This window comes from Sphingomonas canaveralia (genome assembly GCF_047238125.1).
Classification (GTDB): Bacteria; Pseudomonadota; Alphaproteobacteria; order Sphingomonadales; family Sphingomonadaceae; genus JBDFMH01.
Map to the genome: position 1 here is coordinate 2,827,501 of NZ_JBDFMH010000001.1, position 56,864 is coordinate 2,884,364.

Annotated in this window: 52 protein-coding genes, 1 tRNA gene, 2 rRNA genes and 1 pseudogene (2 of these 56 only partly in view); 32 read left to right on the forward strand and 24 right to left on the reverse strand. The window is 63.4% G+C overall.

Going from position 1 to position 56,864, the window contains the following annotated elements; all coding sequences use genetic code 11:
- From ABC347_RS14140 to ABC347_RS14150, 3 genes are all read left to right on the forward strand, one after another.
- Positions 1-2,016: ribosomal RNA gene (locus tag ABC347_RS14140) — 23S ribosomal RNA — on the forward strand; it begins 775 nt to the left of the window's first position.
- Positions 2,017-2,130: 114 nt separating this feature from the next.
- Positions 2,131-2,245, forward strand: a 5S ribosomal RNA gene (gene rrf / locus ABC347_RS14145).
- A 112-nt stretch (positions 2,246-2,357) separates the two neighbouring features.
- Positions 2,358-2,434, forward strand: a tRNA-Met gene (locus ABC347_RS14150).
- 261 nt (positions 2,435-2,695) lie between these two features.
- On the opposite strand, the gene ABC347_RS14155 is transcribed toward ABC347_RS14150, so the two are convergent.
- The 3 genes from ABC347_RS14155 to ABC347_RS14165 all read right to left on the reverse strand — a co-directional run bounded on the left by ABC347_RS14155 (position 2,696) and on the right by ABC347_RS14165 (position 6,883).
- Positions 2,696-4,024, reverse strand: coding sequence for a TolC family protein (locus ABC347_RS14155; RefSeq protein ID WP_413247070.1), 1,329 nt, complete (start codon positions 4,022-4,024; stop codon positions 2,696-2,698).
- Positions 4,025-4,137: 113 nt separating this feature from the next.
- A complete protein-coding gene (locus tag ABC347_RS14160; protein ID WP_413246356.1) occupies positions 4,138-5,214 on the reverse strand; it encodes an efflux RND transporter periplasmic adaptor subunit in 1,077 nt (358 codons plus the stop codon).
- Positions 5,198-6,883: an ATP-binding cassette domain-containing protein gene (locus ABC347_RS14165; RefSeq protein ID WP_413246357.1), complete on the reverse strand. Its 1,686-nt coding sequence runs from the start codon at positions 6,881-6,883 to the stop codon at positions 5,198-5,200. The genes ABC347_RS14160 and ABC347_RS14165 overlap by 17 nt, the downstream gene beginning before the upstream one ends.
- Before the next feature lie 310 nt (positions 6,884-7,193).
- On the opposite strand from ABC347_RS14165, the gene glsA reads away from it, so the two are divergent.
- The gene (gene glsA / locus ABC347_RS14170) at positions 7,194-8,180 is read left to right on the forward strand and encodes a glutaminase A (RefSeq protein ID WP_413246358.1); all 987 of its coding nucleotides are present in this window, start codon (positions 7,194-7,196) and stop codon (positions 8,178-8,180) included.
- Positions 8,167-8,658, forward strand: coding sequence for a nucleoside deaminase (locus ABC347_RS14175; RefSeq protein WP_413246359.1), 492 nt, complete (start codon positions 8,167-8,169; stop codon positions 8,656-8,658). Before glsA ends, ABC347_RS14175 begins: the two co-directional genes overlap by 14 nt.
- Positions 8,659-8,961: 303 nt before the next feature.
- Here ABC347_RS14175 and ABC347_RS14180 read toward each other — a convergent pair whose 3' ends face one another.
- Positions 8,962-9,741, reverse strand: a complete 780-nt coding sequence (locus ABC347_RS14180) for an EAL domain-containing protein (RefSeq protein ID WP_413246360.1) — start codon at positions 9,739-9,741, stop codon at positions 8,962-8,964.
- A gap of 349 nt (positions 9,742-10,090) precedes the next feature.
- Here ABC347_RS14180 and ABC347_RS14185 point away from each other — a divergent pair, with 349 nt between their 5' ends.
- The 5 genes and pseudogenes from ABC347_RS14185 to ABC347_RS14205 all read left to right on the forward strand — a co-directional run bounded on the left by ABC347_RS14185 (position 10,091) and on the right by ABC347_RS14205 (position 14,606).
- The gene (locus ABC347_RS14185; RefSeq protein WP_413246361.1) at positions 10,091-11,083 is read left to right on the forward strand and encodes a hypothetical protein; all 993 of its coding nucleotides are present in this window, start codon (positions 10,091-10,093) and stop codon (positions 11,081-11,083) included.
- Positions 11,084-11,171: 88 nt separating this feature from the next.
- On the forward strand, positions 11,172-11,378 hold the full coding sequence (locus ABC347_RS14190) for a helix-turn-helix transcriptional regulator (protein WP_413246362.1): 207 nt from the start codon (positions 11,172-11,174) through the stop codon (positions 11,376-11,378).
- A pseudogene (locus tag ABC347_RS14195) lies at positions 11,378-11,869 on the forward strand (bifunctional DNA primase/polymerase); the annotation flags it as partial. The gene ABC347_RS14190 and the pseudogene ABC347_RS14195, both read left to right, overlap by 1 nt.
- Before the next feature lie 81 nt (positions 11,870-11,950).
- Positions 11,951-13,810 (forward strand): hypothetical protein, encoded by a 1,860-nt coding sequence (locus ABC347_RS14200; protein ID WP_413247101.1) that lies wholly within the window; start codon positions 11,951-11,953, stop codon positions 13,808-13,810.
- A 643-nt stretch (positions 13,811-14,453) separates the two neighbouring features.
- On the forward strand, positions 14,454-14,606 hold the full coding sequence (locus ABC347_RS14205; protein ID WP_413246363.1) for a hypothetical protein: 153 nt from the start codon (positions 14,454-14,456) through the stop codon (positions 14,604-14,606).
- Between the two features lie 614 nt (positions 14,607-15,220).
- Here the strand turns inward: ABC347_RS14205 and ABC347_RS14210 are convergent.
- On the reverse strand, positions 15,221-15,400 hold the full coding sequence (locus ABC347_RS14210; RefSeq protein WP_413246364.1) for a hypothetical protein: 180 nt from the start codon (positions 15,398-15,400) through the stop codon (positions 15,221-15,223).
- 101 nt (positions 15,401-15,501) lie between these two features.
- Between ABC347_RS14210 and ABC347_RS14215 the strand changes: the two genes are divergently transcribed.
- Both ABC347_RS14215 and ABC347_RS14220 read left to right on the forward strand, forming a co-directional pair.
- The gene (locus ABC347_RS14215; protein ID WP_413246365.1) at positions 15,502-16,011 is read left to right on the forward strand and encodes a TIGR02594 family protein; all 510 of its coding nucleotides are present in this window, start codon (positions 15,502-15,504) and stop codon (positions 16,009-16,011) included.
- Entirely contained in the window at positions 16,008-16,406 is a 399-nt protein-coding gene (locus tag ABC347_RS14220; RefSeq protein ID WP_413246366.1) for a hypothetical protein, read from the forward strand. Before ABC347_RS14215 ends, ABC347_RS14220 begins: the two co-directional genes overlap by 4 nt.
- A 109-nt stretch (positions 16,407-16,515) precedes the next feature.
- Here ABC347_RS14220 and ABC347_RS14225 read toward each other — a convergent pair whose 3' ends face one another.
- A complete protein-coding gene (locus ABC347_RS14225) occupies positions 16,516-17,769 on the reverse strand; it encodes a cistern family PEP-CTERM protein (RefSeq protein WP_413246367.1) in 1,254 nt (417 codons plus the stop codon).
- A 130-nt stretch (positions 17,770-17,899) separates the two neighbouring features.
- The gene (locus ABC347_RS14230; RefSeq protein ID WP_413246368.1) at positions 17,900-18,589 is read right to left on the reverse strand and encodes a hypothetical protein; all 690 of its coding nucleotides are present in this window, start codon (positions 18,587-18,589) and stop codon (positions 17,900-17,902) included.
- Between the two features lie 693 nt (positions 18,590-19,282).
- Between ABC347_RS14230 and ABC347_RS14235 the strand changes: the two genes are divergently transcribed.
- The gene (locus ABC347_RS14235) at positions 19,283-19,678 is read left to right on the forward strand and encodes a hypothetical protein (protein WP_413246369.1); all 396 of its coding nucleotides are present in this window, start codon (positions 19,283-19,285) and stop codon (positions 19,676-19,678) included.
- Here the strand turns inward: ABC347_RS14235 and ABC347_RS14240 are convergent.
- From ABC347_RS14240 to ABC347_RS14250, 3 genes are all read right to left on the reverse strand, one after another.
- On the reverse strand, positions 19,672-20,319 hold the full coding sequence (locus ABC347_RS14240) for an SOS response-associated peptidase family protein (RefSeq protein WP_413246370.1): 648 nt from the start codon (positions 20,317-20,319) through the stop codon (positions 19,672-19,674). The genes ABC347_RS14235 and ABC347_RS14240 overlap by 7 nt on opposite strands.
- A gap of 19 nt (positions 20,320-20,338) precedes the next feature.
- Positions 20,339-20,740 carry a GFA family protein gene (locus ABC347_RS14245; RefSeq protein WP_413246371.1) on the reverse strand — a complete coding sequence of 134 codons (402 nt, stop codon included), beginning with the start codon at positions 20,738-20,740 and terminating at the stop codon, positions 20,339-20,341.
- A 65-nt stretch (positions 20,741-20,805) separates the two neighbouring features.
- Complete coding sequence (locus tag ABC347_RS14250; RefSeq protein ID WP_413246372.1) at positions 20,806-20,997, reverse strand: hypothetical protein; 192 nt, start codon at positions 20,995-20,997, stop codon at positions 20,806-20,808.
- Positions 20,998-21,193: 196 nt separating this feature from the next.
- On the opposite strand from ABC347_RS14250, the gene ABC347_RS14255 reads away from it, so the two are divergent.
- Complete coding sequence (locus tag ABC347_RS14255) at positions 21,194-21,889, forward strand: PEPxxWA-CTERM sorting domain-containing protein (protein WP_413246373.1); 696 nt, start codon at positions 21,194-21,196, stop codon at positions 21,887-21,889.
- On the opposite strand, the gene ABC347_RS14260 is transcribed toward ABC347_RS14255, so the two are convergent.
- From ABC347_RS14260 to ABC347_RS14270, 3 genes are all read right to left on the reverse strand, one after another.
- A complete protein-coding gene (locus ABC347_RS14260) occupies positions 21,863-22,066 on the reverse strand; it encodes a hypothetical protein (RefSeq protein WP_413246374.1) in 204 nt (67 codons plus the stop codon). The two genes, ABC347_RS14255 and ABC347_RS14260, sit on opposite strands and share 27 nt — an antisense overlap.
- Entirely contained in the window at positions 22,059-22,313 is a 255-nt protein-coding gene (locus ABC347_RS14265) for a hypothetical protein (protein ID WP_413246375.1), read from the reverse strand. The genes ABC347_RS14260 and ABC347_RS14265 overlap by 8 nt, the downstream gene beginning before the upstream one ends.
- A 445-nt stretch (positions 22,314-22,758) precedes the next feature.
- Positions 22,759-22,893, reverse strand: coding sequence for a hypothetical protein (locus ABC347_RS14270; protein WP_413246376.1), 135 nt, complete (start codon positions 22,891-22,893; stop codon positions 22,759-22,761).
- 188 nt (positions 22,894-23,081) lie between these two features.
- On the opposite strand from ABC347_RS14270, the gene ABC347_RS14275 reads away from it, so the two are divergent.
- The 5 genes from ABC347_RS14275 (at position 23,082) to ABC347_RS14295 (ending at position 27,173) form a co-directional block, all read left to right on the forward strand.
- The gene (locus ABC347_RS14275) at positions 23,082-23,489 is read left to right on the forward strand and encodes a BLUF domain-containing protein (RefSeq protein WP_413246377.1); all 408 of its coding nucleotides are present in this window, start codon (positions 23,082-23,084) and stop codon (positions 23,487-23,489) included.
- Positions 23,490-23,630: 141 nt separating this feature from the next.
- Complete coding sequence (locus ABC347_RS14280) at positions 23,631-24,203, forward strand: Ros/MucR family transcriptional regulator (RefSeq protein ID WP_413247071.1); 573 nt, start codon at positions 23,631-23,633, stop codon at positions 24,201-24,203.
- 173 nt (positions 24,204-24,376) lie between these two features.
- Complete coding sequence (locus ABC347_RS14285) at positions 24,377-24,742, forward strand: hypothetical protein (protein WP_413246378.1); 366 nt, start codon at positions 24,377-24,379, stop codon at positions 24,740-24,742.
- Positions 24,743-24,902: 160 nt separating this feature from the next.
- The gene (locus tag ABC347_RS14290) at positions 24,903-25,763 is read left to right on the forward strand and encodes an NmrA family NAD(P)-binding protein (protein ID WP_413246379.1); all 861 of its coding nucleotides are present in this window, start codon (positions 24,903-24,905) and stop codon (positions 25,761-25,763) included.
- Between the two features lie 156 nt (positions 25,764-25,919).
- On the forward strand, positions 25,920-27,173 hold the full coding sequence (locus tag ABC347_RS14295; RefSeq protein ID WP_413246380.1) for a site-specific DNA-methyltransferase: 1,254 nt from the start codon (positions 25,920-25,922) through the stop codon (positions 27,171-27,173).
- Here ABC347_RS14295 and ABC347_RS14300 read toward each other — a convergent pair.
- Positions 27,170-27,697: a DUF3489 domain-containing protein gene (locus ABC347_RS14300; RefSeq protein WP_413246381.1), complete on the reverse strand. Its 528-nt coding sequence runs from the start codon at positions 27,695-27,697 to the stop codon at positions 27,170-27,172. The genes ABC347_RS14295 and ABC347_RS14300 overlap by 4 nt on opposite strands.
- A 149-nt stretch (positions 27,698-27,846) precedes the next feature.
- Here ABC347_RS14300 and ABC347_RS14305 point away from each other — a divergent pair, with 149 nt between their 5' ends.
- The gene (locus ABC347_RS14305; RefSeq protein ID WP_413246382.1) at positions 27,847-28,377 is read left to right on the forward strand and encodes a P27 family phage terminase small subunit; all 531 of its coding nucleotides are present in this window, start codon (positions 27,847-27,849) and stop codon (positions 28,375-28,377) included.
- A 653-nt stretch (positions 28,378-29,030) separates the two neighbouring features.
- On the opposite strand, the gene ABC347_RS14310 is transcribed toward ABC347_RS14305, so the two are convergent.
- Positions 29,031-29,540 carry a DUF4142 domain-containing protein gene (locus tag ABC347_RS14310; RefSeq protein ID WP_413246383.1) on the reverse strand — a complete coding sequence of 170 codons (510 nt, stop codon included), beginning with the start codon at positions 29,538-29,540 and terminating at the stop codon, positions 29,031-29,033.
- Positions 29,541-29,962: 422 nt separating this feature from the next.
- Between ABC347_RS14310 and ABC347_RS14315 the strand changes: the two genes are divergently transcribed.
- From ABC347_RS14315 to ABC347_RS14340, 6 genes are all read left to right on the forward strand, one after another.
- Complete coding sequence (locus tag ABC347_RS14315; protein ID WP_413246384.1) at positions 29,963-30,949, forward strand: proline iminopeptidase-family hydrolase; 987 nt, start codon at positions 29,963-29,965, stop codon at positions 30,947-30,949.
- 251 nt (positions 30,950-31,200) lie between these two features.
- Positions 31,201-31,509 carry a hypothetical protein gene (locus tag ABC347_RS14320; protein WP_413246385.1) on the forward strand — a complete coding sequence of 103 codons (309 nt, stop codon included), beginning with the start codon at positions 31,201-31,203 and terminating at the stop codon, positions 31,507-31,509.
- A 58-nt stretch (positions 31,510-31,567) separates the two neighbouring features.
- On the forward strand, positions 31,568-33,520 hold the full coding sequence (locus tag ABC347_RS14325) for a TonB-dependent receptor plug domain-containing protein (RefSeq protein ID WP_413246386.1): 1,953 nt from the start codon (positions 31,568-31,570) through the stop codon (positions 33,518-33,520).
- A 674-nt stretch (positions 33,521-34,194) separates the two neighbouring features.
- Positions 34,195-40,326, forward strand: coding sequence for a DUF3320 domain-containing protein (locus ABC347_RS14330; RefSeq protein WP_413246387.1), 6,132 nt, complete (start codon positions 34,195-34,197; stop codon positions 40,324-40,326).
- Between the two features lie 66 nt (positions 40,327-40,392).
- A complete protein-coding gene (locus ABC347_RS14335) occupies positions 40,393-40,770 on the forward strand; it encodes a hypothetical protein (protein WP_413246388.1) in 378 nt (125 codons plus the stop codon).
- An 8-nt stretch (positions 40,771-40,778) separates the two neighbouring features.
- The gene (locus ABC347_RS14340; protein WP_413246389.1) at positions 40,779-40,964 is read left to right on the forward strand and encodes a hypothetical protein; all 186 of its coding nucleotides are present in this window, start codon (positions 40,779-40,781) and stop codon (positions 40,962-40,964) included.
- A 327-nt stretch (positions 40,965-41,291) separates the two neighbouring features.
- Here the strand turns inward: ABC347_RS14340 and ABC347_RS14345 are convergent, their stop codons facing one another.
- The 6 genes from ABC347_RS14345 to ABC347_RS14370 all read right to left on the reverse strand — a co-directional run bounded on the left by ABC347_RS14345 (position 41,292) and on the right by ABC347_RS14370 (position 45,974).
- A complete protein-coding gene (locus ABC347_RS14345; RefSeq protein ID WP_413246390.1) occupies positions 41,292-42,446 on the reverse strand; it encodes a tyrosine-type recombinase/integrase in 1,155 nt (384 codons plus the stop codon).
- A gap of 312 nt (positions 42,447-42,758) precedes the next feature.
- The gene (locus ABC347_RS14350) at positions 42,759-44,225 is read right to left on the reverse strand and encodes a B12-binding domain-containing radical SAM protein (protein WP_413246391.1); all 1,467 of its coding nucleotides are present in this window, start codon (positions 44,223-44,225) and stop codon (positions 42,759-42,761) included.
- Positions 44,222-44,686, reverse strand: coding sequence for a diacylglycerol kinase family protein (locus ABC347_RS14355; RefSeq protein ID WP_413246392.1), 465 nt, complete (start codon positions 44,684-44,686; stop codon positions 44,222-44,224). The genes ABC347_RS14350 and ABC347_RS14355 overlap by 4 nt, the downstream gene beginning before the upstream one ends.
- A gap of 1 nt (position 44,687) precedes the next feature.
- A complete protein-coding gene (locus ABC347_RS14360; RefSeq protein ID WP_413246393.1) occupies positions 44,688-44,972 on the reverse strand; it encodes a hypothetical protein in 285 nt (94 codons plus the stop codon).
- A 29-nt stretch (positions 44,973-45,001) separates the two neighbouring features.
- Complete coding sequence (locus ABC347_RS14365; RefSeq protein WP_413246394.1) at positions 45,002-45,370, reverse strand: winged helix-turn-helix domain-containing protein; 369 nt, start codon at positions 45,368-45,370, stop codon at positions 45,002-45,004.
- Complete coding sequence (locus ABC347_RS14370) at positions 45,363-45,974, reverse strand: hypothetical protein (protein WP_413246395.1); 612 nt, start codon at positions 45,972-45,974, stop codon at positions 45,363-45,365. Before ABC347_RS14370 ends, ABC347_RS14365 begins: the two co-directional genes overlap by 8 nt.
- A 482-nt stretch (positions 45,975-46,456) precedes the next feature.
- On the opposite strand from ABC347_RS14370, the gene ABC347_RS14375 reads away from it, so the two are divergent.
- Positions 46,457-48,397: an AAA family ATPase gene (locus tag ABC347_RS14375; RefSeq protein WP_413246396.1), complete on the forward strand. Its 1,941-nt coding sequence runs from the start codon at positions 46,457-46,459 to the stop codon at positions 48,395-48,397.
- Between the two features lie 48 nt (positions 48,398-48,445).
- On the opposite strand, the gene ABC347_RS14380 is transcribed toward ABC347_RS14375, so the two are convergent.
- Both ABC347_RS14380 and lgt read right to left on the reverse strand, forming a co-directional pair.
- Positions 48,446-49,498 carry a class I SAM-dependent methyltransferase gene (locus tag ABC347_RS14380; protein ID WP_413246397.1) on the reverse strand — a complete coding sequence of 351 codons (1,053 nt, stop codon included), beginning with the start codon at positions 49,496-49,498 and terminating at the stop codon, positions 48,446-48,448.
- A complete protein-coding gene (gene lgt, locus ABC347_RS14385) occupies positions 49,426-50,277 on the reverse strand; it encodes a prolipoprotein diacylglyceryl transferase (protein WP_413247072.1) in 852 nt (283 codons plus the stop codon). The genes ABC347_RS14380 and lgt overlap by 73 nt, the downstream gene beginning before the upstream one ends.
- Positions 50,278-50,361: 84 nt before the next feature.
- Here lgt and ABC347_RS14390 point away from each other — a divergent pair, with 84 nt between their 5' ends.
- Both ABC347_RS14390 and ABC347_RS14395 read left to right on the forward strand, forming a co-directional pair.
- On the forward strand, positions 50,362-52,056 hold the full coding sequence (locus ABC347_RS14390) for a class I adenylate-forming enzyme family protein (RefSeq protein ID WP_413246398.1): 1,695 nt from the start codon (positions 50,362-50,364) through the stop codon (positions 52,054-52,056).
- On the forward strand, positions 52,053-52,598 hold the full coding sequence (locus ABC347_RS14395; protein WP_413246399.1) for an HD domain-containing protein: 546 nt from the start codon (positions 52,053-52,055) through the stop codon (positions 52,596-52,598). Before ABC347_RS14390 ends, ABC347_RS14395 begins: the two co-directional genes overlap by 4 nt.
- Positions 52,599-52,644: 46 nt before the next feature.
- Here the strand turns inward: ABC347_RS14395 and ABC347_RS14400 are convergent, their stop codons facing one another.
- Positions 52,645-54,885, reverse strand: a complete 2,241-nt coding sequence (locus ABC347_RS14400; protein WP_413246400.1) for a S8 family peptidase — start codon at positions 54,883-54,885, stop codon at positions 52,645-52,647.
- A 57-nt stretch (positions 54,886-54,942) separates the two neighbouring features.
- Here ABC347_RS14400 and ABC347_RS14405 point away from each other — a divergent pair, with 57 nt between their 5' ends.
- The 3 genes in view from ABC347_RS14405 to ABC347_RS14415 are tightly spaced (at most 1 nt apart) and all read left to right on the forward strand, a layout consistent with a single transcriptional unit that may run on beyond the window.
- On the forward strand, positions 54,943-55,608 hold the full coding sequence (locus tag ABC347_RS14405; protein ID WP_413246401.1) for a pyrimidine 5'-nucleotidase: 666 nt from the start codon (positions 54,943-54,945) through the stop codon (positions 55,606-55,608).
- Between the two features lies 1 nt (position 55,609).
- Positions 55,610-56,431: a 2,3,4,5-tetrahydropyridine-2,6-dicarboxylate N-succinyltransferase gene (dapD, locus tag ABC347_RS14410; RefSeq protein WP_413246402.1), complete on the forward strand. Its 822-nt coding sequence runs from the start codon at positions 55,610-55,612 to the stop codon at positions 56,429-56,431.
- On the forward strand, positions 56,431-56,864 hold the 5' portion of the coding sequence (locus tag ABC347_RS14415) for a DUF924 family protein (protein ID WP_413246403.1). Its footprint extends 127 nt past the window's final position; only the first 434 of its 561 coding nucleotides appear in the window; its start codon is at positions 56,431-56,433; the stop codon falls past the right edge of the window. The genes dapD and ABC347_RS14415 overlap by 1 nt, the downstream gene beginning before the upstream one ends.

A 56,864-nucleotide genomic window follows, 5' to 3' on the forward strand; every position in this document is an offset into this window, starting at 1 on the left:
GTTGAAAAGTTACCGGATGAGTTGTGTTTAGGGGTGAAAGGCCAATCAAGCCGGGAAATAGCTGGTTCTCCGCGAAAACTATTGAGGTAGTGCCTCGGATGAATACCGTTGGGGGTAGAGCACTGGATGGATGCGGGGGTCGCGAGACCTACCAACTCTAACCAAACTCCGAATACCAACGAGTAATATCCGGGAGACAGACGGCGGGTGCTAAGGTCCGTCGTCAAGAGGGAAACAGCCCTGACCTACAGCTAAGGTCCCCAAGTCACGTCTAAGTGGGAAAGCATGTGGGATTTCCAAAACAACCAGGAGGTTGGCTTAGAAGCAGCCATCCTTTAAAGAAAGCGTAACAGCTCACTGGTCTAAATAAGAGATCCTGCGGCGAAGATGTAACGGGGCTCAAGACGTGCACCGAAGCTTAGGGTGTGGATTTATCCACGCGGTAGCGGAGCGTTCCGTAAGCCTGTGAAGCGATCTGGTAATGGGTCGTGGAGGTATCGGAAGTGCGAATGCAGACATGAGTAGCGATAAACAGGGTGAGATGCCCTGTCGCCGAAAGACCAAGGGTTCCTGCTTAAAGCTAATCTGAGCAGGGTGAGCCGGCCCCTAAGACGAGCCCGAAGGGGGTAGTCGATGGGAACCACGTTAATATTCGTGGGCCTGGTGGTGTGTGACGGATCGCTTATGTTGTATGTCCTTATCGGATTGGACATGCTTCGACGCGGTTCCAGGAAATAGCCCCACCGTATAGACCGTACCCGAAACCGACACAGGTGGTCTGGTAGAGTATACCAAGGCGCTTGAGAGAAGTGTACTGAAGGAACTCGGCAAATTGCCTCCGTACCTTCGGAAGAAGGAGGCCCCATCTAAGCGCAAGCTCTGATGGGGGGCACAGGCCAGGGGGTAGCGACTGTTTAGCAAAAACACAGGGCTCTGCTAAGTCGGCTTCAAGACGACGTATAGGGTCTGACGCCTGCCCGGTGCCTGAAGGTTAAGTGGAGATGTGCAAGCATCGAAATGAAGCCCAGGTAAACGGCGGCCGTAACTATAACGGTCCTAAGGTAGCGAAATTCCTTGTCGGGTAAGTTCCGACCTGCACGAATGGCGTAACGACTTCCCCACTGTCTCCAGTACATGCTCAGCGAAATTGAATTCTCCGTGAAGATGCGGAGTACCCGCGGTTAGACGGAAAGACCCCGTGCACCTTTACTGCAGCTTCAGAGTGGCATTAGGAAAGAACTGTGTAGCATAGGTGGGAGGCTTTGAAGCGTTGGCGCCAGCTGACGTGGAGCCATAGGTGAAATACCACCCTGTTGTTTTCTGATGTCTAACCTCGATCCATGAAACTGGATCAGGGACCCTCTGTGGCGGGTAGTTTGACTGGGGCGGTCGCCTCCTAAAGAGTAACGGAGGCGCGCGAAGGTTGGCTCAGGACGGTTGGAAACCGTCTGTTAGAGTGCAATGGCATAAGCCAGCCTGACTGCGAGACTGACAAGTCGAGCAGAGACGAAAGTCGGTCATAGTGATCCGGTGGTCCCTCGTGGAAGGGCCATCGCTCAACGGATAAAAGGTACGCCGGGGATAACAGGCTGATAACCCCCAAGAGCTCATATCGACGGGGTTGTTTGGCACCTCGATGTCGGCTCATCACATCCTGGGGCTGGAGCAGGTCCCAAGGGTTTGGCTGTTCGCCAATTAAAGTGGTACGTGAGCTGGGTTCAGAACGTCGCGAGACAGTTTGGTCCCTATCTGCCGTGGGCGTCGAAATTTGAGAGGAGTTGACCCTAGTACGAGAGGACCGGGTTGAACATGCCTCTGGTGGACCTGTCGTCGTGCCAACGGCGCAGCAGGGTAGCTATGCATGGACGGGATAACCGCTGAAAGCATCTAAGCGGGAAGCCTCCCTCGAGATAAGATTTCTTAGAGCGGTCGAAGACCACGACCTTGATAGATCGGATGTGGAAGCGCGGTAACGCGTGGAGCTAACCGATACTAATTGCTCTATTCGCGCTTGAGAGTCCCACCATCAATGACAGGCCTGATGGCCTTGTCGCGGTGATTGGATGATCAGTCGCAGCACGGTAACCCGTCGATTTCTAGAAACATGCACGTCGTGCGCCGGCCCCATAGCTTGGTGGCCATAGCGTCAGTGACCCACCCGATCCCATCTCGAACTCGGCCGTGAAACCTGACAGCGCCGATGGTACTATTGCTTAAGCAGTGGAAGAGTAGGTCGTCGCCAGGCTTTGCGGCCGGCGCACCGTGCATGGAACCCATTCACAGTTTCCGCCCCGAGGCGGTGAAGCGCCTCCTGGCCGTTCGCGGCAGGAGGCGTTGTCGTCTTGGGAGCAGGTTGGCGCGGGGTGGAGCAGCCCGGTAGCTCGTCAGGCTCATAACCTGAAGGTCACAGGTTCAAATCCTGTCCCCGCAACCAACATTAGCCCGCAAGTCGAAAGACTTAGCGGGCTTTTTCGCGTCTCGGCTGCGTGTTGAAAAATGGCGATGTAAGCACGGCGGAAGCAAGGGAGCGTGCGATACAGCGTAGCCTTGAGGGTTTCGTCGTGCAGCGCATCTTTGGCTTGGGGGCGGCACGCAAATCATCCGCTTGTGTTGGCTAGCCGCCAGTCCACCTCTCGGCAGCGCTGGTAAAAAGTCGCTCCTGCTATGGTCACTGATGATGCTATTCGCCTCCTCATCATTCGAGTCCTAATGCCCTCCGATCCGCGGTCGCTGCTGCGAGCTCTGCGCGAGCGGCTGCGATGCGGGCTTGCGCATCGACTAGCCGAACTTGGGCGTCAGTCGCTGTTTCCTCACGCTGGTTGACGAGGAAGAAGTCGCTAGATCCGAGCTCAAATCGACGCCGCTCGGCCGACGCCAACCGCTCGGCCAATTGTCGTTCCTGCTGCGCAATCGCCGCTAGGCGTTCCGCAGCGTCGACGCCGATGGTAATGCCTTCGACCTCTGTGGTGATCTGATCACGCAGGAAGCGGCTGCGCGCTTCCAGCGCATCAATCTCTGCGCGAGCCTCAGCCACTCGGCCGCGAGCCGCCCGGTTCTGCAGGGGCACGGAGAAGCGGAAACCGATGATGCCTTCTAGCGGCGTGCGGGAGCGGCCACCCAGTCCCTCGTCGCCCACGTCCTTGCCAACTTCGCCAGTGAGGTCGAAGCGGGGACGCAGATCGTTCTCCGCCAATGCCAGCCGCGCGGTGCCCTGATCGATTCGGGCGAGCAGGGCCTGAAGGTCGGGCCGGCGCTGAGCGAAGGTCGCCTGCAACGCCGCGGCGACCCCTGCGAGCGCGTTAGCGTCAGCCGGTAGCCTTTCTGGGCCGACCACGAGCCGCGCGCCCACCTGATCGCGAAAGTAAAGCGACAGAGCGTTCGCAGCTGCTTGGAAATCGCCTTCGGCCCGGACCACCAGCGCGCGGCGGCGCACGAGATTCTGGTCGTTTTCAACCAACAAAATGTCCGGTCTGGCGCCAAGCTGCACCTGACGGGCGATCGCACCACGGCGGCTTTCCGACAGGTTGAGCAGGTCGCGATAAGCTTGCAACCGCAAACCCGCCGCGACCCAGTTCTGATAGGCATCCACCGCGCGCCGTTGGACGCCGATCGCCACCGCCTCCCGTTCGAATTGGGCGATGTCGATATCGCCGGCAGCAAGCGTCCGGCGGGCACGTCGCTCGTCCACCAGCCGATCGCGAAGGAGCGAATAGAGCGCCCCGACCTTCAGCTCGCCAAGCCGGTTGGTGTATTTTTCATCCTCATAGATCGGAAAGTCGCCGCGGCTTACCCGGTAACCCCCGTAAAGGTACCCGCCATTGCCATCCAGCGGCAGCGTGGCACGGCTGGCAACTACCGAACCGTCGTAATAGCCGAGCGCGCGCGACCGCCCGTCGATCTGGAACACCGTGTCGAACGCGCCCGCCGCGGTTAGCGCGCGACCCTCGGCGGCCCGCTCCCGGGCAAGGGCCTCGACGATCTGAGGTGCCGCGCGCGCCGACGCGCGTAGCACCTCGTCCAACATCAGCGGCACTGCAGCCGGTGTCGACACGGCAGAGCGGCGCGCTGCCTGTTCCCCTGGTGCCGTCCCGGTCGCCGGCGCGGACAGGATGAGTGTCAGGGCCGCTAGGCACCCAATCATTTCGGCTTGCCCGCCTTGGCTGCGACCTTGCCTTGGTCCTCGAAGGCTGGCCCAGCCTTGCCCGCGCGCGGTTGACCGAACTCCAGCGGAAAGTCATTCAGCTGACGCCACAGCTCGTAGCCGACCGAGACCGTTTCGCCCTGGACCCAGCCGAGAACCTTGCCACCCAGCCGGACGAAGCGGCGATCGGGCCAGGCCGGCTTGCCCGGCGCAGGCTCAACAAGCACGCGGAACAGCCCCTGCGCGTTTGCCGTGGCATCGATGGTCCTAATCCGGCCGTCGAAGAAGCCGTAGGCGACCGACGGCCATCCGCTGAACTGGATCGCCGGCCACCCCTCGAACTCCAACCGGACCGGTCGTCCGGGCCGCAGCAGCGGCACGTCGCGGCCATCGATCATCAGCTCCACCGCGCGTTCGACTCGCTCGGGCGCGATCGTCGCGAGCGGCGTGCCTGCCGACACCAGCGCACCGCCGGCCGCCGCGTTCAAATTCTGGATGCGGCCATCGCGGGGAGCCCGGACCAGCTGCGCCGACTGACGGTTGAGCTGCACGTCGATACGGTTGAGCTTAGCGCGGGACTCCGCGAGCTTGGCGGCCGCATCCGCCACCTTGATCTGCGCCTGCTCGAAATCGCGGCGGGACGACAGCCCTTCCGCAAATAGCTGCCGGTTGCGGTCGACATCGATCGCTGCAACTCGCTGAGACTGGCGGACCGCCGCGATTTCCGCCTCGATCTGCGCACGCTCGGCCGCCAACCGCGACAGGAAGTTTGGATCAAGATCGACGACCCGGGCGATCGGATCGCCACGGTCGACATGCTGGCCGTCCTGGACGAACCAACGCTCGACGCGCCCGGGGACCAGCGCGGTAACATCCTGCGCGCGGTCATCCGGATCAAGTGCAACTACTTGGCCTTGGCCTTGAGCAGTCTGCAACCAAGGCACCAGGAAAAGCACGGCAAGCGCCGCCGCGATCCCAACTACGATCAACCATGCCACCGCGACACCGACCCGCGGCGGGCGCAGAGAGGCAAGCGTGGTGAAGTGGGCTATGTGCTCAGGCCGATGTGGCATGATCACGCTCCTTTGCCACCATGGCTGCCAAGTCGGCGAGGCAATCGTATCGACGTTGTATGGTCATTCCGAGATAAAGATAACCATCGAGGCGCAGATCCTCCGGACGACCGGTGCAAAGCAGGACTGTTGTTCCTTCCGACTTCAGCTGACGAAGCGTTGCGGTCAGCCGCTCGGGCGGCAGCAGATCGAAAAGCTGCCCTAGGATCAGCACCCGGGGCTTGAGCACAAGCGCATTGGCCAGCTTAATCGCCATGATCTCGCCGACGCTTAGCGGATAGCCCGACGACGCCAGCAGCGTATCCAGCCCCTGCGGCAGGCGCGCGACAGTACGTTCCAGCCCGACGGTCGCGAGCGCTTCCAGCGCGGTGTCCCCCTGGTCATTGGAAGCGAGCCGCAGATAGTCGCGGATCGTCACCTCGACGATAGTCGCTCGGTCCAGAACCGTGACGTCCGAGCGCAGATGGTACATGTCTAGGGCTCCCAACTCCGCGCCGCCGATCCGGATCAGCCCCTGCTCCGGGGTAGCGTGTCGCTTGAGCAGAAGCGCAAGCCGACGCTCTGCACCCGGCTCGACAACGGTAACGAGTTGCTCACCGGCTGCCAGCGCCAGCTCGAACCGGGCGCCGTCGAGCGTGACGTTGGTTAGCCTGACCGAGCCGTCGCGGACACCGGGCCCGCCGCGGATCAGCGGTTCCTGCGGTATGGCGAACAGCACCGATAGTTCCTCCGAACTGGCAACCAGATCGTAGAAGGTGTCGAGGTACCAGCCGAGCTGCGAGATGCCGTAGAACACGCCAGACAGGATCAGCTCGGCGGCGACGAGTTGGCCGAGCGAGAGCTGCCCACGCAAGATCAACGTGCCGCCTAACAGCAGCAATGCGGCGCTCGCTAGCGCGTAGATCAGCAGGAACGCGACCGTTTGTGCGAAATGGTAGCGGAAGTAGCGGCGGTGAGCGCCGACATAGGAAGCGGTCACCGCTTCCGACCGGTCCATCGCGAAGGTGAGGTGGCGGGACGATTTGTAGAAGCCGTTCGAGCCGCCGACGCTTTCCAGCCAGCGTGCGACCGCGTGCTTGGCATGGCTGAGCGCCACGGCGCCGGTGATCGCGCTGCGTCGCCACATCAGCCAGACGACCAGTAGGGCAGCGATCAGCACCACGTTGAAGGCCAGAAAGAACGGATGGTAGAAGCTGGTGATCGTCAGGCCGACGGCAGCTTGCAGCACGATGGTGAAGCCGCCGATCACGAGGCTGGGCACCGCCTTTTGCACCACCACAAGATCGAAATAGCGGTTGAACAAGTCGCTGCGGTTGGCGTCCCCGAAGAAGGGGTTCTGCGCGTGAACGGCGCGCACCGTCACTTCCGCCACCACGCGCGCGAACACGCGGCGTTCAAAGGCGGCCATGATCCAGACCCTCAGCGCACTGAGCGCCGCCACCATCAGCAGCAGGAGTAGCAGCACGCCCGAGAGCGCCCAGAGGGGCGCCGGCATGGCGGTATTGGCGACGCTGTTGATCAGCAGCTGGACGGAGATCGGCGTGGCGAGCGCCAGCAGGCTTATCGCAACCGTGTAGATGATGCCGAGGCGGACATAGGCCGCCTCCGGACCGACGGTCTGCGCCAGCCACGCGGCTGCTTGCCGAAAACCAAGTCGCTCCGCCGCCACCGGCTTACCCCCATTTGGTTTGCTCGAACCAGATAGAAGCAAGAAAATAGGCGCAAGAGGACGCGTCGGCTACGTCCCAGCCCCGTCAGCAACAATCGCTTACGTTTGTCGCTGGAAGGCTGCGGCTACCAATACGAAGGTGCGCAACGATCGCTCGCATCGCCACTGCTCTTCCGCGCCGCTGGCATGAACGAATGGCAGCATTCGGAGCGCTAGAAGCATTCGCGTGTGGCCGGAAGTGGGGCCAAGCTGTCGATGAGCCCATAGCCCGCCCGCCGTCGTTCAGATGGACTGACCCGGAGCTCGTCGAATGAAGTTGAACGACATTGTCACCGACATTGCGCTGAAGATCGCTGCGAGAGCCTCCGAAATCGAGGGAGCGGCGGACGCAAAGGAGGAGGGCCTCGATCCAGGCCCGTTCGGCATCGCTATCGCTTCGCCCGACGGCGGCGTCTTCACCGCTGGCTGCGCCGACACGTCGTTCCCGATCCAGAGTATCGGCAAGATCTTCGCGCTCGAGCTCGCGATGGAAGCAATCGGCGACAAGGTTTTCGAACGCGTGGGCCGGGAGCCATCAGGTGACCCATTCAATTCTATAATCGATTTGGAGCGCAACAACGGCGTGCCGCGCAACCCGTTTGTAAACGCAGGCGCGCTTGCGGTAGTAGATGTCCTGCTCGACCGGCCCGGACACGCGCGATGCAAGTCCGTGGTCTCGTTCGTCACCGATCAGCTCGGACGCGCTCCGATTTTGGACGACGATGTCCTCGCCAGCGAGCACGAGGGCGGTGATCTGAACCGGGCTATGCTGAACTTCATGCGCCACCACGGCAACCTGCGATGCGATCCTGACGAGGTGCTCGACGCCTATGTTGACCAGTGCGCGATCTCACTCAACTGCGCCGATCTGGCGCGGGCCGGCCTGTTCCTGACGCGGACCCGACTGACGCACGACGACGAAGAGGCGTCCGAACGTGCGGCTCGCGTCCGCAAGCTGCTCGCTCTAATGATGACTTGCGGCCATTACGACGGCTCGGGCGATTTCGCGCTTCGCGTCGGCCTGCCAGCGAAAAGCGGTGTTGGCGGCGGCATCCTTGCGATCGTACCCGAGGTTGCGTCCGTTGCGGTGTGGTCGAGCAACCTGGACCAGCACGGCAATTCGATGCTGGGCGTTCGCGCGCTGGAGATGCTTGCTAGCCGTACCGGCTGGTCGGTATTCGGGCCACCGCTCGATCCTTCGGACCGACCTCGCTCTCACGACGTTGAGCACCGTGGAGGTGCCGATGAACGAGGATGACGAACGTTGGATGCGCCGGGCGATCGAGATCGCCCGATCGAAAGGCTCGGACCCCGCTGACTCGCCACTGGGGTCTGTAATCGTCCTCGACGGTAAAGAGATCGCGGCTGAACGCAACCAGACCAAGGAGTTGCCCGATGCAACCGCGCATGCTGAGATGATGGCAATCCGGCGCGCCTGCGAGGGAGCGGACGAGCTCGAGCTGCGTGGTGCGACACTCTACTCCACGCTCCAGCCGTGCGGGATGTGCACCATGGCCTCGATCTGGTCTAAGGTCGGAAGGGTCGTCTACGGTGCCGGGCGCGAGGATGTGCACCCGATGTATTTCGAGGCGCGCCATATCGACACGCTGTCGTTCATCGCCAACGCCTATCGCGATGACATCGTCATCGAGGGCGGTTGCCTGCGTGACGAGTGCGCGAGCCTCTACTACCCGCCTGACGCTGACCTGCCGCAGGACGAGCAGGCGAACCTTTAAGGATGCGCTTGGCGGCGCGTGGCTCAATCGACATTACCAAGGCCACAGCGGTCGAGATTGACCAACTGCGCAAACTGCATCCTCATGGTTTCAAGAACGCGCGCAGAAGGCGGCTCCCAAGAGGAGTACGGCAGGTTCGAAGGATGCTGTAAGTTGGGGCAGGAACGCGGAATAGAATCGCTAGGGCAAAGACTGAGGACTACAGCCAGCTTCCGCTGACCTCAGGCATGCGCCAAATCGAGGGCGCAATCGTCACCCCCCCCCGGGGGGGGGGGGATTGAACCTGGGTCGGAGCCAGGACCCTTAGGTCGAAGCGTAGGCCCTAAGTTCTACAGGCTCAACCATTGGCACTAAAGGTACGGGAAGCGTCTGCAAACCGGGTCGGGCTAGGAGGTAACCCTGCATATATCTCACCCCCAAGTCGCGAAGTACTTCATACTCAGCAATCGTCTCAATGCCCTCCGCCACGGCAATGATGCTCATCCGGTTGAACATCGCGAGCAAGCCTTCAACAATCATGCGTCGTGGTAGGCTCGCATCGATGCCGCGGACCAGTTCCATATCCAGCTTGATGATGTCCGTCTGGAGCTTGGCTAGCAGGGCAAGACCAGCGTGCCCGGCACCAAAGTCATCTAGGGCCGTGGCGAAGCCCATGCGTCGATAGGTCTCTACGATGTTGGCCACGTGCGAGGTGTCGACCATCTCCTCGTTTTCCGTGAATTCGAATATCAGCTGGTCTGTGGGGAACCCTACCTCTGCGGCGGTCTTCAGCGTTAGCTGGATGCATGCCAGTGGGGAATAGACCGCGTTGGGTAAGAAATTGATCGACAGCTTCGCTCCCGTCGCAACAATGCCTGCATCGACGGCCTGAGTGATGGCTGCGACACGACATTGCTGGTCAAAGGCGTAGCGCTTTTCCGCCGTCACGGTACTAAGCAATTCACCTGCGCTCTGCCCCGAAGGACCGCGAACCAACGCCTCGTACGCCCAGACTCGTCCCGACACGATATCAACAATCGGCTGGTACGCCATCAATAGGTCGAACTGCGCCGCTCCGCCACGGCAGCCTTGGCATGCGCTCATGATTCGACATCCATACGGGCGGATTAGACCCAAACCACTAATTTCCGGTGTTTTAGCGAAGGCAAGAGGGCGTCCTTGGGGCGCGCGCGCGAAGGGTCAGCGTGGTTAGACGACACTCCTGTCAGGACGGCAGATTGCAACGGCCTACGGAAAGAGCGCGAATGGCCGAGGCGGGTTCATTAGACCAGTTCAGCCGGTCCGATGCCGACTTTTAAACGTCTGGTCGTGCACGACCGTTGGATGGCCGATTGATACGGCATGCCGGCATGCTGCCGAAGCTTGCTGCTCCGAAGCATTGCGAACAGACACGCCGAGGCACTATGTTCGGTCTATGTTCTATAGACTCTTGTTGTCGGACGCGCTTCGCTACGTCGCTACCCCGGACGAATGGAAAGCATTCTGCGCGTATGGAGAGGTCACTAGCACCGATATTTGGGTACACAGTGTGGCAGTAGGAATGGGAGCCCAATCAGGTGCTCTCGATGGATACGAGCCGTTATGGAATAAGCTGGTGGCCGCCATGAAGGTCGAGCTTCTGGCAGGTCGCTGGGTCGCCGAGGGGTTTGTTCCGGGTCAGGATCCCCGCCCGGTTGCGATTGATGCCGCTCTTTGGCGCAAGCTCGAATTCGATATCTTTGAACAAGGCGCGGCAGGCGGTGGTTTTAAGTTCGTCAACCTGCTTCTGACAAATAGGGCTAGATCTGACGATGTTGCTTCGGAGAGCAACGGGAACTCTCCGCTTTCGCAATCGCTTGAGCTTATTGCGACGCCTGACGAAGCAAGCGAACTATCCCGCTTGAAGAAGGTGGCGCCAAGGCCGTCTGCCTCCGTGTCGGGCGCATCAGACCCTGTATATACTTCGGCTTGCCTGCAGTTGGACCAGCTTGAGGATCGGTTGTGGTCCAGGCTGCGCTCGCACCTGCTCGATCGGACCTATGTGGCGCGAGGGCTGATGAAGGGCGGCCACGAAATTGCGACGATCCAAGCCGAGCTCTGGAGCGTACTTCGGTGCAGATTTTCGTGCGATGAGGCAAGTACGCCAAATGGAGACCTCGTTTTCTCGCATGTGACCATCAAAGTGAGTAATCTTGCTCGCGCCGCCACTGAGAGAGCGCCTGGTACGATCCGGCGTGCAATTTTTACGTTTCTGCGGGAGCAATTTGCCAGCCAGTCAGCGAGGAAGACGAAAGAGGATCTGCTTGAGAAGGCGAGGGCGATGGTGTCACCCTCAATTTCAGACACGATGTTCAACGAGGTTTGGAAGGAGATCAAGAAAGCCGGCGAAATTCCGGAGGATGCCGTGTATCGCGGCCGTCCGCCAAAAAAAGCAGTCGATAATTAAAGCTGGGGGGCAGCTTTCCCCCCCTCTTTTGGCCGCCAACCATTCCTTATCCTTCGCTCCATCGCATCACGACGTGAGGAGCTTCGACATGCCGCTTACCCACTTCCACCAAGTCGAATTGGCCCGCCGCTGGAAGCTGAGCCCCCGGACCTTGGAACGGTGGCGCTGGCTGGGGCAGGGACCCCGTCATCTGAAAATCGGCGGCCGGGTCGTTTACCGATTGGACGACATCGAAGCTTTCGAGGCAGCGAGTGTCCGCGACAGCACGAGCGCGGTGCTGGGCTCGAACGGGTGATGCAACCGACGCGAGCCAGTAATCCGCTGCTCGAAGCCGCGCTCGGCTATGCTGCTCGCGGTGTGCCTGTTTTCCCGTGCCGGACGGACAACAAAAGGCCGCACACGCAGCACGGTTTCAAGGAAGCGAGCGCCGACGCATTGCAGATACGGTCCTGGTGGGGCCAGTGGCCCGACGCGATGATCGCATGCCCGACAGGCTCCGCCGTCAACGCGTGGGTTCTAGACATCGACGATCCTGCGGCATTTGAGGGCGCGTGTTCCATCGCTTTGCCCACGACGCGCAAAAGCAGAACGGGGAAGGGGTACCACCTTTGGTTCCGATGGAACGAGGCTGCTCCGGTGCGGAATGCTCAGCGATCGAGCAAGGGGTGGCCCTTTCCGAGCCTCCCCGGCGCTGAGGTACGCGGTGAGGGCGGTTACGCGATCCTGCCTCCATCCCGGCATCCCAGCGGATGTCTGTATGAGTGGCTTGATGACGTGCCGGCGTGCGCCGCTCCGGAGGACCTCATTGAGCTTATTCGGCCTGCTGGGGGCCAGACGGTTGGTGCCGCGTCGGCGACTGATGCACCGATGAGGGGAAGGCTGGCTGCTGGCGTTCGTAATGGCGACACTGCATACGGCACGGCAGCGTTGCGAGCCGAATGTAGCCGGATAGCCTCGGCTGGCTTGGGCTCGCAGGAAAGGACGCTGAATGAAGGAGCTCTCAAGATAGGGGCTCTTGTCGGCGGCGGTTGCATCACCTTCGAAACTGCTGCTGACGAGCTGAGCTCGGCCGGTCTTCAGCTTCAGTCCTGCAACCCCGACGATCCCTGGACGCGGGAGCAAATCGTCAGGAAGGTCAACCGAGCTCTGTGCGATGGCATGCGATCTCCACGCGTTGCGCCTGACGGTGTCCCGTGGTTCAGCTCGCACGACACTGCACGGCCCACCATCCGCGTTCGTCTCGGCGAACTGGACGTCATTGCAAGCGAGGCGGAAGCAGCGTTGATCCAGGCGCGGTCGCCGCTCTACATCCGGGGCGGTATTGTGCGGCCGGTCGTCGATACGATGCCCGCCGCGCACGGTCGTCAAACGAAGGTCGCGCGACTGGTCCTGGTCGATGCCGATACGCTGATCGACCATCTTTCTCGTGCGGCGAACTGGACGAAGTTTAATGCCCGCAAATCGGCCGATGTCGCAACCGATCCGCCGCGCAATGTCGCGCAAACGATACTGGCCCGTGATGGCGAGTGGAGCTTTCCGATCCTGGCTGGTGTGATCACCACGCCAACCTTGCGTCCCGATGGCACCATCCTGTCGCAGCCCGGGTATGATGCTCAGACCCGTCTCCTTTTACTCGACCCGCCTGAGCTTCCGCCGATCCCGGAGCATCCGTCGAAAGCGGATGCGCGTGCAGCGCTCGATCTTCTCGACAGCTTGCTCGACGGCTTCCCATTCGTCGATCAGGCCAGCCGCGCAGTGGCCCTCTCCGGCATCATCACCCCTGTCGTAAGAGGCGCGATGCCGGTGGCGCCGCTTCACGCCAACACCGCCCCAGTGGCAGGCTCCGGCAAGAGTTACCTCATCGACCTAGCCTCGGCAGTGCATACCGGGGAACGGGCACCCGTCATCGCCGCGGGGCGCACAGAGGAGGAAACCGAGAAGCGTCTTGGTGCAGCCTTGCTTAACGGTCAGCCGATCGTCTCGATTGATAACGTGAACGGTCAGCTGGGTGGCGATGCGCTTTGTCAAATGATCGAGCGGCCGGTGGTGTCGATGCGGCCGCTGGGCCTCTCGAAGCTCATCAAGATCGAGAGCCATGCGACGATGTTTGCGACCGGCAACAACATACAGCTCGTCGGCGACATGACCCGCCGCGTGATCCTATGCTCGCTTGATCCCAACACAGAGCGGCCGGAGCTCCGGAAGTTTGGCACTAATCCGTTCGATACCGTTCTTGCGAATCGCGGGAGGTATGTGGCTGCGGCTCTTACCGCGGTCCGGGCATACATCGCTGCAGGCTGCCCTGACGAACTGCCGGCGCTTGCCTCCTTCGAAGCTTGGAGCCGCATCGTGCGCTCGGCTCTGGTGTGGCTCGGCCGTTCCGATCCGGTCGACACGATGGACAAGGCTCGCGCGGATGATCCGGTCATGTCGAGTCTGAAGGCAGTGCTCAGTACAATATACCAAGCGATCGGCAACTCACCTAGGACGACGGGGGCGATGAAAGAGGTCGCCGAGTTGCTGAACCCTTTGGGTAACCCCATCAACGGAGAGCTTCGGCAGGCGCTGGTGGAAGTCGCTGACGACAGACGGGGTGGTATCGATCCCAAGCGTCTCGGGCACTATTTCGGCCGGCATCAGGGCCGCATCGTCGACGGCTTCAAGGTTCTCGCAGCCGAAGATGATAGCCACGCTAAGCAACGTCGCTGGACGGTCAACCGGGCGTAAAAGCGTCGCCGAGCGGGTATATGCGGGGAAAGGCGGGTATTGCGCCGGTCGCGCCCACCATTTAGCACTAAGGTGGGACTGCCAAATTCCTCATGTGGCAGAGAATTAACCCGCATATCCCCGCACATACCCGCAAATCGATTGTTCGGTGGCCGACCGGGGGGGGGGCGATCGTAACTACCCATCTGACGAGTTGGACACCGATAGTGGCCCGCCGCGTGGATATCCGCGAAATTAGCTAGGGGGTGGTCAGAAGGCCGCTGCTGACGACGGGTCCTTTCTATTTCGGCCAACTGCCCTTCGCTGTTCCAGTTGGCGCGAGATTCTGCATCCGGGAGTTTGCTGTCTCATGGTGTAGACTTGCTTTCCGTTTGACGTGCCGGTCCCAGGCCAATTGATGCAGTTGGGGGGGGCGATCTGACCTTGCCAGCCACAGCGGTGCGGCCGCCAACGGGAGGTAGGTTAAAATGCGCGCTGAAAATCGAAGTCGGGATCGGCGCTGGGGGCCAGCATCGTCATGAGCTTCAAGCACTAGGCGAAGGCGGCGGCGGATCCGATTCAGGCGGTAACCGGCAGCACTGTTGATCGGCTAGGATGGCATGCTGAGTTCGCCGCGCCCGGATGAACCAGCTTCGTGACCTGAATGCGGGACAATGCCGCGGAGCGCTGGCGGACCAACGAGTCAGTCGCTGCGGTGCATGAGATGGCGAAGAGCCTGCCCAACGCGCCGCAGCCGGATGTGACGCTGCAGCCGGGCGAGACGGCGCAGGCCGCCTCGCTACCGTCTGCCGCTTAGGACAGCTGATTGTCCCGGACACCTGCTGCTATGGTGCCGTCTCGTAGACGGCGCTCAATCGGGCCGGCTTCCCACCAGCGCGCTGCTCATATTCGCGCGCCAAAGCCTCATGCGCGTTCCGGACTGCCGCGTCTGTCGCCAAGGCTGCGCGTTCGCGCTCCTGCGCCGCCCGCCGGCGGTAATAGGTTGAATCGTCGTCCATCGCTGAACCACACCTTTCTCCCCACGATGGGAAAATAGCGCAGCTGGAAGCGCGTGCAATTAAACCTGATCAAGCGCGTGGCATGCCGTATGGCTTGCAGGATGATACCCTGAGAAAACCGCCCCGCCGTCAGGTTCCTGGGGAGGATAGTCGACGGGGCGGCCGACGCGTGTCGCCGCGCCTGCTTAGGCACCTCAGGGAGTGCCGCTGCACGTCGATCGTAACGCGCTCAAATACTTTAGGAAGAGAATAAATCATGCGGCGCAGACGACGCCGCCGTTATTCGACTGGAGAAACCGCCCCGCCCATTGCCTTAGGGAGGTGTCGGACGGGGCGGCCTTTCCGCGCGCGGGAGGAGGAAAGCCTGCCCGTTTGCTTGATGACGATATCGCAAGCGATCAGAGAGACCTACTTACAATTTTCGATCACGTTCACGGCGAATGTCCCGATCGGCCTCGTCGATCGCGCGCAGCAGTTCATTGAAGCATGGCGTCTCGTCGACCCGGAACGCGCGCTTGAAGCCGCTGCCGAGCCGCTGAAGATCCGATGCGGTCAGCAGGCCGACTGCCACCACGCGATCATCACGGTTCATAGGCCTCTCCAGCTCCCAAATAGAGGGGCGTCCAACGCCGCACCGACGCGGGCGCTCCCGACTGCTGAATAAAATCTGGCGAAATCAACATTGGAGACGATATGACGAAGGCTTCAGAGCCGGCGTGGCTGGCCTATGCCCGCACGCTGGTCGGCACGCGGGAAATCCCCGGCCGGACGCACAACAGCAAGCTGATCGACTTCCTCAACACGGCGGCTCGATACAATGGCGTGCGCTGGGTTGACGACGAGATGGCCTGGTGCGGCGGCTGGGTCGGGGCGGTGCTGCTCGCTAGCGGCATCGAGCCGGTGAAGCTGGCGGCACGCGCGAAGAGCTGGGCCGATTTCGGCGTCCGGCTTCTGCCCGATCGGCTGGCTCCGGGCGCGATCCTGGTATTCGGCCGAGAAGGCGGCGGCCATGTCGGCTTCTACGTGGGCGAGGACGCCACCCACTATCACGTGCTGGGCGGCAATCAGTCCGACATGGTGCGGATCTCCCGCATTGCGAAGAACAGGCTGATCGCATCACGCTGGCCGAAGGGCGTGCCAGTGGTCGGTCGCCCGGTAAAGATGAGCGCGAACGGTGCGCCAGTGACGAGCAACGAGCGGTGATCGCCTCGCCCACCTCGCTGATTGGGTGCGGCCTGCTGGTGCTGGCGGCGCTCGGCGGCGCCTACCGGCAAGGTCGCGTCGACGGCGGGAACGCTGTCAGCGCCAAGGTCGTGAAGTCGCTCGAACGGGCGGAGCAAGCCCGCCAGCGCATTGCCGCCGCGGTCGATGATGTAGCCACCCACCATGCCGCCGCGGGCACCGCCCAAGCGACCGAGACGAGGGAGATTTACCGTGAGACGATCCGCATCGTGGACCGCCCTGTTTATCGCAATCAGTGCGCCGATGCTGATGGCGTTCAGCTGCTCGACCGTGCCCGCGCCAACGCCAACCGTAGGATTGCCGGCAGCGCTGATGGCGGAGCCGCCGCTGCTGCCAGCGATGCCACGGAACGCTGACGGCTCACTATCTGGCGAGCAATGTCTCGTTGGCGGGCTCGATCTCTATTCCACCGCAGGCATGATCCGCCTGCAGCTTCTGGCACTGCAGGCGGCCGAGCGAGTTCGGTCAGGCCAGCGCTAGCTTCCGGCGCCGCAGAGCCGCACCGGTCAGTCCGAAGCCGCCAATCATCAAAGCCCAGCTTGCCGGTTCGGGAACCGCCGCTCCAAACACGCCGCTGCCCGTCGCGGAGGTGATGCCGGGAACCCCTGTGATCGACTGATAGCGTACGAAAAAGCGGTCGAGCGTGATCGACGTGGTCCCCGGCGCATAGGTCAATGAAAACGTGCCAGTTGCTGGATCGTCCGATATCGCTACCCCGTCCCCGCCACCACCAGTGCATTGCGCGCCGCCGCCGCCCGCACGGAAACAAACCCGGCCGTCGTCGCTGCCGGTCAGATTGGCCACATTCGAATCATGGCCGATACGATCGAAGGTCGCGCCCGAAACGGTGGTCTGGCTATCGACGGCGCCACTGGTCGTGAAGCCAAACACCGAGACGCGCGATCCGGTGACTTGGCCGTGCGAGATATTGTCCACACTGTAGTTGAACGTGAAGACGCCATTGGCGATCGATGACAGCGTGAAGGTGGTCTGCGCGGCAAGGCCGCCGATCGTGCCCCCTGACCCATCAGGCGTTTCAAACCCTGCGTAGCGGTAGATAATCGGATCGCCGATGTTCGCGGCAGACACCGTAATCGCTGCCATAGCCGGCGATACCGATGTCAACAGCGCTCCCACCAGCGCGAATCGAAATAGGTTCATTGCCACCTCCCCGGAAATCAACCGTCCGGGTAAGTCCAACGATCCACATGCGCAAGCTTGGCGCCCGTCCCGATTTCGGACGTTCGGGGTTGGCACACTTTCCGCGACAGTTTCGAGAAATGTCTCGTTGAGTCTTTCCAGCAAAACCTTGCTGCAGCGAAAGATGGGCGAGCGTTTGCGCTCAACCTCGAATGACCGCAACGGCGTGCGACCAGCCCAGGGAGCTCGGTAACATGTGCTGAAACTGCCGAAACCACGTAACTCAACACGTCCGTTGGTGGCCAAATGCGTTGTTATTGAACCGAAACACTCTGCGATGACGCTTTCGATCTCATTTTCGGTGCGATCCGGGTTCTCCGCCTGGAGCCGCCGCGCAATGTCAGATTTGATCAGGAACCGCCCCTTTGAGTCCTCAACGCTACCTCCTGCGGGGCCATGGGCAGCATCAGTCCCCCACTCTTTGGCTGCGGATACGTTGGCTGCGGATATGCTCTGCCCGCGCTGCCCGTAACAGGTCTGCCGCCTCGCGCCAGATGCGCCGAAGCCGCTCCATTTCATCCGGATCCTGACTTAAGGCGATCGAACGAACTATCGGTGGGTCTATCAGCGTGCGCTGGCGAACGGCCTGACCGAGGATGCAGCCCACGCGGCCGGATCACAGCACGAGGCGCGCGCCGCGGGTCGCACGCTACCTTGATCGGCATTGCCGTCGGATCGCATTCAGCGCCGCATTGCAGTTCTGCCAGCGCGACTGGCCGTTCGGGGTGCCGGCCGAGGTCCAGAACCAATCGAGCGCGGTGCGTTCCGCGCAGCGCCGTTTGAGCGCGGTAAGGGCGGCGGCGACGCGGGGCGTCTGCACGATCTCTGTCGCTGCGCGATCGAGCGCGGCCCGAAGCACCTCTATCGCGCGATCACCGACCGCCAATTCGGACTCCCACATCCAGCGTTCGACGGCTTCGCTGGTCCATAGCGGGCGCATCACCCCGCCCTGATAGTGGAAGCGCACCATGCCCAGGCAGCCGGGTGTGAGGCGGCAGCCAATCCGGCGGTCGATCAGCGAATAGTCCCTGCCCTTCAGCTTGACCAAGCGGGCCAGGTCGACATCGCGATACTGGTGGCAGGTGTTGCAGGCCGCGCGCACCAGCCCCTTGCTGTCGAGCATCGCGCCGACAGTTTGAACCCATGCGGGCAAGGGGGCAGGTTTGCTGTTGCGGCCCATGCGCGCGACCGTGAACGAAAGTGGAACATCGGCGCAAGATTGGGAATCGCTATTTCGTCTCGCAATCCTGGCAGACCGTGCGGTCGAACATGATGCGCGCCCCGCAGAACTGGCATTTGCCCATCTGTCCTGGCTGACGGTCGCGAGCGCGACGGTCAAGTAACCTACGGAGAATATCGGGCAGTCGCATCGCGCTGCGCTTAGGCCAATCATGGCTCAATGGCCAGCACGCACCGAGTTGCCGATAGCTTTCAAATTGCTGCACGCCAATTAACCCAATTGTTAATGCGTCGACGACTAGAGGCTCCCACCTGCAAAGACAGGAGGGTCGCAATGGTTTCAGGAAATTCGCATCGAAAACCTTGGACGTCAGAGGACGACGCCGAATTATCGCGCCGCTGCCACGAAGGCGAATTCCTTCCGGATATCTCTAGGGCGATGGGGCGGTCTCAAGAAGCGTGTCGCTCGCGAGCGAATATATTGAAGGTGCCGTGTCGATCATCGGACGGGCGCGGACCAAAGTCTGATCGCGCAGCGGTGGTCTGAAGGGATGTCCCGCCCGGTCAGGGGGTGATCGGGCGGGACTGCAACGACCCGAGCCTCGTGTGGGGGCGGGCTCAAAGCGGTCATAGCTAATGGCCGTTAACGCCGGGTTAGCGTCGGGCACGAGCGGCGTGGTTGTCATTCATCAGTGGCGCAATCGTGCGTGTCAGCTCGCGGCAGCGCGACGGCCAGTCCAAGTACCAATACACACATAGTGTGGATATATCTGCATGGCTGGCGGCTGCGCCAAATCAGGACGTTTGCTTTCACAGCGATGTCATGGGGTTGAGACGCATAGTCTTTTCGCCCATGAACCAGCCGGTGGCTGCCCATAATCCTTCCGCTGTCGCGTCCTACCGGTCGGGCGCTCTACTTGCCGGTTTTGGCACGATCGCTTTGACGAGCGCATGGCTTGGATCGCCTTCGACATTCAATTGCGCGCAGGCGTGGGCCTTGGCAGCAGAGATCGAGGACAAGCAGGCGAAGCTCGATCGTTTCAGGGCACGCTGCAAGGCCGGCGACTTGCGCGCATGTCCTCGCACCACCCCGATCGACGGTGATCCGAAGCGGCATTTGCCGGAGCAGGTGCGCAAGTCGGAGCGCTGTGACGATTTTCTCGCGAGGATGCGGTCCGCGGGGTTCAAGGATGGCGGGGGTTGGCTAGGCTGGAACGCTACGCTGCGAAAGATCGGCTTGCTTCATTGAGCAATGACGGCCGACCTGCGCGTTGGAAACACAGGACCTGTGACCGTCATTAGACTAGCAGGGTATGGGCGCTGTAGATCGAGCACTTCGGCATAGCTCCCGGTCAGCCAGCGGTCGTGATCGTCGGCGTGTAGTATCGTGATCATCGCCTTCGGATGGATCGGCGCGACCAGTTCGTTCGGATCGCAGGTGAGCATGGCGAACCAGCGCTGATCGCCAAGCTGCTGCCAGACACCGGCAACAGCGAACAGCGGTTGGTCGGTCACGCCGAACCACATCTCGCCCTTGATCGGCTTGCCGCCGCCCACGTCATGCGCCTCCGGTGTCCACTCACAGAACTCGGTGAGCGGGATCAGGCACCGGCCTTCGGGCTTCTCCAGGCGAGGACGCCAGCGCTTCAGATCGCGGACGTTCGTGATCGGATAGGCAGCGCCCTTACCGAGCAGATCCCAGCTCATCACATCGAGGCCGCGGCGGCCGTCTTCCTCGCGGATCACATAGGCCCGGCCGCGTGGGACGAGCTCGACCGGATTGAACCGGTTGTCCATCGGCCGATCGGTCAGCCAGTTGCCGCCGAACTCTTTCCCGAAGTGGCTGAAGAGCGTTTCGGGTTCGGCCTTGTTGCGGGCGCGATTGCACATGGGGCTATGTCAGACCTGACTAATCGATCCGCGCGCGGGGGAAGTGCTGAACCGCAGTCGGTATATCGACCCAGGAGTGGCGCGTTTCTTCCCACACCGATCGGATCGGCTGCATCGAATGGGAGTCGTCAAACAGGCCGATCGGAACGCCAGTGACTGTGGGGTTCTTCGTTCCCCGCATGAAAACTGTCGTTCCGCATTGCGGGCAGAAGAATTGGCTGAAGGTCCCGCCAAGATCGGTCGGCCTGTCGAACTGCTTCGCCTCGCCTTCAATCACAACGTCCGCGTGCGGCCAGTAGGCCGCTTCGCCGAACGGCGAGCCTGAGCGTTTCTGGCATGCTCGGCAATGGCAGACGACGACGGCAACGGTCGGGCCGGGAACCTCGGCTCGTAACTGTCCGCACTGACAAGACGCTCGCATACTGAGAATTTATCAGATTGCGAGGTCGCCGCAATCGCCGTCCACGACAACGTGTGAATGGATGATCAGGCGGGCTTTGCCCCCGGCGTGCCGCACTTCGCGAACTTGCCCTTGGTATCCTTGCACCGCTTCGTCGTCGCTTTGGCCTCGGGGCACTTTACGAACTTGCCGGTCTTGGGATCTTTGCATGGCGCTGCCCACACGGCTGGCGCTGCCAACAGGGAGAGCGCGGTTGCCATGGCCAGAATGATCTTCACAGTTGCCTCCAGTCGCTGAGTCGCAGCGGGACGATGGCAGCGGCTGAGCACCCTGTCACCGATTCAAATGGCACCCTTTTTGGCCGTCCTATCTGGTGCGGGTGTGTCTCGACCGAGGACATTCACGGATTGTTTCAGATTGTTTCTCCCTCGCTTATCCGGCAATATTCTGCCGAATTGTTGGCGGGGGATAACAATGAACTATCTGATGAAGCGCTTGGCACCGATCGCCTGCATTGCAGCGGCTGCACTCATCGCGCCTGCTGCGTCTGCAACGACGACCGTCACGATTTCCGGTGATTTGGTGAAAGATGCTGGTTCGCCAACGTTATACGGATCAACTGACCCCTCGCTGCCGTTCACTTTCTCGTTCAGTTTCGATGAGACGATGGCGACCGTTTTTCCAGCCTTCCAAGAGTTCGACACTGGAAACGGTTTTTATTTTACGACCGATGCGATCCTCCTGTCGCAGTCTGAAATCAGCAGCTTCTCCTTTCAGGTGGGGAACGTGACGCTGGATGACTCGAACCTCCGGGCACTTCAGCTCGGCACCTCAGGCAATTTTGATATTCTGCTACTTGCCGGGGCGTCTCCATCGGTTGCGCAGCTCCTCTTTGTAGAGCCGAACATCGCCGAGATTTCGATAGGCGAGCGCGTCTGTCTCACGATGGCATGCGACATCGCGCCCGTCGGATATGGGCTGTCCTTCCAGGATGAAGGCTATGCCGATCTCCGCAATCTCGTCGTATCGATTTGGGTCGCTCCTGCGGTGCCGGAACCGACAAGCTGGGCACTCATGATTGCTGGCTTTGGCGCTGTCGGCGGTACCATGCGTCGCAGAAAGCCGATTTCAAGCGATAGCGGCCTAACGCTGCAGCGCGCGAACAGCTGAACGAGCCAGCTCGCGCATAATGTCCTGCCAGTACCCCGCCTGATCCCACGGCCAGTCGTCCAGCGTGCCGTGCCGCCGGCTCTCCCATAGCTCGATCGCGATGTGCTCGATCAGCGCGTTATGATCGTTCGCGGTGCAGAGCCGGCAGCGATGGCCGCCCGCGCCAGCGTCAGGCACGGGCGGCGTGGTATTCGTTGATCGGCGGTGCGCAGTCCGCGATCCAGGCGCGCTCGGCGTCGTCGAGCATCTCGAACATATCGGGCTCCGCGCCCATTGATTGGAGCCGCGTGCGCACGGTTTCAGGATCAGCATACCGCGGCAGCGCGCGATCGGCCTTAGCCGCTGCGGCTAGCGTGGAATACCAGGCGGGCGTCCCAACCTGCTGCACCAGCCACGTACTAAAAGGCTCGACCTTATCGCTCATCACATCCTCCAGGTTGCCGAATCGGCGAACTCCCGGATAGCACGTTCTACAAATGTTCTCTATCCGGCGGGTCCGATGAGCGTCATCAGACTCCGCAGTCTCGACGACTATGTCCGCTATGGCGCGAAGATGCGGATCGAGTGCCCGCAGTGCGGCAGGACGACGATCTTCGATCCTAGGCAGATGATCGTCTATTGGCGGCAACAGGGCTGGAGCCTAGCGCTGGAGACGGTTGGCGCTCGGTTTCGCTGCGGCGGTGGCCCTGGCGGAAACCGGGCTGCGGCCGGCGGGGCGTTGACATCAAAGCGATCACCGTTCCTGCGCCGACCGCACCGGTGCCGCCGCCGCCGCCGATCGAGACGGATATCCCACGCGGCGTCGATCCAGGCAAATGGGCCGTCGCCGATGAGCGCGAGCGGAAGCGGCTGATCACACGTGCGCGGGACTAAGCGTTTCGGCTGGTCGGCTGTTCGATCAGGCCAGCCTTCCGAAAGCTCGCGCATCCCCCCCCAGCGTGCATGAAGTGGTCGATGAAGTTGAGCTTCGCCGGATCAGAAAAGATCGCGTCATCGATCTTCATCGACGCACCCGGGGCTGCCTGACAGTTCCACGAGCCGATGCAACCGGGCAATTGATCCAATGTAGTGTCAACATGGCACGGGCTTAACCACGCTGGTGCCATACTTCCGGTATCGCGCTGGTAACGAAGGAGAATAGAGCGCTGTCGGGCGGAGGCGCGTGAAGCGTCCTCACGAATTCCGAGGCAGTATGCGTCGTATCGTCTACATTAGCAGAGCGGTCCAGCCTTTCACTGACCGCGACATGGTCAACCTCTGCCAGCAGGTGAATGTTAATAACCGAAAGCAAGGCATATCGGGGCTATTGCTGTTCGACGGGGTTCAGTTCTGCCAAGCCATTGAGGGCGACCAGACGGTCATCGGTCATCTAATCGAGCGCGTAAGGCGCGACAGCCGGCATACCCACCTCAGCTTCTGCTTCGATCAGAATGTGCGATCGCGGCAGTTCAAGGAGTGGCGATCGGATATGCTGCTATCCGAATTGGGTCCCAGCAAATTCTTCGAGCACGTGGCAGCCGAGGTCAAGCACGTTAGGAACGCGGACCTGAGGGCTCTGTTTATCGGGTTTGCCTCCCTTTCCAAAGATCATCACGCCTAGCCGCCGCCATTCACCGATCAGCGCGTTTCGCCCATTCTACCTTAGGTCGCGGCTAGCTTCGTTTCTCAGTTCGTTTCATCACTAGCGTTGACCCAGCTCGCACCAGCTGTAAGCCGGCGGGCACCAAACTTGGAGAATATCTTGGCCGACAGGGATTACAGCGCTAACCTAATCGAGCTTGCGACAGAGCTGACGATTGCTTGGCTTAACAATCCGAACAATCGCGCGCCAGCCGACGACGTGCCCGGCTTCCTGCAGCAGATGCATGCCACGCTTGGCAGCCTTGCTAGCGGTGTCACAGAAGGGCCCGCAGCAGATGACACGCAGACCTATGAACCAGCAGTAACCGCGCGCAAGTCGCTCGCCTCCAAGTCGCATATCATCTCGATGATCGACGGCAAGCCATACAAGACGCTGCGCCGGCACCTGTCAGGCCACGGGCTGACCCCGGAGCAGTACCGCGAGCGATATAATCTCAAGGCCGATTACCCAATGGTGGCCGAGGATTACTCCGCTGCCCGACGGGAGATGGCCAAGTCCATCGGCCTAGGCCGTAAGCCCGGCATGACCCGCGGCAAGAAGGCGGAGGCCGGCGCAGGGGCCAAGCCGGCCGCAGCCGCCAAGGTCGCGAAGCCGGCGCCCAAGCGCAAGCTGGGCATTGCGCAGGCGAAATCCGCGGCCAAGCAGCATCTGGGCGAGACTGGCGAAAATTGAAGCTCGGGGCGGGCGATGGTTGGAGTAACCCCGCCCGTCCCAGCGAATCATCGCTTAACCGGCTTAGGCGATAGTGGTCGTTGAGATCAGCAGGCTGCGACTCTCCGCTATTGGTAAAAGGCGACATCACTTAGCGATCAGCATCGCGCGATTCACTATTCACGGCGAAACCGTTGACTGCCGGCGATGTGCCAGCGGCGCTCGAGCGCCTAGTGCGGCGAACGCCGTCCGAAATGTGTGAAGCGCCTCTCGAGCTCAGCCTCTTGCGGGGGCGGTTGCACGGCGGCAACGCCATCGGCGCGGCTGGCACGCAGGATTTTGGCGAGTTGCTTCCTGATTACCCCGCCATTCAAATGCTGCTCGGCACCCTGATGCCCTTCTCGGGAGAGAACCTTCGCGATCGCGCTAGCATCTTTCAGTTGGCCTTCACGAGCGAGTTCGAACGCGCGCTCGATGAGCGTTACGGAACCGGACATACAACCCGATTAATTGATTTTCGCCATGCAGCAAGCTTTTCGGCGGAGCCCGCACATAGTTAGCAGGGCGGCGGGCGACGCCGCGCGGGCGGTCGCGAGCGGGGCGGGGTGTGTGTGCGGTTGTGGTGGAAAGCGGACGCTCGTTCTTGGGCAACAAAGCGCGAGTTGACCTCAAAGCAGAGTCGTTCGTTCACGCTTTGATTTGCAGAGAGGAGCTGCGACTATGTTCATCGTGATGGGTGCAACCGGAAATGTCGGGGCAGCGGTAGCAGACGCGCTTTTAAATCACGGCGAGCAGGTGACGATCCTCACCCGCCATCCTGAGGGCGCCGGCGAGTGGGAGAACAAAGGCGCGAAGGTGGCGCAAGCCGACGCTGAGGACACTTCATCCCTCAAAGCCGCTTTCCGAACCGGGCGCCGCGCCTTTCTGCTCAACCCGCCTGCCGATCCAAGCGGCGATACCGACGCCACCGAGAGGCGCACCATTGCCAACATGCTTGCGGCGCTGGACGGCTCAGGACTGGAAAAGCTGGTTGCGGCCTCAACCTATGGCGCGCAACCAGGCAACGCCATTGGCGATCTTTCCACCTTGTGGGAGTTGGAGGAGGGGCTGAGATCGCAGCCGATCCCCACCGCCATCAATCGCGGTGCATATTACATGACGAACTGGCTTGGCTTCGCCGATGCGGTTTGCGAGACGGGCGAGCTACCGAGCATGTTTCCGGCCGATACCAAGATGCCTATGGTAGCCCCTGCAGACTTGGGGCGGGCAGCAGCCGAACGGCTGCTATCCCCAACCAGTGACACGGGCACTTGGTATGTCGAGGGTCCAGCGCGGTATACGCCGCGCGACGTTGCCAATGCCTTCGCAGCATCTCTAGGTCGTACGGTCACGGTCGAGGTCGCACCTCGTGACAGCTGGGAAGCTGTGTTCCGGAGCGCAGGGTCCTCGGCTGAAGCTGCCACAGCGTATGCACGAATGACGGCGGTAAGTCTGGACAGCGGGTTCGATAAGTTCGCTGCACCGGTCCGTGGAATCACTGATCTCGATACCTTCATAGCTACAGCCCTAAGCGTCAAATAGTAGCGTCAGCCTCCAGCATCAGGTCGGGCGAACGTCCGCTAATGGGCGATAGCCGACATCCGCATCACGCGCGGAGGATCGAAATGCAAAGCGCAGGCGCGTAGCGCACGCAAATCGCTGACCTCGTAAAAGTCCTCCAGTAGATGGAGGACCGTCATGACCGAGCATTGGCCTGCCGATCGAGTTGAGCGCTGGCCGCTCGATTGCCTGGTCCCGTTCGCCCGTAATGCGCGCACGCACAGTCCTGGGCAGATCGATCAGATCGCGGCATCGATGCGTGAGTGGGGTTGGACCAATCCGGTTCTAGTCGATGACCACGGCACAATCATCGCGGGCCATGGCCGGGTCGAGGCGGCACGCAAGTTGGGTTTATGCGAAGCCCCCGTGATGGTCGCGAGCGGGTGGTCCGAGGCCAAGAAGCGGGCTTACGTTATCGCCGACAACAAGCTCGCGCTCAACGCTGGCTGGAATGAGGAATTGCTTGCAGCGGAGCTGACTGACCTGCGGGATCTAGCGTTCGATCTTGATCTCACAGGCTTTCATGGGGCTGAGTTGGAGCGGCTGCTGAGCACGACTGACTCAGCCGAAAGGGAAGACGCGATCCCGGAACCGCTGGTCGATCCCGTCACCCGGGCAGGGGACCTGTGGGTGCTGGGGCGGCATCGGTTGCTGTGCGGGGATGCTACCTCTGCCGAGGCCGTGTATCGCTTGTTTGATGGCGTTCGTCCGCACCTGATGGTCACCGATCCGCCATACGGCGTGGAATATGATCCCGGTTGGCGCAACAGCGTGGGGGCTACAAAAACCCGCCGCACCGGTAAGGTGATGAACGACGATCGTGCGGATTGGCGAGAAGCCTGGGCACTGTTCCCCGGTGACGTGGCATACGTGTGGCACGGAGCCCTGCATACCGGAATAGTGGCCGATAGCCTCGCGGCATCAGGGTTCGAGATCCGCAGCCAGATCATTTGGTCCAAGGAGCGGCTGGTGCTTAGCCGCGGTCACTACCACTGGCAGCATGAACCCTGCTGGTATGCGGTAAGGAAGGGCGGCTCGGGCGCCTGGACCGGGGACCGCAAGCAAACGACGGTATGGGCGGTCTCGAGCAAGGCGCAGGATGCGCAGACCGTTCACGGTACGCAGAAGCCGGTCGAGTGCATGCGCCGGCCCATGCTCAACAACAGCAGCATGGGCCAGGCGGTTTACGAACCGTTCATGGGCTCTGGGACCACACTGATCGCTGCAGAAACCTGCGGGCGTATCTGCGTTGGGATCGAGCTTGATCCCGCCTATGTCGACGTGGCGGTAACGCGTTGGCAGCAGCTGACCGGCGAGACCGCCGTGCTGGAGGCCGACGGTGCAAGGTTTGATGACGTGGCGAAGGCGAGGCTCGCACTGTGCGCCGCCTAATGCGCAATGCGGTAGACGCGGCCGCGCTCCGCTTCTTTCGCACTCGTCACCATGTGCCCAAGCTTTTTGGCGATGACGGCGGACAGCGCGCCGCGTACGCTGTGCGGCTGCCAGCCCGTAACCTTCTGCAAATCAATGATCGAAGCTCCCTCGTGGCGGAGGAGACAGGCTATCATTGCTGCAGTGGCTGCACCGCGTTTGTCGACGACGAGCTCGCTCGCGAGATGCGGTTCGGATGCGCTGTCCGCTCGATCGCCCGACTGTTCCAGCTCGCCGCTGAGGGCGGCCTCAGCGGCCCCGGTTGCGCAGAGCGTGAGCGGGTGGCCGTCAGCATCACAGCGCCAAACCGTATGTGCCTCGCAAGCGGGCACCTCCTCGAGCAGCCCTCGCTTAAGCAGGCTCTTCGCGATATTGCCCACAGCACCGCCTTTGAGGGGTGTCGCGATCGGATAGATGCATCGGTCTGGACGGGACAGGGCAGCGGTGAGCACGGCGAGTTGTGCGTCGCTCAGCTGAATAGTCATAATTTCGTCTCCCGTGAGCCGGAGGTGGCTCATCAGGACAAGCCCCGGAAGCGGGGCGGAACGAGGTCGACGAGCAGCGACCAGCATCGCGGCCGGGTCGATACACACTCGGATCCGCTGCAAGATCAACTCGTATATGGCTTCGGCTGATGCGTGGGCGTCGCCCCAAGCCCACGCTTATCAAGCAGCTGGAGGGCAATCCGGGCAAGCGGCGCTTGAACGCCAATGAGCCACAGCCGGACGGTGACCTCCATGGTGCGCCCGAGTGGCTGAGTGACACGCAGCGCGAAAGCTGGGCTTTTGCCATCACCAACGCGCCACCAGGACTACTGAAGCGGCTCGACCGCTCGATGCTGGCGATCTGGGTAGTGGCCGAGGACCTGCACCGCGAGGCGGCGTCGAAAATTGCGCAGTACGGCCTGCTTACCAAGTCGCCCAATGCTGGGCTGCCGCTCCAATCGCCCTACCTCGCTATCCTTAACAAGCAGGCGCAGATCATGATCAAGGCCGGTGCCGAACTGGGGTTTTCGCCAGCGAGCCGTACTCGCGTGCAGACAGAACGGACTTTGACTGGTCAACTTCCCTGGATGCTTAACCCATTGGACGATCCCAACAACCTACTTGGGCCGCCAGGTGGCTACGGTGAGGAGCGCGATGTCGATAGATTCTTTCACGATTAAAAGGTAACCACTATTTTTCCTTAAGCGCTGTCAATCCTGCGCTCCTGCGGAGCGCGCTCTTGTTGCATGCAATTAAAGCCGCTAAATGAGCAGACGATCGTCATAACAGGGGCCATTAGCGGCAACAAACTGGTTACGGCGATCGCGGCGGCAGAGCGCGGTGCATCAGTCGTCCTCGCCGCTCGCAGCCAGGCGACACTGAAAGCGGTCAGGAGGAGACTAGAGAAACAGAATGGTTAGGTAGCCGCGTTGCAAACGGACGTAGCTGACCTGAATGCTGTCGAGCGGCTTGCCGCGCATGCAGTTGAGCGTAGCGGATTAAACGCTCGCAGCATCGTTTGATCGGTTTCATTGAAGCCCTCTGCGTTTAGCAACGATGCTCTACCGTCTGTTGGTGGAGCTTAAACCTTGCCTATCGAACCCCAGATTAAAGAAACGGGCTATTTGCTAGAGGGAGCGCGACAAGAGCGACATGCGAAAGCGACGCTGTCGGGCGTATTTATCTGGTGCTAGTGGGCGCCTACGAAGAAAGAGCTGAAACTTTCATTAGATAGCAGATTGCTTACGATCAGGTCGCGCCGCCAACTTGGTGCAAGTAACCCTCTGACCAATGAAACTGGGGGGCCAGACATCCGGCCCCCGGTCCCAGCAAGTTACATTGCCTGCAGCATCTCGATATGATGCTGAACAACCGGCGCCGTTGCCGCAGCGACACGCTTTAGGGCTGGCTTGTCACCGTGTTGCGCATAACCTGTGTGCAACGCCAACGCCTGCTGGTGCGCAGTCTTTTGCTGCTGCACATACACCTGATCGCGAGCGGCGCCGGACGTGGAACGCAAATCGGCGATCATCTTCGCCTGAACCGGCTCGAGTTTTGGGGCCGGAACTGCGACGCGATCGGTTGCAGCGGCGGCCTTCACGTCCGCGGTGCTCTTCGTGTGATCCTTCAGCATCATGTTTGCGAACTGACGAATCTTGGTGTTCTTTGTAGATTGGAGAACGATCTGGCTCGACTGCTTCTCGTAAAGGTCCCCCGCGCCCGCCTTCGCAACAAAGGCGGGCGCCGTAGTCGCAGGGGCTGATGGACTCGGCGCCATTTGGGCCACGGCTACGCTGGGGACTGCCACCGCCAACGCGAGGTAGTGCTTCGCATTAAACATCATGTCGTCGTTTCCTCTGCCTTTGACGACTAACCGAATGGCCAGCCGAAGCCTGCTAAACTGTTGACGATAAGCGATGTTTCATGGTTGATCTGGGTTAGCCGATAGCGCCGACGGTCAACTTTATGAATTGGCGATAGCGTAGCTTCGTAACTTCGGTGATCGCCTCACCTCCCCCGCTTCTTGACATGGCCCGCAGAGATATTGTCCGACCGGACGAGAGGCTTAGACCCAGGCTCAGACATTCACGCCCGCCCTGAAGCCTCCCCAGCTCCGGCGGCTTGTTCACGAACCAACTAACGGTTCGAGTATTCAAACGGCGCGGGAGCTTTGGCGATCGTATAAGGCCTGAAGCGCCGACGGAGACTATCGACTCTTACTTAGCCTTCAATCAAACATCGGCGAACGTTGAGCGGAGAGACACGATGATAGTCGGACGACGTGAAACGCTGATTGGCTTGCTTGGAACGATTGCGCTTTGGAGCGAAGCAGCGCTTGTCGCCGCGAAGCCAGAAGTATTCCCCCGTCCTGATCGTGAGCTTCGCGTTCCGGTAAAGGGAGGCAGCATCTATGTCCGTATCAACGGGGATCTAAAAGGCCGACGGGCACCTTTGGTGTTTATCCATGGCGGACCTGGTGGGGCTCTTTGGCAGTTTTTTCCTGCCCTCGATCTCGCATGCGAACGGCCGATCGTTCTCTACGACCAGCTGGATAGCGGACGCTCCGACGCTCCAGGTGATCCCGCCAATTGGACCGTTGACCGCTTCGCCTCCGAGATAGACGCCATCCGTGCGGCGCTCTCGCTTGATCGAATCCACCTGCTCGGCCATAGTTGGGGCGGGGAGGTGGCGACCTGCTACGCCGCGGGAAGGCCCAAAGGGCTGCGCAGCCTCATCCTGCAAGGCACACCACCGTCGGCTGCGCGGGCAGAAGCGAGTGTGGCCACCCTCCTGTCCGCCATGCCCGACGGAGCGGGCGATGTCATCGCGCGCAGCGAACAGGCCGGAACGCTCGACACGCCTGCCTATGGAAAGGCCGCCGGCGCGTTCTACCGAAAGCATATTGGGCGCAATCCTGACATGAACCGGATCGCGATGACCTATATGGAAGGTCTACCGGAGGATCGTGGGCAGGCTCTCAGCCAGGCGATGAACGGCCCGTACATGACGCGCTTCGGTGGCCGACTCAAAGGCTTTGATGACACCGCTCTGCTGAGCCGCATTATGGTGCCGACCCTGCTGCTCTGCGGCGAATTGGACATTATGACGCCAGCTGCGACCCGTGCGGTGCTGCCCCTACTCAGACGCGGCACCTTCGATGAGCTATCCGGTGCGGGACACATGGCGCAGTTCGATCAGCCGGACGCCTGGCGTGAGACTATCCGTCAGTTCACCGCTGCACACGACGGTTAAGAGGCTGAGGGCGTGCGCTTCCAAGGCAAGGCGGTCGAGGCAACAATTCCGGCGGCTTGGACCCAAAACCCGCCACTCATCGCTTCGCAAATGATGCCCGAACCCGGACGTTCATTCAGGGCGAGTGAGACCTTAGTCACTTAACCGGTACTACATGCTGGAGGCGGGGCCGATTGCGATGGCTTGGATCGAATGAAGTGCCCGTGGCCACGAGTCTTGCCAACGACTCCGCGATCCGCGATGAAACTGCCATGCGTCTGGCCCTGCACCTGTTGACCATCGCCTGCCTGCTATGGTGCGCGCTGGGCATCGCCGAGCCGGCGGCCGCGCAGGATCACCCGATCGCGCAGATCGAACTGAATCCCGTCGACGCCTTGCCAGATAGTGGAAACCCAAATCCTGAGCCCGGGCATCACCAGCATTGCCCCGTCGCGCCGGAACTTCGCGGGGCCGCCACACCGTTGCCTGCGTTGTCGGCCGCCATGCTGACCGTTGCGCCACGCCAACGCGTCCTTGCCTCGCTCACCCACGCGCCGCCGCTGCAACCGCCTGCCGCCTGACCTGTGTTCGTCCGCGCCACCCGTTGGCGTGATTCGTTCTCTGGTCAGGATACTACCCTTGTCATCCCCGTTTCTTGCCCTCCTCGCGGGGGCAGTTTCCGCGCAGGCTACACCTGCGCTGCCTAGTTCGTCCGTTGCTGCACAAGACTCCGAAGGCGAGGACATCGTCGTCCAGGCGACACGATCCGGTCGCCGGCTCGGTGAGGAACCCGTCCGGGTCGAGGTCATCGATCGCGAGGAGATTGAGGAGAAGATCCTCATGCGCCCCGGCAATGTCGCGATGATCCTCAGCGAAACCGGCGGCCTTCGCGTACAGGTCACCGCGCCGGCGATCGGTGGCGCCAACATCCGCGTGCAGGGCCTCGACGGGCGGTTCACCCAAGTGCTCGCCGACGGTTTGCCGCTCTATGGCGGGCAGTCGAGTTCGCTTGGCCTGCTGCAGATCCCGCCGATCGATCTCGGCCGGGTCGAGGTGATCAAGGGAGCGGTGTCTGCGCTCTACGGTGCGTCGGCGCTGGGTGGCGTCATCAATTTGGTCTCGCGCCGTCCCGGCGATGCGATCGAGGCAGAGACCCTGCTGAACGCCACCTCGCGAAATGGCCAGGACGTTACCGCTTATCTGGCCGCGCCACTGACCGGAGACTTCAGCGCGTCGCTCACCGGAGGATACCATCGTCAGTCGGTCCAGGATCTCGACGATGACGGGTGGATCGATATGCCCGGTTACGATCGCTGGACGCTGCGCCCGCGGCTGTTCTGGACCGGTGCCGAGGGGTCGAGCGTGTTTCTAACTGGCAGTGTGATGGTCGAGCATCGGCGCGGCGGAACACTGAACGGGCGGACCGCCCCCGACGGCGTTACGTTTGTCCAGCGCCAGCGCAGCGAGCGCTTCGACGTAGGGGGGATCGCCCGCACGCCGCTGTCGGACAGCGTCACGGCCAGCCTTCGCCTGGCCAATACCGTCCAGAACCATCGGCATCAGTTCGGCCCGGTGACCGAACGGGATCGCCACGATACCCGATTCGCAGAGCTAGCATTCAGCGGCGGCGCAAGTGGTACGACATGGGTCGGCGGCGTCGCCTATCAGCGTGACGACTATCACGCGCGCGACTTTCCGGCGTTCGATTATTCCTATCGCGTGCCGGGCGCGTTCGGACAGGTCGAACGCGATATCGGCGAAATGGTGACGCTCGCCGGCAGCGCACGGATTGATATCCACAGCGATTACGGCACTCGCTTCAGTCCCCGCCTTTCCGCTCTCTGGAAGCCGGGACCCTGGACGTTGCGCGCCTCCGCCGGGCGCGGCTTCTACGCACCTACCCCGTTCGTCGAAGAAATCGAGGCCGCCGGCGTGTCGCGGCTCGAACCGCTTGGGGCGGTGAAGGCTGAGACGGCGACCACCGCATCGCTCGATATCGGGTATGCGCGTGGTCGGTGGGAGGCGAACGTGACCCTGTTCGGCTCGAACCTTGCCGACGCCACCGAACTGGTGACCGTGGCGCCCGACCGGGTGCGCCTGATCAACGTGGCCGGCGAAACGCGCATCCGGGGCGCGGAGACGCTGCTCCGGTACCGCGTCGGAGAGATCGTCGCCACCGGCAGCTATGTCTTCGTAGATACGTCCCAACCCGATCCAGTCACCGTGATCCGCGGCGCCAAGGCACTGACGCCACGCCACACCGCCGGGCTAGTGACGATGTGGGAACGCACCGGGTCGCACCGGGTCGGCATCGAACTTTACTACACCGGACGGCAAAGACTCGACGACAATCCCTATCGCGACGACTCCCGCGCCTATGTCGAACTTGGCCTGCTTGCAGAAAAGACGCTCGGGGCGTTCAAGCTGTTCGTCAACGCGGAGAACATCCTGAATGTGCGGCAGACGCGCTACGATCCGATCCTGCGCCGTGTCCGCGCACCCGACGGCCGCTGGACGGTCGACGCCTGGGCGCCGACGGAAGGCTTTGTGGTCAACGGCGGCGTGCGCGTTCAATTCGGTGCCGATAAGTAGCGAGAGTAATCTCCGCTAAGGCAATTTGCGTTGGGCAAGGTTGGAAAAGACCCAATCTTAGACGTTCAGACCGCTCTTCCCAATTCCGAACTTCGGACGTTGGTTCAAGTTGGCGCGCGACAAATTTCGGGTAACCAGATCAGCCGCGCGGACGCCTCAAACCGGGTCGAAAGCGGAATGGTGGCTCCGATCGGGTCCGGGAAGATGTCCGCCGTTCGTTCATGCGGATCGGTTCTACGGAGGACTCGCGGATCTGCTCTGGGCCTGAACTCGTGCCGGAGCGCGGCGAACACGCAACCGACAGCCCGATCCCGGGCGCTAAGTGAGCCCTGAACCAACGATTGCTTCCCGGAGGCGGTTCGGCTGTCTTAAATAGCCGAGCTTGGGGCGCGAACCACCTGGCAGCTTCGAAGGCGCGAGGATCCAGTTGCGGACGTTCGGTGCCGCGAACTCAAATCCCGACTGGTGACACTCATTCATGTGAGCTGCCTACCTTAAAATAGTCCGCGCAATCCCGAGCGCTGGATCCGTTCCTGTTCGCGTGCCACGTGACATTGGCCATGCCCCTTGTGGGCGGCTGCCAATTATAGCGGATCAATTTCGTGTCACCATAGACTGGACATGGCAGTTGATCTGAAGCCTAATCAATTAAGTACAAAGGTTTGGGGGTTGGGGTGGCGACGAATCCGATTGCAGAACAGAGCCAGGCCCCTACTTCGGTTTTCCAAAGCGATCTGCCGATCGACCAGAAGCTGGACCGGGCTCGCACCGAACTGCTGGACCTGTCCGCTCGAAACCGACTGCTGAATATGCCGCGGTCGTCGAAAGGTTCGAAAGCGGTCGAGATCATAGACGAGGTCAGCACGGAGATTTTCCGGCTGCTGGTGAGCGAGGGTCGTCCCTTCACCTTTCTCGCTGGCAAGGCGGCGGCAACTAGCGATGCGGCGGAGGACGACGTTCCGGTTGAGGAAGCCGACGAGATCGTGGATCTGGCTCAGCCGGACAACGACATAGCCGATGATCGCGGTGTGTTCTCTCGGCACGCCGACACCCGGCTTCAAACCCGCCTGACGCCAAAGGGTCTGCAGAAGCGGCTGCTGGAACTCTACTTCGACGCCCGCACACTGGAGGAGGAACAGGGCGTCAACATCCTCTATCTCGCGCTTGGCGCGCTGAAGTGGATCGATCCCAACAACGCGGCGAACGTGCGGTTTGCACCCCTCGTCCTCGTCCCTGTGCAACTGGAACGGGGCAACGCCGGCGAGAACTTCAAGCTGCGCATGCGGCAGGAGGACTATGCCTCCAACCTCTCGCTCGAGGCGTTCCTCGATCGCATTCATGGCATCCGGCTGCCCGCCTTCGAGGCGGGCGACACCTTCGATCCGGGCGCCTATTTCGCTGAAGTCGCCGATGCCGTGTCGGCCAAGCCCGGCTGGGAGGTCCAGCGCGACGTCGTCGCCGTCGGCTTCTTCTCCTTCGCCAAGTTCCTGATGTATCGTGACCTGGACCCGCAGACCTGGCCGGAGGGCGGCAGGATCACCGACCGGGATCTCGTCCGCGGCCTCCTCTCGGACGGCTTTGCCGGCGCCGAGGGCATGGTTCCCGAGGACGCGAACATCGATCCGTTCATCCCGCCGTCGGAAATGCTCCACATCGTGGACAGCGACAGTTCGCAGGCGCTTGCCGTGCACGAGGTCCGGCGCGGGCGTGACGTCGTCATCCAGGGACCGCCGGGCACCGGCAAGAGCCAGACAATCGCCAACATCATCGCCTCCGCCGTGGCCGACGGAAAGACCGTGCTGTTCGTCGCCGAGAAGATGGCCGCGCTGGAGGTCGTCAAGCGGAGACTCGACGCGACGGGCGTAGGCGACGCCTGCCTCGAACTTCACAGCAACAAGGCGAACAAGAAGGCTCTGCTGGAGGAACTCCGGCGCACCTGGGAACTCGGCGCACCCCGGCATCAGGATCCCGGCAGCCTCCATGCGCGGCTGACCGCCGCGCGCGACCGTCTGAACGACCACGCCCGGCGCATGCACGCGCAGCACGAGGCATCGGGCCTGACGCCGTTCCAGGTGGTCGGTCAGCTCAGCCGCCTCCGCCTCGACGGCGAGAAGCCCAACGACATCATCCTGATCGAACCGGAAACCTGGTCCGCCGACGACTTCGCCGAGCGACACGACGTGATCCGAGACCTGGCAGAGCGCATCGACGTGATCGGTCGGCCTGCGGATCATGCCTGGCGCGGCGTGGGCCTCTCGTCGATCCTGCCGACCGACGTGGAGCGCCTCGAAGACCGGATCGCCGCCATTCTCGCCCGCCTGACGTCCTTCGACGAGGCCGGGGCTGTGCTCGCTTCGACCATGGAAACCTCGCCACCGCTATCCCTTGCTTACCTTGAGCCGCTGCTGACGCTGGCCAAACGCGTGGCGGGTGCACCGCATCTGGACGCCGCCGCGCTCGCCGAAGCCGTCTGGACGGACCGCGTGGACGACATCGAAAGGATGATCGCGTCAGGACAGCGGCACTCCTATCTTCGAAGTCAGTTGGCGGGCCTCGTCGTAGAGGCAGGTTGGACCGCAGACCTCGCGGAAACTATCGCCGCCCTCGCGATCCTGCCGTCCGGCTTCTCGCCGGACGACTTCCGCGACGTGGAGACGCTCTCCAATCTCCTGCCGCGGCTGCAGGCCGAGGCGGAGGCACTCGCCCGTGCCATGACGCGGGATACGCCGAATACTCTGGACGGCGCGCGCCGCACGGCCGCCGTGGCGGAACGCGTCGCCGAAGCACCCGAAGGCGATGCCGAGGCCTTCGCATCCGACGTCTGGATCGCCGGCCTTGAACGTGCGTCCGACCTCGTCGACGCCGTGGCGGCTCACGAGGAGGCGGTCTCAACCGTCGAGGGCCGGCTCACCATTGCGTCCTGGGATCTCGATCTGTCTGCCGCCCGGTCGACCCTGGCCTCGCACGGCACCGGCTTTTTCCGATTTTTGAGCGGCGACTGGCGTCGCGCCAACGCCGTCGTGCGCTCGGTCATGACCGAACAAAGCACGCCCCTCCCTGATACTCTGGTCCTTCTGGACGCTCTTTCAGCCGGGCAGGCCGCCAGGCGGACGATCGAGGGAGAGGAAACGTTCGCACGTTCTGCGTTCGGGTCGGATTGGCGCGGGATCAGATCAACTGCGGGACCGCTCCGCCACATCGTCGACTGGATGCGCTCGCTACGCGGACTCGAGGACGAGCCGCGTCTCGTGGCGGCTCGGCGGCCGGACAGGACCGAAGTGGGTATCCGGGCGAAGCGCGCGGCCGACCTGTTGGATCAGGTTTCTCCGCCCGTCGAGCGGCTGTGGGCAGCGCTGGGTTCCGCGCAGCCGATCGCATTCGGCGATGCCCTCGCGGCCGAACGCGCCGATCTCCCTGCCCTACTCACCTTTATCGTCCGTATCCGTTCCGCCGACTCCGCCACGGAGGCGACGTTCGTCAAAGTGCCGGACGACCTCGATCTTCGTAGAGCGCGGCTGGCCGAACTCGATGAGTTGCAATCGAAGGTGGCGAAGCTGCGCGATCTGCACGACCTCGGCACGTCCGCCTTGGGCACGGCATGGCGCAGCACGTCGTCCGATTGGAGCGACCTCCGGTCCACCGCCGATTGGATCAGCGCAAACGACGACATCCGCCTGCTCGCCAGCCGACTTCCCGACCGGCAGGCCGCAGCCGATGCGGCCGCGAAGCTCGGTGCCGAGGCCTCGTCACTGGGGGCGGACCTGCAGTCCCTGGCGGATGATCTTCATCTCGATATGGCCGCGGCTCTGGCGGCGAAAACCTTCGCCGAAGTTCCGCTCGAAACGCTAAGCCGCCACATGGAACGCTGGCGGACATCCGGAGAGCAGCTCTTCCAGTGGACCGCTTATCGCGATCGCTCAGGGCGCGCGATCACGCTCGGATGCGAGGACGTCGTCGTTAGGCTTGGTGACGGACGGCTCACGACCAACGGCGCGGTGTCCGCGTTCGAGATGGCATATTACGAAGCCGTCTACGCCGATCAAATCCGCGCCGATGCGGAACTCGGTACCTTCGACGGCACGCTCCACAGCAGGTTGGCTCGCGAATTCGCCGACATGGACCGGCAACGCATCGCGAGTGCGAGCTTCGAGGTCGTCCGGGCACATCACGAGAAGGTGCCGGCGCGCGATGGCGGTTCGGTCGGGCCGCTCGGCGTGCTCCGTGCCGAGATCGCCAGGAAGCGCGGTCACATGCCGATCAGGCGACTGATGGAGAAAGCTGCCCCCGCTGTTCAGGCGCTCAAGCCCGTCTTCATGATGAGCCCGCTTTCGGTCGCGCAGTTCCTCACTCCCGGTATCTTCGACTTCGACCTGCTTGTCATGGACGAGGCCAGCCAGATCCAGCCCGTCGACGCCCTCGGCGCGGTCGCCCGCGCGAAGCAGGTCGTCGTGGTCGGAGATCCGAAGCAACTGCCGCCGACGGCATTCTTCTCCAAAATGACCGGCGGGGCCCCGGAGGACGACGATGACGGGGGCACGCGCGTCGCTGACATCGAGAGCATCCTGGGCCTGTTCACCGCCCGTGGTCTGCCGATGCGGATGCTTCGCTGGCACTACCGCAGCAAGCACCAGTCGCTAATCGCCGTCAGCAACCGGCAGTTCTACGAAAACAAGCTCTTCATCGTGCCCAGCCCCTACACTGCCGAGGCCGGCATGGGCTTGCGCTTCCACCGGGTGCCGCAGGGCGTGTTCGACGCGGGAGGAACGCGGACGAACCAGGTCGAGGCTACGATCGTCGCGCAGGCGATCGTCGCGCACGCGCGCGAGCATCCCGAGCTGTCGCTCGGTGTGGCGGCGTTCTCCGCGGCCCAGCGGCGCGCGATCGTCGACCAGCTCGAGGTTCTGCGGCGCGGTCTGCCGCCCCAGACAGAGGCCTTCTTCCAGTCGCATCCCGCCGAACCGTTCTTCGTCAAGAACCTGGAGAACGTGCAGGGCGACGAGCGCGACGTCATCTTCATCTCGGTCGGCTACGGGCCGCCCGTTCCCGGCGGCAAGGTGCCGATGCGCTTCGGCCCACTGGGCACGGACGGCGGCGAGCGGCGCCTGAACGTGCTGATCAGCCGCGCCAAGCAGCGTTGCGAGGTGTTCGCGTCCATGTCGGACGAGGACATCGATCCCGACTTCGCGTCGACCCGGAAGGGCGTGCTGGCGTTCAAGCTATTCCTGCACTTCGCCCGCACTGGCCGCATGACGATGGCAGAGAGCACTGGTCGCGACCACGACAGCGTCTTCGAGGAACAGGTGGCGAAGGCACTGCAGGCGCGAGGCTATCAGGTGCACCGCCAGGTCGGTCTGGCCGGCTTCTTCATCGACCTCGCCGTGTCCGACGCGGACCGGCCCGGCCGCTACCTGCTCGGGATCGAGTGCGACGGCGCGTCCTACCACGACGCCCGCTCCGCGCGCGATCGCGATCGGTTGCGCCAGTCGGTGCTGGAAAGCCATGGGTGGACCATCCATCGCATCTGGAGCACCGACTGGTTTCAGCGTCCCAAGGAGCAGATCGATCTCGTCGTCGCCCGTATCGAGGCGGCGAAGGCGGAGTACGACGCCGAGGCGCAGGGCGTCTCCGCCTGTCGGAGAAGCCATGTCGAGATCGTCACCGTCGAGCGCGAAGGCTATACCGAGGTGGGCCTCGCGGAAGCGGAAGCGCCGCCTGCAGCCGCCCTCTACGAGGAGGCCATGATCGAGCGCCCCCGGCACCTCGTCTGCGAACTGCACGAGGCACCGCGCGGCGCCCTGTCCGCGCTTGCCGAAGAGGTAGTGGGGATCGAGGGACCCGTGCACGTCTGCGAGGTGGTGAACCGCATCCGCGACGCGTGGGGGCTGAAGCGGGCCGGCGGTCGCATCCAGGAAGCGGTTGAGAAGGCCGTCGAGATTTCCGTGCGCGAGGGCAGGCTGGCCGAGGACGGCGACTTCCTGACCATCCCGGGCAGGACCCCTCGCGTGCGGGACCGCAGCGAGGTGCGGTCGGCCTCCCTCCGCAAGTGCGACAGCTTGCCACCGGCGGAACTCGAAGCCGCCATCCTCGGCGTGGTGCGGGAGAACTACGGTGCGACGGACGATCAGGTCGTGCAGGCCGCCGCCCGCGCCGTCGGGTTCAAGGCGACGAGCGGGCAGCTGCGGGACCTACTCGCGGAGGTCATCACGGCTGCGGTTTCCGGCGAACGACTGATCCGCCGCAACGGCATGCTGGTGGTCGGTCCCGCGGCGGCGAACGACAGCGGACCGGTGCGGACGCCAAGTCCGCTTTCCCAGCTGATCGCGGCGGGCGAGAGCGAGCGGCTCGAATTCAAGGAAACGCTGCGCTGGGACGTCGTCACCAACACCCTCAACAAGAAGCTGGAGGATGTCGTCGTGAAGACGATCGCGGGCTTCGCTAACGGAGGTGGCGGAACTCTCCTGGTCGGCGTCGCCGACGACGGCACGGTGAAAGGGCTTGAACGCGACTACGCGTGTCTCGGCGGTAATCGGGACAAGCTCGAGCTTCACCTGACGAACCTGCTCGGCAAGCATTTCGGCCCGGCATTCCGCGCCGCACGAATCGGTGTGACCTTCCCGCAGCACGAAGGCATCGACGTGTGCCGGATCGAGGTCGGGCCGGCCGCCGAGGCGCAGTTCGTCTCGCTGCCCGACCGGAGCGGCAGCGTCGCGGAGCGTTTCTTCGTCAGGTCGGGCAACTCGACGCAGGAGCTCACGCCCAGCCAGATGCACCTCTACGTTGGCCAACGCTTTCGGCGGCGAGATTAATGAGAAATCGCGCCTGCCGCTCGCGCAGCGTGACTTCCACCCGTCACGACCGGAGCTAACACGTCGATGACACTGATCCCAATCTGGACCGGCACCGTGGAGATACCACCGCTTCCCCGTCGCCGCGTCCAGATCGGTCCCAACATCGTGGTGCAGTCGCTGTTCTCCGGAGCGACCACGACCGGACGTCGGATGGTCTGCGAGATTGCTGGTCATGACCTTCTCAGGACGGACCTCGCGGCTCCGTTCGACTTGCTGCTTATCAGGCGACCAGGCGCAAGGAGGCACGGCGGCGTGATCTCGCGGGACATCCGCAACTTCTACACCGTCTGCGGCCAAGTCCAGAAGAGCATTGTCCCAAGCATCAGGGCCTTCCTACCCTCTACCACGACCTCAAGCGACGACACGACCTCTGGCGACAAGAGGGGTTCACGCGGTTTCTAAAGGGCTCGATGAAGGAGCTGGCCTATTTCAAGGAGAAGGCCCGTCGATCCAAAATCCGTTTCGAGATGATGCTGGTCCAGCCCGGCGCCTCGATCGCAACGATCAACGAAGACGCGCTTCTTCTACTTGGCACAACCGAACTCTTCTCAAAAAAGACAACCGAGGCCGATCTCCGCGTAATTTTGTCGGCGTAGGGCGCTGCTCACGCACCTTACTATCGCTCATCATTTGCTGATCGCCACGACAACGCAGAACCGGTGGCGCCGTTTTCTGAAAGCGGGACCATTTTACCCGATGCGGAGATGTGTAAACAAATTTCTGGTCACCGCTAATTTAAGCTAAAAGCGGCCATTCCGGTTCCCGCCCGATTTGCGACGTGCGGGCTCCGGACCTCGCCGACTGAACGGATGTCCGCTTCGGCCATCTGAGCGCCCGAAAGCAGCCGGGCCGCTCTCCACCCATAAGACGATGTCAAACGTCCGAAGCGGCGGAATTGACGCGGAGTTCGAGCGTCGCAAAGGTCATCGGAAGCTGGTAGATATCGCGTTGCTTACATCGTTAGCAGCGGCGTGCACCGGGTCGCCCGCAAGGTGAGCGTAGCGCGCGGTGGTTTGCACCTGCGTATGGCCCAGCAACTTTCCAATCATGGGTAGGCTCTGTCCGGCCGCGACGGCAACCGACGCATAGGTGTGGCGCAAGTCGTGAAGGCGAACGTCCTTCAGTCCGGCTCGATTGCGAACGCGGCGCCAAAACGGCTGCAGATCTGAGAGCGGCTTGCCGGGAAGGGTGCCCGGAATGACGTACGGATTTAATGAATTGCGCCCGTGCGTAGCAAGGCAAGCCACCGCCGCTCGACCGAGATGCACAGTTTTGGCGCCGGTTTTGGATTCGGGCAGCCGCAGCACGGCAGCAGAGAAATCGACATGCTCCCAGCGAAGCTTCATAATCTCGTTGAGGCGACAGCCGGTCAGTACGAGTAGGCGAACTGCGGAAATCGCGGCAGCAGATTCGATTCTCTCGGCTTCCATTTCCCCAAGCACTTCGCTCAGACGAGTGAGTTCAGCGGCGCTCAAGAACCGCTCTCGCTTTAGCTCGACATACTTGCGGATGTGACGTCGGGGGTTGCTGCCATCGGGTCGCAGTCCCCACATCTCGGCCAAGTTGAACATCTTCGAAACAATCTCGATGTTGCGGTTCGCCTGATAGGGGATATGCCGCAGATCGTGGTGAAACTTGGCGACATCCGCACGCGTCACCTCCTCGACCCGCAGTCGGCCAAGCGCAGGAAGAATGAATCGCTTCAGATTGCGTCGGTATTCTTTGGCCGTGCTTTCCTTGACACGTACCGAGATGTGCTCGCGATCGAATCGCTCAGATAGCTCGCGAACAGTGATTGCCGCGCGGCGCTGCTTGCGATCCTCGGCAGGATCGCCGCCCGCCCGAACTGCCGCAAGTTCCCGAATGGCGAGCGTACGCGCCTGATCGGGGGTCAGGATACCATGCGCACCAAGGGTCACCCGACGTGATCGGGTGCCAACGCGGTACTGGATCAGATAGCTTCTCCTGCCAGAGGGCAGGACCCTGACACCGAAGCCAGCAATATCACTGTCCCAGATCATATATTCGCTCAAGCGTACCTCTGCATTCTCAATCAGTCTCTTCGACAGTTTGGCCATGACACTCCTCCTGCTACCGTGCATCGCAGCACCCTCGTGTCCGGCAGCATGGCGGAAGCAAGAGGGCGCGCATCGCTGCGAAATGCTGCGCGGGTGAGTCAGGCGTCGATCATAGTCACAGTCAACCAAGTTATTGAAAACGCGAACAAGAACGCGGTCATGCGTAGGTGTGCGTACGACCGGCAACAGCACTCATAACCTGAAGGTCACAGGTTCAAATCCTGTCCCCGCAACCACCGCCACGAATGGCCCCCATCGCGTTAGCGACGGGGCTTTTTTTGTGCCTGAACTGTTGAGGCAGAGCGGCTGGTCTCAGAAGCCTGGAACCGGCGGCTGCGGCATCGGCTCATCCGCGACGAGCCCGCTAAGGGATGCGGACGCTGGCTGCCGTTCCGACCAGTCCGCCGATCGCTGCCTGAGCGAAACCTTTGCGAGCACGGCTTCGAGCAGCGGTGTCATCGTGCGTAGCCGACGCATCTTGATGGCAAGGTCCCATAGCGGTTCGAACTTCTTCCAGCCCGCAGCGTAGAAGAAATGCTTCGCCCGGTGCTTCGCGCTGTCATGCGTCCAGGCACCGCGAACGATATTTTCCCACCCATAGAAGTCGCGATAGGCGCGGTCATAACCCGCCTTCAGCGCCTCCGCAGTCAGCCGCGCCGGTGCGTACACGACATGCCGGGTATCGTAGCGATCCCAGTCATCACAGGTGATGCGTCCTTGGGCGGTGAGTGACTGATGAAGCCGCGTGCCGGGATAAGGCGTCTGGATATGAAAGGTCGCGGTCGTGATGCCGTTCTCGACCGCCCAATCGACGGTGCGGTCGAACACGTCGGGGCCATCGTCATCCATTCCGAACACGAACGATCCGTTAATCATGATGCCCAGGTCGCTCAGCCGCCGGGCGACCGCGGCGTAGTCACGCGCCAGATTCTGCTTCTTGTTGCTTGCTCGCAGATTTTCGGGGCTGAACGTCTCGAAGCCGACGAACAGACTGCGCAGACCGGCTTCGGCCGCGCGCTCGATCAAGTCGCCACGCAGCACACTATCGACCGTGGCGGCACCCTGGAACAGCCGTCCCATGCCGCGCATGCCCGCGAACAAACCTTCAGCGAAGCGCCGGTCGCCGAGCAGATGATCGTCGAGGAAGTAGAGGTGACGCCCAGGCAGTCGTTCGATCTCGGCCAGCGCCTCTTCGATCCGCTGCGCGTAGAAGGATCGGCCGCCTGCGAAAAAGGCATCCTTGTAGCAGAAGTCGCAATGCTGCGGGCAGCCGCGGGTCACGACGATCGAGTTCGGCACAAGGTAGCGCTCGCGCTTGATGAGGTCGCGGCGCACGGGCGGAATGCCATGGATGGTGCGGCCGGCGGCGGAAACATAGCGCGGGCGTGGGCAACGCGCGCGTAGATCGGCGAGGAATTCGGGAAAGATTTGTTCCCCTGGACCGATGAAGATACTGTCCGCATGGGGCGCGGCTTCGTCCGGCAGCGCGGTGACGTGCAGGCCACCCAGCGCGACATAGCAGCCCTTGGCCCGGTAGTGGTCGGCGAGCGCGTAGGCGCGATAGGCGTTGGTGATATAGACCTGGATCACCACGAGATCCGGGCAATCGTTGGTCGTCAGCCGCTCGACATGGTCGTCGACCAGCTCGATCTCGTCGTCGGGGGTAAGGAACGCCGCGAGGGTCGCAAGCCCGAGCGGCGGGAACAGCGAATATTTGATCGGCCGCCAGAACGGGCTTTTTGCTTCGGTAAGTGCGGGCAGGATCATTTTGACCTTCACGCCGCCTTTCCTCCGCATATCGTAGCCGCCGCGGTTTGCTGCAGATGCGGCAGAAGGGTCGCGGCGCCGATCGCGACAGCAGCGATCGATGCGATCAGGACCGCACTTGCGGCCACATCCTTGGCGCGCCTGATCATCGGATCCTCTTCCAGGGTGATGCGATCACAAAGCTGCTCGACTGCGGTGTTGATCGTCTCCAGCGCCAGGACGAGCGCCACGGCGAGAATGATCCAGCACCATTCTGCCAGCGGCAGCCGAAGAGCGAAGCCCGCGACGCTCACCACGACGCAAGCGAACAGATGGATCCGCGCGTTGTGCTCGTCTCGCACGAGAACCTTGATCCCATTCAGTGCAAAGCCGATGCTCTGCAGCCGCGCGGCGAGGCTGAAGGGCTTTCGAGGTTTCTCTATTCTGCTATCGGCAGGTGCCGTCTCAGCTACGGTGTGATGGGTGTCGCGCACGTCAGACCACCGGCTCGATAATCAGCTGGGTCGGTCCGGCCAGGTTGATACGCATCCGCGCCTCGCCCGCTTCATCGCCGCGGCAGAAGCCGTGGCCGGCACAATGCACATGATAGTGACGCCCGCTCGCCAGGCCATGGATAAGCAGCGTGGCCGTGGCCGGATAGGTCCGGGCAGTGAGCATGGCGATCAGCGCGCGGCCATGCCGGACCGGCCGGGAAACGGCGCTGTCCTGACCTGCAGCCGGCACCCAGAACCTGATGGCCTGGGCCTCGAAGCTTTGCAATGCAAAGTGATTAGGCAAATGTGGTGGAGTCAAGTCGGCCGTCCGCTCAAGCGCGGCGCGCCATCGCTCGATCGTGCGCCGGCGCGCGCCTTGCGCAGGACCTGCGCGAGCACATCGAGATAGTCGGCAAAGCGCTCGCGGCCCTCGGTCGTGAGCCGGCAGCGGGTATGCGGACGTTTGCCCTCATAGCCTTTCTCCAGTGCGACGAAGCCGGCGTCCTCCAGCACCTGCAGATGGCGGCTGAGATTGCCGTCGGTCAGACCGCAAAGGCTCTTCAGGTCAGAGAATCCGAGGCCGTCGCTATGGCCGGCGAGGGATGTGACGATGCCGAGCCGCGCCTTTTCATGAAAGATCCGATCGAGCCCTTCATAGGCATAGGGCGCCTTCCGATCAGCCATGTTGCGGGCCCACCGACCGGTGCAGGATGCCAGCGACCAGCAACTGCCCGACGCCGAACGGGATGCCCATCATCCATGGCGAAAGCGTCGCATCCCGCGAGGCCACCATCAGGACGACGACCGCGCACAGGAAATACCATCCGGCCGCCCAGACGATCGAGCGCGGCAGGGTCGTCACCGCCGCGAACCCGATCAGCGCGACCAGCATCTGCCACAGGCCGGGCAATATCCAGGCCGTGGCGGGCGCCGCTTGGCAGATCACCAGAGTGACCGCCGCGCCGGCCGCGCCGAACGGCAGCAGAAGCCGCAATGTGCTGCCGATCATCAAGTCCGCCATGCTGCCGTGCAGGCGACGCGCTCGATCCAGGCCTTCCATCCCGATGACCAGCGCCGACACCATGGCGGCTACGACCCAGGCAATGATGAAGCCACGCCCCCCGCTCCAGGGAAGCCCCGGCCACAGCGTCTGCGCCGCCGCGACTAGGATCGCCAGCAATCCGGTCGCTGCGACTGCCTGGGGCGCAAAACCGCGGAACCGGGTGCTGGCCGCCATCTGTGCCTGGATGGCACCAAGCTGTGCCAGCGCTCGATCGACTTCTGTCAACGCATCCTCCAAACTCCGTAATGCAAAGTATCTTGCATTAAAGAGGCAGTCAACTTCCGATTGCTCTGGCCGGCGAATGCCAGATGCCGCTCGGCATCCCGGGTGGCCATGCACTCCGCTCGCGGACTGGCTTATTCGGCCTGAAATGTACCTAGGGACCAGTGCATCGCGCCGATCAATGGCACCGATCACCTTTCGCCGTGCCATCGGCGAGCAACTTGTGACACACCCCGATTTCGACTATGTGGCCTGCCGCACGCGGTCTGATTCCGCGGCCATTGGAGTAATTGGATTGCTGGACCTGACGCCTTTCATGGGCTCGGCCGGCTGCATCCGATCCCTGCCGTAAAGGCGCCTCGCTAAATGAGGCGAGGTTGCGGTCGGGCCGGACGCGCCGCCCGCAGCCTAGAATCACACGGATGGACGCGGTTCGATCGCGTGCGACCTCTCTGGTTCGCGCGCATCACGCGCGGGACGGACATATGACGGATGAATGGACGGTCGTCCGGAGCCTGGCGTTCCGGATGAGCGCGAGCGCCGATACGAGGCTGCATCGCGCACTCGACGGCTGGGCTGAAGCCCATGCCGATTGGCTGGACTTGGGTGATGCGCACACATGGGAGGCGGCGTGCAGCGCACTGTCGCGCGATCACGCGATAGAGCGACCCCATGTGCTGGCCGTCGCCGGCGTTTTGGCCCAAGTGCTGGCGCTCGATACGTTCGACGCTGCGCTGCTGACGCTGGTCGTCGCGACGGATCGGCTGCCCCGCGTCGAAGCGCTGGCAGCGATCTGGAATGACCATGGTCGCAACCTGCCGACCCTGCTTGGCGAAGCGGCCGGCGCTGAACCCGCCGATGGCGACCGCGCGATCAGCCGCAGCATCCTGTTGCGCCTCGGCCTGTTCAATTTTCGCGCGAACCGGAAGGGGGCGATCGAAGTTGATATCGGCTGGGCGCTGGCCCGACTTCTGGATCGCGCGACTGCCGAGCGCGAAGCGGTGATCGCGACCCTGGTTGGGGCGCGACAGCAGGCGCGGCTATCGGCTGACGACTTCGATCATATCGTGGATTTCGATTTCCTCGTCCGCCTTCTTTCCGGAGCGGTGGCCGCGAAGGCACAGGGCATCAACATCCTGATCCATGGACCGCCGGGCACCGGCAAGACCGAACTTGCGCGCACGCTTGCTGAATGTGGCGGCCTTGCGCTGCACGCGGTCGGCGAGGCCGACGATGATGGCGATGAGCCCAGCCGCTGGGATCGCGTCACTGCGCTGCAGCTGGCGCAGCGGATATTGTCGCCCGCCGGCGGCGTGGCGCTGCTGTTCGATGAGATGGAGGACCTGATCGGGGATGCGAAGCCCTCCCCTGGGGATTGGGTGCAGGGCCGGCAGGGCAGCAAAGTCTTCGTCAATCGCGTACTGGAAACCAATGCGGTGCCGGTGATCTGGACGACCAACGCGATCGGCAACGTTGACGCTGCGATTCTGCGGCGGATGAGCTTCGTTCTTAAGCTCGGTCTGCCGTCCCCGCGTGCGGCGCGGCGGATGCTCTCGCGGATCGCGGCGGAAGAAGGGGTGGTGGTTCACAAGGCGGTGGAAGCGCTGCTGCATCGGGCCCCGGAAGCGGCGACCATCCTGCGCGTGGCGACGCGTTCAGCCCGCCTGGCAAATGACGATGATGGCGGCGCGCGCTCCGCAATGGCGCTGGTCCGCGCGCTGCAGGATGGCGAACTTCCACCCGGCCGAGACGATGCGCTGGATCTCGATCTGTTCGAGACCAGCCTGCCACTCCACCCGCTGCTCGATCGGCTGGCTGCGTCCGGCTCCCGGGATGTCTCGCTGCTGCTCACCGGGCCGCCCGGCACCGGGAAAACGGCGCTGGCACATCACATGGCCCGCGCCATCGATCGACCGCTGGTCGTTAAACGTGCTTCCGACCTGCTGTCGCGCTGGGTCGGGGGGACCGAAGCGGCGATCGCCGAAGCCTTCGCCAATGCCCGGGACCAGGATCACGTGCTGCTGTTCGACGAGGTGGAATCGCTCCTCTTCGATCGCGCTTCCGCAACACATAGCTGGGAAGCAGGGCAGGTGAACGAGATGCTGACCTGGCTTGATCATCATCCGTTGCCGGTGATTGCCGCGACCAACCATGTTCATCGGCTGGATCCCGCAGCGCTGCGGCGATTCGTGTTCAAGCTGGACCTTGCTCCGCTTGGGCCGGCCCGCGCGGCACGGGCATTCGAGCGCTTCTTCGGCCTCGCGGCACCCGCCGATCTTGCCGAATGCCGAACCCTGACACCCGGCGATTTCGCCGCAGTCCGGCGACAGCTGCGGCACCAACCGAGCCGCGGTGCGGATGATCTGGTCGCCCGTCTCCGGCACGAGGCCTCATGGCGGCCGGAGCGGGGACGGATGGGATTCTGAGCCTTACGGATCGAGCCCGCGAAAGATCCGACGCAGCAATATGCGGCATCAAAATCCCGCCGGTTGCGGCCAGTCCGGCGGCGTCACGGCGAGCACCTTGAACAGCCGGCCCATGGCCTCGGGGGCGGTCAGGCGCAGGCGGGCGGCGGCGATCTCGTCGGCGCGGGCGGGGGCGGCGCGGGCGAGCGCGGCGGCGCGGGCGGCGACGCCCAGCCGCTCCAGCCAGCCGCCCTGTTCGGCCGGGCCGCGGCTCGTGACGCCATTGCCCGCCGCCGCCGTCAGCGCGGTGAAATCGACATGACAGGTCAGATCCGCCTCGCCTGGTTCGGCGAACGGATCGGCATAGCCATGCGCCTTTACCGCTTGCAGCGTGTCGCCGATCGCAGGGCCGGCATAGCCATAGTCGATCGCAAGCAGCGCGCCGCCCTGCCGCGCGATCCGAGCCGAAAGCGCCGCCATGATCGCTTCCCCCGCAGGGCAGCGTTCGGCGATGCGGCCGTCGGGCAGCGCGAAGAAGCGCGTGCCGTCAAACCCCACCCGTCGCTCGGTCCAGCCCGCGCCCGTCTCCACGCGCTGCTCGAACGGCAGTGCGTCGAAGAATTCGTTGGCGATGATCAGCAGCGGCGCATCGGTCGGCAGCGTGTCGATCGCGTCATGCCAGGTCGCCCCCGGCAGCCGATCGGCCTGCGCGCGGCGCAGCGCTGGGCTCGTCTCCACCAGATGCACGGCCGGAGCCAGTCCCACGCCGCGCATCGCCCGCAGTGCATCGGCTGCCAGCGTGCCGCGGCCTGGTCCCAGCTCCACATAATAGGCCGGCGGCCGGCCCGCGCGATCCCACAGGTCGGCCAGCCACAGCCCGCACAATTCGCCGAACATCTGGCTGATCTCGGGCGCAGTCACGAAATCGCCGCGCGCGCCCAGCGGATCGCGGGTTCCGTAATAATGGCCGTTGCAGGCGGCGATCCATTCGGAGACGGGGATCGGCCCTTCGGCCGCGATCCGCGCCGCCAGCGTGCGCGCCAGCGGCGTCAGGCGACGCTGTCCGGTCCGGCGGTCGGCTCCACCCGCTGGCGGCGCGATTTGGCGGTGGCGATCAGCCATGCCCCGCCGATCAGCATCGGCACGGTGAGTGTCTGGCCCATCGTCAGCCCCCAGCTCAGATTCTCTAGCCCCTCGTCCGGCTGGCGCACCAGTTCGACCAGGAAGCGACTGATCCCGTAACCAACCAGGAACAGACCGACGAGCTTGCCCGGCTCGTAGCGAGCCTTCGTCTTCCAGAAGGCGAACCACAGGATCGTGAACAGCAGCAGCCCTTCCAGCCCGGCCTCGTACAGCTGGCTGGGATGGCGGGGGATGCCATCGCCAGTGCGCGGAAAGATCACGCCCCAGGGCAAAGTCGTCTCGCGTCCCCACAATTCGCCGTTCACGAAATTGGCGAGCCGGCCGAAGAACAGCCCGAACGGCACGCAGCAGGCGACATAATCATGGATGCGCAGCCAGTTCAGCCCGTTCTTGCGCGCCATCAGGATGATGCCGATCGTCACGCCGATCATGCCGCCGTGGAACGACATGCCGCCTTCCCAGATCTTGAACACCTCCAGCGGGGTGCGCAGCAATTCGGGCTTGTAGAACAGCACATAGGCGATCCGCCCGCCGAGCAGGATGCCGAGTGTCGCATAGAAGACCATGTCGTCGGCATGGCGGCGGGCCATTGGCGCGCCCGGCGTATCCAGCAGCTTCAGAAGATACCACCAGCCGATCAGGATGCCCGCGATATAGGCCAGCGAATACCAGCGAATCTGCAGGAAGCCGAGATCGAGCGCGATCGGCGACAGCCCCAGCGAATCGAAATTCAAGGCTGCCGTAGCGTCGGCCAGCATGGTCAGGATCAAGGCTTTACCCCCGGAGGTTTCGGCCCCCATAAAGTGGCAAAGCGCAAAGCGCAAAGTCGCGAGAGGATGATCATGGCCAGCCCCCTGGACGACCGCTTTTCAGCGATCATCGCCGCCGTAACCGGGCCGCAGGGCCCGCTCGGCGTGACGGGCGATGGTGACGGGCGGGTGACCGTGCCCGCCTTGCCGCAGACGCTGCCGGCCTTCTTCGATCATTTCCTGGCCGCCCATGCCGATGCGGACGGCATCGTCGCGGGGGACGAGCGGCTGCGCTTCGGCGAGATCGCCGCCTGGGCGGACAGGGTGGCGGGTGCGCTGGCTGGCGGGCACGGCGTGAAGCCCGGCGATCGGGTGGCGATCGCGATGCGCAACTGCCCGAGCTGGATCATCCTCTACATCGGCGCGCTGAAGGCCGGCGCGATCGCAACGCTCGTCAACGGCTGGTGGACTGCCGACGAGATGGCTGATGGGCTGGCGCTGACGACGCCCCGGCTGATCGTGGCCGATGTCGAGCGCGGTCGCCGGCTGGCCGCGATCCCCCCCGGGGCCACGCTCGTCACGCTGGATGTGAACCTGCCGGCGCAGGCGGCGTTGGACCCGCTGCTGGACGGCATCGCCACCGCGCCGCTGCCGGCAATCGCGGCGGACGATCCGGCCACCATCCTGTTCACCTCCGGCTCCACCGGTCGTTGCAAGGGGGCCTGGTCCACCCACCGCCAGGTGCTGACCGCGACCTACACCTTCCTCACCCTCACCGCATCGCTGCTCCGACTGATCACGGAGGATGGTGACGCGCCGGCGTTCCTGCCATCGGCGCTGGTGGCGGTGCCGCTATTCCACGTCACTGGCGAAGTGCCCGTGCTGCTGAACAGCATCGCGATCGGGCGCAAGCTGGTACTGATGCGCAAATGGGATGCGGGTGAGGCGCTCCGCCTGATCGAGGCCGAGCGTGTGACCTATTTCGTCGGCGTGCCGACGATGAGCCTCGAACTGCTGCAGCATCCCGATCGCGAGCAGCGCGATCTGGCATCGCTGGCCGATATCGCCGCCGGCGGCGCTGCCCGCCCGCCGGCGCATGTGCCGCGGCTGAAGCAGGCTTTTCCGCGCGGCAACCCGATGATCGGCTATGGGCTGACCGAAACCAATGCCGTCGGCTGCACCAATTACCGCGCCAACTATGTCGCCAAGCCCAATTCGACCGGCCGGGCGCAGGCGCCATTCGTCAAGTTGGTGATCCTGGACGATGACGATGCGGAACTGCCGATCGGAGAAAAGGGCCAAGTCGCGATCCTCAGCGCCGCCAATTTCAGCGGATATTGGCAGGACGAGGCCGCCGCACGCGCGGCATTCACTGATCTAGGTTACTTCAGAACAGGTGATATTGGCTTTCTGGATGAAGACGGTTATCTTCGAATCGTCGACCGCGCGAAGGATATCATCATCCGCGGTGGCGAGAATATCAGCTGTCAGGAAGTCGAGGCTGCGCTCTATGCCCACCCGGCGATCGCCGAGGCGTGCGTGTTCGGCCTGCCCGACGATCGGCTGGGGGAAGTGCCGGGCGCGGTGGTGCGTCTGGCAGAGGGGGAACGGCTGGAGGATGCTGAGTTGATCGATTTCCTGGCCACGCGGCTCGCCCGCTTCAAGCTGCCCCAGCGCATCTGGTGGCGGACGGAGCCCATGCCGCGGCTGGGCACCGGCAAGATCGATCGGCGTGCGCTGCGCGCCGCCGCGCATGCGGCTCTCGCCGAAGAGCATGCCCCGGTATGAGCTTCACGCGACTTGACGCCAGCAGCGCCGCCGACTGGGCCCGGATCGGTGCCGCCCATGCCGAGGATTTCCGCGCCGGCACCGGGCTTCGGGTGATGGATCTGCTGCGCGCGCTGAAGCCACTCGAGCTCGGCTTCCCCTGCGATCAGCTCCATCATGCGCTGCAGACGGCCACGCTGGCTCGCCGCGACGGTGCGGACGACGAGGAGCAGCTCGCCGCGCTCTGCCACGACATGGGCAAGGCGATCTCGGTCCCCAACCATCCGGCGATCGCGGCCGAGATGCTGCGCCCCTATGTCCGCGACGACGTCTATTGTGCGGTGCTGCATCATCAGGAATTTCAGGGCCGCTATTATTATGCGCATTTCGGCCGCGATCCGAACCTGCGCGACGCCCATGCCGCAGCGCCCTGGTTCACGCTGTGCGAGAAGCTGGTCGATCGGTGGGACAATCCGGCATTCGACCCGGAATTCGAAGCCGATCCGCTCGAAAGTTTCGAACCGCTGGTCATGCGGATGTTCGCCGCACCGCGCATGATGTGAGTGTGGGTAAGTGCTGCTTTTGGGTATCCGATTGCCGGATCGATCGTCAGAACCCCGCGCTGAACCGGATCGCCGCCCCGCGATCGTCTGGCAGGGCTTCGAAATGACCGGGGTCGCTGCGCCAGAAGAGGCTTGTCGAAAACCAGCCGCCCAGTAGGGGAGCGCCCCAGCCGGCCTCGACATCGATCTCGCGGCCATGCGGGGCCAGCCCGATGCGGGTCGCGGTCGTCGCGGTGACGCCGCCGGCATAGTCGAACCCGGTCGGCAGCATCAGCTCCAGCCCGCCCGACGAAACACGCAGCGGCTGCGCGACGCGCAGCGATAGGCGATCGCCCGGCGTCAATATGCCGGCCCGCGCCAGATCCACGGCGAAGGCGCTGCTGGCCAGCCTCGCGCCGCCGATGACACCCTCCGCCCGTGTCCAGCCGTGCCGGGCCTGCGCCGCCAGCGACCAGCGGCCGAGTGCGAGATCGGCGGAGATGTCGGCAAAGTCGGTGGTGCCGCCGCCGGCCAGGCCGGGCCTGAACAGCGCGCCAAGCACGGTGCGCCGCTCGCTCAGCCGGCTCCACCCGACACCCAGCCGCAGCGGGCCGAACGGCCGGTCGATCGCAAGCCCCATACCGGTATAGCCGTGGCGGCTGCGGTCGCGCCGGCCAGGATCGAGCCGCGGGGCGAGCGCGAAGCCACGGTCGGCCGTCACTGTTACGCCGAGCGGGCCGAGATCATGGCGCAGCGCCAGCGCGCTCGTGCCCGTCGCGAGGAAACCCGGCCCGCCGGCCGGATCACGCGCGATCAGGAACGGGGTGGATCCCCGGCCGCTGATCTGTGCCGCAAGCCCGGTGCCGCTGGTCGAGAAACCGAGCGCGAACGCGGTCCGCGGCCCGATCCGCGCCGCCATCATGCCCGCGCTAGCCCGTGCGCGCGCCACCTGCGGCTGGTCCAGCGTCAGCGCGCGGGCGCCGTTCCCGTCGATCGTCAATGCGATCACGCCCGGCCCGAACCCGGCCGAAACCCGCTGCTGGCCACCGCTCAATGCCGCGGTCAGCCGTGGTTCCGGCCCGGAGCGCGCGATCGTTGCGGCAAGGTCGACACCATAGGCACGGCCGAGCGTATCGAGCACCACCGCCTGCGCGGTGCCGCCGCGTCCCGCATCGCCCATCGCGGCCGAGGTGACGCCGTTGGCGGCATCGCCCGTCACCACGATGCCACTGCCCGCCAGCGCGGTCGAGCCTCGCGGGCGGAACGCACGGCTCAGATCGATTCGACCCCGGCCATAAGTAGCGTCGGTGCCGCTAGGCCCGAGATCGTTGGCGGTATCGAACAGCAGCTGCACGATTTCCGCCCCGGTCAGCGTGGGGAATGCCTGTGCCAGCAGCGCGACCGCGCCTGCGATCACCGGCGTGGCAAAGGAGGTGCCGGTCACCAGCACGGCATCGCCGACATTGTCGACGCTACGCAGTCGTTGGCCGGGGCCGAGCAGATAGTGGCTGGCACCGCTGCCGGCGCGGTTGCTGAAACTGGCGATCTCGCCATTGGGGTCGAACGCGCCCGCGATCAGCACCAGCCCGCGCGCCGCGGCGTTGTTGGCGAGCAGCGCGAACGGATCGGGGTTGGCCATACCGTCATTGCCGGCGGAAATGACCACGACGATGCCGGCCGCGGTCGCCCGGTCGATGGCGTTGATCAGCACCGGCTGGGCCGCACTGCCGCCGAGCGACAGGTTGATCACTCGCGCACGCTGCGCCACTGCGACATCGACCGCGCGGGCGATCGCCTGGTCGCTATGCGAACAGCTGTTGAACCCGACGCAGCTGCCCGGCGTGTCCGATTTCAGCACCAGCAGCTGGGCATCATAGGCGACGCCGACGATGCCGCTGTCGTTGCGGGCCGCAGCCAGCACCCCGGCCACGGCCGTGCCATGGCCGCCGCTGTCCGCGATCGCGCGGTTGTTGCCGGTGGTGTCGGTGGATGCCGGGCTTATCCGCCCGGTGAACTCCCCAGTGACGTCGGTCAGGCCGCCGTCGATGATCGCCGCAGTCACCCCGCGCCCGGTGGCGCCGGCATCCCAGCCATAGATCGCGCCGGATAGCAGCGCGCCATCGGATCGGCGGAACTCGGCGGTGTCGTTGGCCGATCCGGTCGGCGGCGGGGTGATCGGCGGGGTGGGGTTGGTCGGCGTTGGCACGACCGGGGGCGCCGGGGTCGGCTGGACGCCGCCGCCGCCACCTCCCCCTCCGCAGCCGGCCAGAAAGGCCAGCGATCCCAACGCGATCCCCCGTAGCTGCATCAGCCATTCCCCCAGCCGGTTGCCCCGCCATCCTGCGCCCGCTAGACGCGGCCCGCAATGATCGAAGCGCTTCGCCATATCGATGCCTGGATCTTCGATCTCGATAACACGCTGTATCCGGCATCGACCGACCTGTTCGGCCTGATCGACAAGCGGATGACGGCGTTCGTATCGCAGCTGATGGATGTGCCGTTGGAAAAGGCGCGTCGGATCCAGAAACAGCTGTTCGTCGATCATGGCACCACACTGTCCGGCCTGATGCGCACGCACACTGTGGACCCGCACGAGTTTCTCGATTTCGTCCACGATATCGAGATGGACGTGCTGGCCGAGGATCGTCGGTTGGTCGAGGCGGTGGCCGCGCTGCCCGGCCGCAAGCTGATCTTCACCAATGGCGATCAGGCCTATGCCCGGCGGGTGCTCGCGCGGATCGGCCTGTCCGACAGTTTCGAGGCGATCTACGACATCCACGCCTGCGCCTACACGCCCAAGCCCCATGCCGACAGCTACCGGGCGATGGTGGCCGCGTTCGGCATAAATCCGTCCACCAGCCTGTTCGTCGAGGACATGGCCCGCAACCTGCCGCCGGCCAAGGCGCTGGGGATGACGACGGTGTGGGTGAACAATGGATCAGATCATGGCGCGCATCAGGCAGATGCCGCCGCGATCGATTATGAAATCGAGGATGTGGGGCAGTGGCTCCAAGAGATTATGGGGAATTGAGATGAGCGATCTGGCCGCCACCATCGATGCCGCCTGGGACGCGCGCGACACGCTGAACTTTTCCACCACCGGCGCGGTGCGCGACGCGGTGGACGAGGCGCTGGCCGCGCTGGACAGCGGCCGCGCGCGGGTCGCCGAGAAGGTGGATGGGGGCTGGGTTGTCCACCAGTGGCTCAAGAAAGCGGTGCTGCTGTCGTTCCGGCTGAACGACAATGCGCTGGTCGAGGGTGGATCGGCGGGATCACCCGGGTTCGACAAGGTGCCGTCGAAGTTCGCCGGCTGGAATGAGGCGCAGTTCCGCGCGGCGGGCTTCCGCGCTGTCCCGGGCGCGATCGTGCGCCGCGGTGCCTTCGTCGGTAAGGGCGCGGTGCTGATGCCGAGCTTCGTCAATATCGGTGCCAATGTCGGCGAAGGCGCGATGATCGACACCTGGGCGACGGTCGGCAGCTGCGCGCAGATCGGCCGCAACGTGCATCTCTCGGGCGGCGCGGGTATCGGTGGGGTGCTGGAACCGCTGCAGGCGAACCCGGTGGTGATTGAGGACGGCGCGTTCATCGGCGCGCGCGCCGAGGTGGCCGAAGGCGTGATCGTACGCGAAGGCGCGGTGCTGTCGATGGGCGTGTATCTCGGCGCATCGACCAAGATCGTCGATCGCGCGACCGGCGAAGTGTTCCGCGGCGAGGTGCCGGCCTATGCGGTGGTGGTGCCGGGCGCGCTGCCCGATCCGAACGGCGGCCCCAGCCTCTACTGCGCGGTCATCGTGAAGCGGGTCGATGCGCAGACCCGCGCCAAGACCGGCATCAACGAATTGCTGCGCGACTGATGGCGGCAGATCCGCTTGCGGCCGAGATTGTGGCCTTCTGGGCGGACGCCGGGCCGGATGCCTGGTTCGCCAAAGACGATGGCTTCGATGCGCGCTGCCGCCATTACGAGGCGGCGCACATGGCTGCCGCGGCGCGCCGGCACGACGGCTGGCTGGAAACCGCGGAAGGCGCGCTGGCGCTGGTGTTGCTGCTCGATCAGTTCCCGCGCAACCTGTACCGCGATACCGCGCACGCCTTTGCCACCGATCCGCTTGCACTGCATGTCGCAGACGTCGCGATCGCGCGGGGGCATGACGCGGCGGTGGCCGGCGACCTGGCGCTCTTCTTCTATCTGCCGTTCGAACATGCCGAGGATGCGGTGGCGCAGGCGCAGTCGATTGCGCTCACCGCGCGCCTGCGCGACCGGACCGAGCGCGCCGACGACTATATCCG

Excerpts from the sequence above, each read along its gene's own strand:
- ABC347_RS14255 (WP_413246373.1), top strand. The coding sequence starts at position 21,194 with ATGAACTATCTGATGAAGCGCTTGGCACCGATCGCCTGCATTGCAGCG.
- ABC347_RS14215 (WP_413246365.1), top strand. The coding sequence starts at position 15,502 with ATGACGAAGGCTTCAGAGCCGGCGTGGCTGGCCTATGCCCGCACGCTG.
- ABC347_RS14315 (WP_413246384.1), top strand. The coding sequence starts at position 29,963 with ATGATAGTCGGACGACGTGAAACGCTGATTGGCTTGCTTGGAACGATT.
- ABC347_RS14175 (WP_413246359.1), top strand. The coding sequence starts at position 8,167 with ATGAACGAGGATGACGAACGTTGGATGCGCCGGGCGATCGAGATCGCC.
- ABC347_RS14290 (WP_413246379.1), top strand. The coding sequence starts at position 24,903 with ATGTTCATCGTGATGGGTGCAACCGGAAATGTCGGGGCAGCGGTAGCA.
- ABC347_RS14160 (WP_413246356.1), bottom strand. The coding sequence starts at position 5,214 with ATGCCACATCGGCCTGAGCACATAGCCCACTTCACCACGCTTGCCTCT.
- ABC347_RS14395 (WP_413246399.1), top strand. The coding sequence starts at position 52,053 with ATGAGCTTCACGCGACTTGACGCCAGCAGCGCCGCCGACTGGGCCCGG.
- ABC347_RS14375 (WP_413246396.1), top strand. The coding sequence starts at position 46,457 with ATGACGGATGAATGGACGGTCGTCCGGAGCCTGGCGTTCCGGATGAGC.
- ABC347_RS14345 (WP_413246390.1), bottom strand. The coding sequence starts at position 42,446 with ATGGCCAAACTGTCGAAGAGACTGATTGAGAATGCAGAGGTACGCTTG.
- ABC347_RS14235 (WP_413246369.1), top strand. The coding sequence starts at position 19,283 with ATGAACCAGCCGGTGGCTGCCCATAATCCTTCCGCTGTCGCGTCCTAC.
- ABC347_RS14190 (WP_413246362.1), top strand. The coding sequence starts at position 11,172 with ATGCCGCTTACCCACTTCCACCAAGTCGAATTGGCCCGCCGCTGGAAG.
- ABC347_RS14180 (WP_413246360.1), bottom strand. The coding sequence starts at position 9,741 with ATGAGCGCATGCCAAGGCTGCCGTGGCGGAGCGGCGCAGTTCGACCTA.
- ABC347_RS14335 (WP_413246388.1), top strand. The coding sequence starts at position 40,393 with ATGACACTGATCCCAATCTGGACCGGCACCGTGGAGATACCACCGCTT.
- ABC347_RS14245 (WP_413246371.1), bottom strand. The coding sequence starts at position 20,740 with ATGCGAGCGTCTTGTCAGTGCGGACAGTTACGAGCCGAGGTTCCCGGC.
- ABC347_RS14240 (WP_413246370.1), bottom strand. The coding sequence starts at position 20,319 with ATGTGCAATCGCGCCCGCAACAAGGCCGAACCCGAAACGCTCTTCAGC.
- ABC347_RS14305 (WP_413246382.1), top strand. The coding sequence starts at position 27,847 with ATGCGTGGGCGTCGCCCCAAGCCCACGCTTATCAAGCAGCTGGAGGGC.
- ABC347_RS14275 (WP_413246377.1), top strand. The coding sequence starts at position 23,082 with ATGCGTCGTATCGTCTACATTAGCAGAGCGGTCCAGCCTTTCACTGAC.
- ABC347_RS14405 (WP_413246401.1), top strand. The coding sequence starts at position 54,943 with ATGATCGAAGCGCTTCGCCATATCGATGCCTGGATCTTCGATCTCGAT.
- ABC347_RS14320 (WP_413246385.1), top strand. The coding sequence starts at position 31,201 with ATGCGTCTGGCCCTGCACCTGTTGACCATCGCCTGCCTGCTATGGTGC.
- ABC347_RS14300 (WP_413246381.1), bottom strand. The coding sequence starts at position 27,697 with ATGACTATTCAGCTGAGCGACGCACAACTCGCCGTGCTCACCGCTGCC.
- ABC347_RS14340 (WP_413246389.1), top strand. The coding sequence starts at position 40,779 with ATGAAGGAGCTGGCCTATTTCAAGGAGAAGGCCCGTCGATCCAAAATC.
- ABC347_RS14225 (WP_413246367.1), bottom strand. The coding sequence starts at position 17,769 with ATGAAATGGAGCGGCTTCGGCGCATCTGGCGCGAGGCGGCAGACCTGT.
- ABC347_RS14365 (WP_413246394.1), bottom strand. The coding sequence starts at position 45,370 with ATGGCTGATCGGAAGGCGCCCTATGCCTATGAAGGGCTCGATCGGATC.
- ABC347_RS14200 (WP_413247101.1), top strand. The coding sequence starts at position 11,951 with ATGAGGGGAAGGCTGGCTGCTGGCGTTCGTAATGGCGACACTGCATAC.
- ABC347_RS14310 (WP_413246383.1), bottom strand. The coding sequence starts at position 29,540 with ATGATGTTTAATGCGAAGCACTACCTCGCGTTGGCGGTGGCAGTCCCC.
- ABC347_RS14400 (WP_413246400.1), bottom strand. The coding sequence starts at position 54,885 with ATGCAGCTACGGGGGATCGCGTTGGGATCGCTGGCCTTTCTGGCCGGC.
- ABC347_RS14265 (WP_413246375.1), bottom strand. The coding sequence starts at position 22,313 with ATGAGCGATAAGGTCGAGCCTTTTAGTACGTGGCTGGTGCAGCAGGTT.
- dapD (WP_413246402.1), top strand. The coding sequence starts at position 55,610 with ATGAGCGATCTGGCCGCCACCATCGATGCCGCCTGGGACGCGCGCGAC.
- ABC347_RS14295 (WP_413246380.1), top strand. The coding sequence starts at position 25,920 with ATGACCGAGCATTGGCCTGCCGATCGAGTTGAGCGCTGGCCGCTCGAT.
- lgt (WP_413247072.1), bottom strand. The coding sequence starts at position 50,277 with ATGCTGGCCGACGCTACGGCAGCCTTGAATTTCGATTCGCTGGGGCTG.
- ABC347_RS14155 (WP_413247070.1), bottom strand. The coding sequence starts at position 4,024 with ATGTTGGACGAGGTGCTACGCGCGTCGGCGCGCGCGGCACCTCAGATC.
- ABC347_RS14380 (WP_413246397.1), bottom strand. The coding sequence starts at position 49,498 with ATGGCTGATCGCCACCGCCAAATCGCGCCGCCAGCGGGTGGAGCCGAC.
- ABC347_RS14270 (WP_413246376.1), bottom strand. The coding sequence starts at position 22,893 with ATGAAGATCGATGACGCGATCTTTTCTGATCCGGCGAAGCTCAACTTC.
- glsA (WP_413246358.1), top strand. The coding sequence starts at position 7,194 with ATGAAGTTGAACGACATTGTCACCGACATTGCGCTGAAGATCGCTGCG.
- ABC347_RS14205 (WP_413246363.1), top strand. The coding sequence starts at position 14,454 with ATGCGGGACAATGCCGCGGAGCGCTGGCGGACCAACGAGTCAGTCGCT.
- ABC347_RS14210 (WP_413246364.1), bottom strand. The coding sequence starts at position 15,400 with ATGAACCGTGATGATCGCGTGGTGGCAGTCGGCCTGCTGACCGCATCG.
- ABC347_RS14390 (WP_413246398.1), top strand. The coding sequence starts at position 50,362 with ATGGCCAGCCCCCTGGACGACCGCTTTTCAGCGATCATCGCCGCCGTA.